This is a genomic window from Bradyrhizobium erythrophlei (genome assembly GCF_042430365.1).
In the GTDB taxonomy this organism is placed as follows: domain Bacteria; phylum Pseudomonadota; class Alphaproteobacteria; order Rhizobiales; family Xanthobacteraceae; genus Bradyrhizobium; species Bradyrhizobium erythrophlei.
This window is the reverse complement of the sequence record NZ_JBHMET010000144.1, coordinates 191,480-249,150: the sequence shown is the minus strand read 5'-3', so window position 1 is coordinate 249,150 and position 57,671 is coordinate 191,480. Positions and strand designations below refer to the sequence as shown.

Below are 57,671 nucleotides of genomic sequence, written 5' to 3'. Positions count from 1 at the left end.
GATCGCACCCACAGGCGCGAGAGCTCGTTCTTCGGCAAGGGCTGTGTCGCCCATGTCCCGATGGCGCATCCGGTCTCGCCGCGCCTGCTTGCGCATCTTGCGTCCGCTGCGGAAGGCGAGGGCATCGCGTTCACGCGCGGCGGAACTTATCTCTGTATGGAGGGTCCGCAATTCTCCACGCTGGCCGAGAGCCTGACCTACAAGGCCCAGGGCTATTCGGTGATCGGCATGACCAACATGCCCGAAGCCAAGCTCGCCCGCGAAGCCGAAATCTGCTACGCCAGCGCGGCGATGGTCACCGATTTCGACTGCTGGCATCCCGGTCATGATGCGGTGACGGTGCAGGATATCATTCGCGTGCTGAATTCGAATGCGGAGAAGGCAAAGGCGCTTGTGGCGCGTCTGGCGCGCGATTTTCCGCGCGCGCACGAGCCGTGCCCGATCGGCACCGACCGCGCGCTCGACACCGCGCTGATCACGGCGCCCGAAGCGCGCGATCCCGCACTGCTGAAGAAGCTCGATGCGGTCGCCGGACGGGTGTTGCGCACATGAAGGTCGACGGCCGTCATTTTCGCAGCATCTGGCTCGAGCCCGACGGCTGGTCGATCGGCGCGATCGACCAGCGGCGGTTGCCGCATGAGTTCATCGTCACGAGGATCACGACCGCGGAGGAGGCGGGCGAGGCGATCAGCTCGATGCTGGTGCGCGGCGCGCCGCTGATCGGCGCGACCGCAGCCTTCGGCATGGCGCTTGCGATGCGCGCGGACGCTTCCGATGCGGCGCTCGATCGTGCCTGCAAGATGCTGATCGCGACCCGGCCGACCGCGATCAACCTGAAATGGGCGCTCGACGAGATGCGCCGCGCGCTGGCTCCGCTTGCGGCCTCGGCGCGCACTGATGCGGCCTATGCCCGGGCCTGCGAGATCGCTGACGAGGACGTCGCGATCAACCGCGACATCGGCCGCCATGGCCTCGGCCTGATCGAGGCCATCGCCGCGACGAAGAAGCCGGGCGAGCCGGTCAATGTCCTGACGCACTGCAATGCGGGGTGGCTTGCAACCGTCGATTGGGGGACGGCGACATCGCCGATCTATCAGGCCCATGATCGCGGCATCGCGGTTCATGTCTGGGTCGACGAGACGCGCCCGCGCAATCAGGGGGCTTCGCTCACCGCTTGGGAGCTCGGCCATCACGGCGTGCCGCATACCGTGATCCCTGACAACACCGGCGGCCATCTGATGCAGCATCGCATGGTCGATCTCGCGATCGTCGGAACCGATCGTGTCGCCGCCAATGGCGACGTCTGCAACAAGATCGGGACCTATCTGAAAGCGCTCGCCGCGCATGACAACGACGTGCCGTTCTATGTTGCGCTGCCGTCGCCGACCATCGACTTCGGTATCGATGACGGCATCAGGCAGATTCCGATCGAGCAGCGCGCCGCCAGCGAGGTGACGCACCTGACCGGGCGAACCGCTGATGGACGCATCGAAACCGTGCGCGTGGTTCCCGAGGGCTCGCCGGCGGCGAATTTCGGGTTCGACGTGACCCCGGCGCGGCTGGTGAGCGGATTGATCACCGAGCGCGGGGTGCTGAGGGCAGATCGTGCTGCACTTGCGAGCGCGTTTCCCGAACGGGCCGGCGCTAGCTGAAGGCTGCATTGACGTCGATTGAATCTGCACGCTATCCAGAATCGTCATCCTCGCGAGCCCAATCCCGTCCATGTCCAATACCGATATCGAAATCGTCGTCGACGATCCGACCGCGCCCGAAGCTAGCTCGCCTTCGGTCGTCAGCACCGGCGTCGTCGATGTCGTGGTGTCGCTCGTCCTGCTGGCGCTCGCCGTGACGCTTGGATGGGACAATTGGCGCACCGGCGCGTCATGGGACTCGACCGGGCCGCAGCCCGGCTATTTTCCGTTCTACCTCTCGGTGGTGCTCGGCGCCGCCAGCCTCTATGGCCTCGTCGCCGCGTTCCTGTCGCGACGGGAAGCCCCCGAGACCTTCGTGACGCGCGCCCAGTTCCGCCGGGTGATGGCGGTGTTCGTGCCGACCTTCCTGTTCTGCCTCGCCACGCAATTCCTCGGGCTCTATGTCGCAAGCTTCCTCCTGATCGCGGGCTTCATGCGCCTCGTCGGCAAGATCGCGCTGTGGAAGTCGCTGCTGACCGCGTTCGTCTTCACCGCAGCGATGTTCGTCACCTTCGACATCGCATTCGACGTCATCATGCCGAAGGGGCCGCTCGAAGCGGCCCTGGGCCGCTAACGGATCGACAGGACGTCGCGCCATGGAAGCCTTAGGTCTCCTGCTGCACGGCTTTGCTGTTTTGCTGACGTGGAAAACGCTCGTCCTGATGATGGTCGGGCTCGTGCTCGGCATCTTCGTCGGCGTGCTGCCGGGGCTCGGCGGGCCGAACGGCGTGGCGATCCTGTTGCCCCTGACCTTCACCATGGATCCGACCTCGGCCATCGTGATGCTGTCCTGCATCTACTGGGGCGCGCTGTTCGGCGGTGCGATCACCTCGATCCTGTTCAACATCCCCGGTGAGGCCTGGTCGGTCGCGACCACCTTCGACGGCTATCCGATGGCGCAGCAGGGCGGGGCGGCGGAAGCGCTCACCGCGGCGTTCACCTCGTCGTTCATCGGCTCCTTGGTCGCGGTGCTCCTGATCACCTTCCTGGCGCCGATGATCTCCTCGTTCGCGTTGAAGTTCGGCCCGCCCGAATTCTTCGCCGTTTATCTCCTGACGTTCTGTTCCTTCGTCGGCCTCGGCCGCGAGGCCAAGCACAAGACGGTCATCTCGATGTCGCTCGGGCTGCTGCTCGCCGGCGTTGGCATGGACACGGTGTCCGGACAGCTGCGCATGACCTTCGGTTCGGCGGAGCTGTTGCGCGGCATCAACTTCCTCGTCGCCGTGATCGGCCTGTTCGGGATCAGCGAGATTTTGCTCACGATGGAGGAACGGCTGGCGCTGCGCGGGCATGCCGCCGGCATCAGCCTGCGCGTCGTGCTGTCGGTCTGGAAGGACCTGCCGAAATACTGGGTGACGCTGCTGCGCTCGTCCTTCATCGGCTGCTGGCTCGGCATCACGCCGGGTGGCGCGATCGCAGCCTCCTTCATGGGCTACAACCTCGCCAAGCGTTTCTCCAAGGATCGGGACAGCTTTGGCAAGGGCCGTATCGAAGGCGTGTTCGCGCCGGAGACCGCCGCACATGCATCCGGCACCTCCGCGTTGCTGCCGATGCTCGCGCTCGGCATTCCCGGCTCCGGCACGGCGGCGATCCTGCTCGGCGGCCTGATGGTGTGGGGCCTCAATCCGGGTCCGCTGCTGTTCGTCGAGCACAAGGATTTCGTCTGGGGCCTGATCGCCTCGATGTACCTCGGCAACGTCGTTGGCCTCGTTCTTGTGCTGACGACGGTGCCGATCTTCGCCTCGATCCTGCGCGTGCCGTTCGCCGCCGTTGCGCCGATGATCGTGGTCTCCTGCGCGATCGGCGCCTATGCGATCCAGAACGCGATGTTCGACATCTGGCTGATGCTGGGCTTTGGCGTCGTCGGCTATGTCTTCAAGAAGATCGGCATCCCGCTCGCGCCGTTCACGCTGGCGCTCGTGCTCGGCAACCGCGCCGAGGACGCCTTCCGCCTGTCGATGATCGGCTCCGGCGGCGACATGAAGGTGTTCTGGTCGAACGGTCTCGTCGGCTCGATCACGACGCTCGCGATCGTGCTGTTGTTCTGGCCGGTGGTCGACCGGGCCTTCGCCGGCGTCTCGCGCCTGTTGCGGCCGGCGAAGGCGTGATGTGGCTCACACGACCTTGCGCTGCCTGAGCTCGGCGATCTCGTCCTTGCCGAAGCCGAATTCGGCGAGCACTTCCTCGGTCTGTTCGCCGAACTCCGGTGGGCGCGCCGCCATTGTGCTCGGCGTCCGCGACAGCGTCACGGGTTGGCCGACGAGCTGGATGTCCCAGTTCTCGTCATTGGGCACGCGCTGTGCAATGCCGAGATGCTTGACCTGGGCGTCGTCGAACATCTGGTCGATCGAGTAGATCGGCCCGCATGGCACGCCGGCGGCGTTGAGCTCGCGGACCCAGGTCTCGGTGGATTTTTTCTCGGTCAGCGTGTTGATCTTCGCGTTCAGCGCATCGCGATTCTTGGAACGTGCCGGCGCCGTCGCGTAGTCGGGGTCGTTGATCAGCTCGGGTGCGCCGATCGCCTGGGCGCAGCGCTCCCAGATCCGGCCCCCCGTGGTGGCGATGTTGATGTAGCCGTCGGAGGTCTTGAACACCCCGGTCGGGATCGAGGTCGGATGGTTGTTGCCGGCCTGTTTCGCCACCTCCTTCTCCATCAGCCAGCGCGCGGCCTGGAAATCCAGCATGAAAATCTGCGCCTGCAGGAGCGAAGTCTGCACCCATTGGCCCTCGCCGGAGACGTCGCGCTCGAGCAGCGCCGTCAGGATGCCGATCGCGCAGAACAGCCCTGCGGTCAGGTCCGCGACAGGAATGCCGACCCGCATCGGGCCGCCGCCAGGCGCGCCGGTCACCGACATCAGCCCGCCCATGCCCTGGGCGATCTGATCGAAGCCTGGCCGCTTGTGGTAGGGACCGTCTTGGCCGAAGCCCGAAATGCTGCCGTAGACGATCCGCGGATTGATCTTCCGGATGCTCTCATAGTCGATGCCGAGCTTGGTCTTGACGTCCGGGCGGAAGTTCTCGACCACGACGTCGGCCTGTTCGGCCAGCCGCTTGAACACATCAAGGCCTTTGGGGTCCTTCAGATTGAGCGTCATAGCCCGCTTGTTGCGGTGCAAATTCTGGAAATCGGAGCCGCGGCGCGGGCCGCCCGGCTGCTCGCCACCGCCGTCCTCCAGGAGCGCATCGATCTTGATGACATTGGCACCCCAGTCCGCGAGCTGCCGCACGCAGGTCGGGCCGGATCGGACCCGGGTCAGGTCGAGCACGATGAACCGGGAGAGGGCTTGGGAAGCGCGGGGAAAGGGCATTGAGAACACCTCTTGTTAGGCGGGTCGCTCCGGGAACCACCCCTCGGTTTGGACAGATTGCCCCGATGCCCGCAAAACTACGGGATCGGAGCCGGTGGGCGTGCTCCAGAGCCTGATTTTTCGCACAGTTGCAGTCGTCGATTCAACCTTGCGCCTTAATGCTTTGCCAATGAGGTGCCAGCAGAATAGCAGCAACGCCATGCCGCGAGGCCGCGCTACCCTGGGCCGGTTGCCCGGCGATTCATGAAAGTCAGATAACTTTTGGGTGTGGTCGGTTCGATGCGGAAGACCAGTTCGCTATTCGATGATTCCGGAATGTTTGCCCCGTTCGGTGACCTCGGCCTTGCGACCGGCACGGGCCTTTCCGGATCGGGAACCGGCGCGATTGGTCCGTCCCTGCTCGGCGACGACGGGGACCCCTTTCCGCTCGCCGGGACGACGTCCGTCACGGCCAGCACCAGCACGAGCACCACAAAGCCGGTCGCGACGATCGCCCAGCTTGCCGACTACCTGGTCAACGGCTTTTGGGCCTACAACAACACCATCGCCCACCATTGGGCCTCCGTCACCATCACCTACAATATCAGCGGGTTGAACGCGTCCGAGCAGTTCCTGGCGCTGTCGGCGCTGCAGGCTTGGCACGATGTTGCCAACGTCACCTTCGTCCAGACCACGGGCAGTGGGAACATCACCTTCGTGGACACCGGCACCATGACGGCCGTCACCAACGCGTCCTGGACGGGCACGGGTCTGATGACGTCTGCGACCGTCGACATCAGCTCGGACTGGATCACGAGCGACGGCGGCGCCTACGACGGCAAGACCGGGATCGACAGCTACGGCTACCAGTCCTACATCCACGAGATCGGCCACGCGCTCGGCCTAGGCCATCAGGGTCCCTATAACGGCAGCGCGACCTATTCCGCCAACGCGATCTATGCCAACGACACTTGGCAATACTCGATCATGTCCTATTTCGCGCAGGACAATTATTCCGGCAGTTCGTATCGCTACGTCGTCACCCCGCAGATGGCCGACATATATGCTGTGGACTCGATCTACGGCGCGGCGACCACGACGCGGACCGGCGACACCGTCTATGGCTTCAACAGCAATGCGGGCGCGATCTACAATTTCGCGAATTACACCCAGGCCCCCGCACTGACGATCTACGACAGCGGCGGCAACAACACGCTCGACTGCTCCGGATATTCCGCCGCGCAGACCATCGATTTGCACCCGGGGGCTTTCTCGTCGGTGGGCGGGCTTGTCAACAACATCGGGATATCGACCAACACCATCATCCAGACGGCGATCGCCGGCAGCGGCAACGACACGCTGATCGCGAATGATTACGGCTGCAAGTTGGTGGCCGGCGCGGGCAACGATACCCTGATTGGCGGCGCGGTTGCGGACCGGCTGGTCGCCGGCTCAGGCGTCGACATCATGACCGGCGGAGGCGGCGCCGACACCTTCGTGTTCTCGGCCGGACACGTAACGGCGGCGAGCGGAAAGCACGACCTTATCACGGACTTCGTGTCAGGCCTCGATCACATCGATCTCAGCGGTATCGGTTCGTTCCACTTCATCGGCACGGCGCCCTTTGACCACAAGGCCTACGAAGTCGACTACAGCTACAACAGCACGCTCGGCGTGACGGTGCTCCAGGGCGACATCACCGGCAACGGGATCCCCGATTTTGCCATCGACCTAAAGGGTAATATCGCGCTGACGGCGTCGGATTTGATCGGGCTCGTCACGATTCCGGTCACATCCCAACCGCTCAATGTCTCGACTGGCGCTGATTGTGTCATCACCTCCAGCTTCCTGAGTGCGAGCGACAGTGCCACCGCTGCGCAACTTCTGTACACGGTTGTAAATGCGCCTGCACGCGGCGTGCTGCTGTTGAGCGGAACGGTCGCGACGTCATTCACGCAAGCGGATATCAATAATGGTCTCGTCACCTACCATGAGACCGCGCCCGGAGTGGCATCGGACGGCTTCCAATTTTCGGTTTCGGATCCGTCTGGAAGCTCGTCGGGTGTACTCTCATTCCAGATTAACATCGACACCAGCAATCCTAGTGCCAGCCATGCCACGGGTAAGTTTAGCGCTGCGAGCACTAGCGACATCCTATGGTATAACGACAACGGCACGGCTTCGATCTGGAGCAATGGCCAACTCAGCGGTGCGCATTGGATCGCCAATCCGGGCTCTGTTCCGGCCAGTTCTCACGTAGCGGGAATCGGTGATTTCGACGGGAATGGCTTGAGCGACATACTTTGGCGCGATGACAGTGGAGCGGTGTTCATTTGGGATAACGGATCGCCTGCCGCCAGCCACACAATCGCCGCGGCTGGCGCGGTCCCGAGCAGCTCGCAGATCGCCGGAGTTGGGGATTTCGACGGAAACGGTCGCTCCGATATTCTATGGCACGACAACAACGGGTCGGTCTTTATCTGGGACAATGGCCAGGCGACCGGAGCCCACACGGTTGCTGCTGCTGGCGTGGTCCCGAGCAGCTGGCACATCGTCGGCGTAGGCGATTTCGACGGCAACGGGCGCTCGGACATACTTTGGCAGAATGACAACGGCGCGCTCTCGATCTGGGACAACGGGCAAATTTCGGGCGCTCACTGGATTGTCAATCCCGGTGTAGTGCCGAGCAGCTGGCATGTCGTCGGCATTGGTGATTTTGACGGCAACCATCGTTCCGACATCCTCTGGCAGAACGACAACGGCGCGGTGTCAATCTGGGATGACGGCCAGATCGCGAATGCACATATCATAGCGAATCCGGGCATCGTTCCCTCTAGTTGGCATATTGCCGGCGTTGGCGATTTTAACGGGAATGGGCATTCTGGCATTCTCTGGCAGAACGACAACGGAGCGGTGTCGATCTGGGACAATGGTCAGATATCGAACGCGCACATTATCTCCGCTGCTGGGAACGTTCCCGGCACTTGGCACATTGCGTAAGCTTGAGGATGATCACTCCAAAAATGCAGTTTGGTGGGTGGAGCACCTGGCGACGCGATCTATCGCTACGGGAGCCCGTTTGTTGCAGTTAGTCTCCGAACGGATATAACTGGTGGATCGGAGGCACACGATTGCAGAAGCAGAAGATCATCGTTTTCGGGACCGGCGAGATTGCAGAGCTGGCCGATTTCTATTTCACTCATGATTCCCGCTACGAAGTTGCAGGCTTCACCGTTGACGGCGCTTTTCTGAAGCAAACGGAGTTTCGCGGCCGACCGGTCGTCGCGTTCGAAGACGTTGCGGGGAGGTTTGCGCCCGAACAATACGAAATGTTCGTCGCCGTCAGCTATGCCAAGGTCAATGCGGTCCGGACGGAAAAGGTGGCGGCGGCTCGCGCCAAGGGATACAGGCTTGCAACATATCTGAGCAGCCGTGCCACGACATTTCCCGGCTTCGAACCGCAGGAAAACTGCTTCATCCTCGAAGACAACACGATTCAGCCTTTCGCGCGCATTGGGTCGAACGTGACCTTGTGGAGCGGCAACCACATCGGTCACCACTCGACGATCGAGGACGACGTCTTTCTGGCGTCGCACATCGTCGTGTCCGGTGGCGTTAGGATCGGGCAGGGAACCTTCGTCGGCGTGAATGTGACGATCCGCGATCATGTCACGATCGGCAAGAAGTGCGTGCTTGGCGCGGGCGCACTGATCCTGGAGGATCAGCCGGATTTTTCGGTGGTGGCGCCGCGCGGATCCGAGCGCTCGTCGGTGCCAAGCACGCGCCTCAGAAATCTGTGAGGGTGGGGGATGGCTTGGCGCCGCCTCGGCTTGGTATTTGTTCCGGATGGCAGCCTGCCGTGGGCGCGCAGCCACGCCGCGCTGCCCGCGCCGATCCACTTGGCAGGGGACGCTTTCCGCTTCTTCTACTGTTCACGCGACACTCAAAGGCGCTCGCACGTGGGATGGGTTGACGTGGAGGTCTCTGAGGCTCCGCGGGTTCTCGACGTCGCGCGGGAACCGGCGCTGGCACCCGGTGAGGACGGCACGTTCGATGATAGCGGCATCGGGATCGGCTGCATCGTTGAATTGGAGGACGGTCTTTCGATCTACTACATGGGCTGGAATCTCGGCGTTCGCTCGCCTTGGCGGAACGCGATTGGACTGGCAAGGTCGCGAACACCCTCAGAGGCTTTCGAGCGGCTTTCGCCGGGCCCGATCTTGGATCGCTCACCCGAGGATCCCTACACACTCTCGTATCCCTGCGTGTTGCGGTTCGGCCCCGCGGACTGGCGGATGTGGTATGGCTCCAATCTCACGCCAGCAGTTGGAAATGCCGACATGCAGCACGCGATCAAACTCGCGCGGTCGGTTGACGGCGTTCATTGGACGAGAGACGGAAGGACCGTCGTGGGCTTCGCTGCAGAGACGGAGCACGCGCTCGCGCGCCCCAGTGTAACGAAGGTCGGTGACAGGCTTCTGATGTGCTTCGCATGCCGCGGACAGCGCTATCGTCTCGGCGCCGCGTCGAGTGATGACGGCGTGACCTGGGCCCGACTTGATGCGGTGATGGGACTTGGGCCCTCGGGCACGGGCTGGGAAAGCGAAATGACTTGCTACCCGGCGCTGTTTTGGCATCGCGGTAGTCTGTGGCTGGCTTACAACGGCAATGGCTATGGTGCCACCGGTTTTGGCCTCGCTCGGTGGGAAGGCGAGTTGCCTCTCTGACGGCGGTCAGGTTTTTCGGGCCCTGCCAGCCAGGTATTCTGCAATCGATGCCGGCTGGCGCGCGTCATAACCGAGCAATCTGCGATGCGCAGGATCGGTGACGAAGTCTTCTCCGAGAGCAGTGGGCAAATCGATTTGTTGGCGAAGCAAAGGAATTGAGTAGACGTGGTTGATCGCGCGCCGCGGCCTTGCGGTCACGTTGATGCCGCCGCTGTGGAATACCATGCAGTCGAGAACGATGAACGAACCGGCCGGCGCAGTGACGGCCGACGCTTGGGTCGTCACAAAATGGTCCGACGGAAACGCCTCTTGCCGATGGGATGCCGGCAACACCATGGTGGCGCCGTTTTCGATCGTGAATTCGTCGAGGCAAAAGAGCGCGTTGATCGCAAGCGGTCGCGACGAAACGAAATGCTGGTATGGCAAATCGCGGTGCCACGCTCCTTGATTGTACTGCTTTGCGTTCGGCGGGTTGATGATGCCGTTCTGCTGGTTGAGTACCACGTAGCCGGAGATCAGTTGGCGGCAGATGTCCAGAACCTTTCCGTTCGCCGCGAGCTCGAGAAAGATTGGGTCATATGCCAGCGGCAGCCGGATCGTGTTGTGCTCGTCGATTGCTTTGAGCGCATCGATGCCACCATGTTCGAGGGAGTGGCGCCCCTGCGCGCGATCGAACGCTTCGGACAGCAACGTCAGCCATGCGGGACTGTAACCACCGTTGACGACTCCATAACCGAGCTGTCGTATCGATTCACATGTCCGCTCGACATCCGAACTGGATTGCGTCTGTTCGGTGACGCCGTAACGCTTTGGAATATCTGCCTGCATCATGCCAACAAAATCTAACGGGGGATCAGATCGTTCCATGTGACTGATCGAAGACCATCTCGGCTGAGCCGTTCGGCGATTGCACTTTGCACGTGAGGCGACGCCGCAACTAGGATCAGGTCGTCGGGATTTTGTACTGCTTCCTGGTAGGATGCAATGGGTCGGCCCAGCGGCCAAGCCTCACTGACGTCGTCAAGTACGATCAACTCGATCCGCGCCCACGTTCTCGGAGCATAAGCGCGGAGCAGGGCGGCGGTTTGCCCGCCGCCAAAGGCTAGAAGGCGCGAACAGGTTCGTGAGCGATCAAGCAGCGTTTGGTCGAGGCTCCCCCAGCGCTCAAGATAAGCGGATCGTTCGGAGCGAAGACTGGAGAACGACGCCAGCCGTCGCGGCGGCAGGCTGGGGCCGGTTGCCGCAAGCACGACCATCTGGAAGTCGCCGATCTCTTGCGGAGCCGGGATTTGCTTTTTCATCGCGAGAGACGCTGCCTGGCTTGCGAGCAGCAGAGCATCAGGCGTCAAGCTATAGAGGTGGTCGAAGAATAGCAGTTCGATATTTGGCGGCTGCGTCGCCGGACAGACCGCAAGAATTTGTCCATTCGGCGTTAAGTGTGGCCGCAGGGTGTTGAGAAATGCTCGCGGGTCGGCGGTATGTTCGATGACGTTGACCGCGACGATCAGGTCGAAGGGACCTGCATCATTCGGGATATCCTCAACAAAGCCGCTCGCCAGGTGAATTCTGCCTTCCGATCGAGCAGTGTCTGGCAACGCAGGGTCGATCCCGTACCCGATTGCGTCGGGCCACATTCTGAGCAATTCGGAAAGCAGAGCCCCGGAGCCGCAGCCCATTTCCAATATAGTCTGGGGTGCCGAGGCTTCAGCCATAATCCAGCTGCCGTAAGCGCGGGCCCGGGCGGTGTCCGATTTAGGGGCGGCAGCCGCAAGCTTGTATTCGTCACCATAAATGGTGCGGACCTCGTCGCTGGTGGTCTCTGAGGTGTGGAAGGCGGTCCCGCAGGCCAGGCAGGACATCTTCGCCAACGGGCGTGATATCACCCGTCCGTCGCTGAGCATGGACCGGTGGGGGTGCGGAAGGGAAAGCTCGCCGACGTTTCCTCCGCAGAGCGGGCACCGCGACGGTTTTGTGGCTACAGCAATCGTCAAATTTTCACCTGCGTATGCCGCACGAGTACCGTGAATTCGTATAACCCGTAGTCTTGCAGCAGCGCGATCGATCGACCGTATCGGGAAATGCAGTGGCTGAGCATCTGCGCCGGATCCGCATAGAACAGATTAGACCGGCGGCGATCTGGATCACTCGATAGGCTCAGGATATTGAACCCGAATCCACGCCGGCCGGCGCGCGCGAGAACGTCGAGCGTCTGCTGCACGTAGCTGATCCAGGTTTCGTTTGGGACGTCCCCCTTGACGTTGAAGATTCCGCTGGCGATCGCAAAGTCGGCGGTTTCGTTCGGCTCGGCTCCCACGCGCCAGCAACGATCCTCTCCCTCACCGTGAAGCTTGCGGGCTTTCTCGATCATGCTCGGTGCGACGTCGTAGCCGATGAAATGTCCGGGATGGCCGTTATCCCTCAAAAAGCGCAGGAAATCGCCGAACCCGCAGCCAAGGTCGATCACCGAACTGTGCCGGCTATCCGCCAACAGGCGCAGGAATTGTCTATGCCGCAGGTGATGCGACTCGGAACCGTTCCAATCCACGCCTTGCGGCGTAGCGCCATGCGCTTCGAGCTTCGCGGAATAGTATTGCGCGACCTCGGTCAGGATACGGGACTGGATCGGGTCGGTCACGACGGACCGTCCGTGCGGACGAGAGAAGACGATTGGAGAGGACTTGATACGGACGTTCCGTCCGTCGCAGCGCGATGCACGCGGCGCACGACCGTATAAGGCCGCCTCTTCGCCTCCGCGAGGATGCTGGCCATGTAAATTCCCAATATTCCGAGAATCAGCGTGATGAGGCCTCCCAGGAACCAAATCGAGATGATCTGCGAGGTAAAGCCGCTGACTCCGACCCCGGCCGTAAGATAACGCAGCAGATAGAAGGCGATAATGCCGATGGAGACGGTAAAGATCAGTAGGCCAGTATAGAACACCAGATATAGCAATCGCGTCGAGGATGTCGTCAAATGCTTCACCGCCAAATCTATTCGCTTCCAGAGCGAGTAAGTCGATGGCGAAGTGGACAGCTTTTCGACGACGATCTGGTTCTGCCGGAATCCAGTCACCTGCCAAAGGTCCGAAATCACGAATTCGCGGTCGCGGTGTCGGACCAAGGCCTTGACATAATCGGCCGACATCAACCGTGCGGTCACCAGATTGCGTGGAAGCGGCCGGTCACCTAGCGCATCCACCAAGGCAAAGAAAATCGTGCCTCCAATTCGTTCGATCAGCCCGCCGCGGCGCGCCTGCTGGACGCCGTAGACCACATCGCTGTCGCCCTGCTCGAAGCGCCGGTAGAACAGCGTCAGGTCCTCGGGACGTTCCTCGAGATCACTGTCGATCAGGAAAATCAGATCGCCTCTGGCATAGGAGAGGCCAGTCATCATCGCCTTGTAGTGCCCGAAGTTGCGGGCGAGATCGACGACGACGATCCGAGGGTCGCGCCGATGCAGAGCGAGCGCGAGCTCAAGGCTATTGTCGGGCGATCCGTCATTGACGATCACCAGCTCAACCTCAGGAAAGAGCGCGTCAGCGGCCTTCATGGCCCGATGATAGAACTCTTCGATCGTGGCAGCCGATCGATAGAGGGTAGTGACGATTGAGAGTTTCACAGATCGCTCGTTATTCGGAATTCAGATTTTCGCCGATGGTAGCGGGACGGCACGCAGGGCCAATTGGCACGGAGCGGAGCTCACCCCGGCGCGACTCGCCAAGCGTCTCCGTTTGACAAAAAAACGCGCACGATTGAACCGATTCCTGTCCTGGACCATCCAACCTCCGAGAAGGGGGAGAGGTTTGGCCGCGCGCCGCAGAAATCTGTGTGTCCGGACTTGATTTGCGGCATTTTCTTTGCTGTCTAGCGGCGACTTTGGGGCAAAGATCATAAAGATTATAGCGCGGACGAGTACAACCCCAGGAAAGCGGACGGCTGGGCGCTTTTCGTGTGCAGATGTACCGGGGTTTGATTGCCGATTCTACCCTCGTTTTTTAGAGCCGGCCAAGGAAATCACTGCAGAGACAAGGAGATAGACATGCATCGTTTTGGTTTGCTGGCGCTTTTGATCGGTTTTTTGATTCCGGTGCTCGCCTCGGCTCCCGCCCACGCCCAGGCCACGCGGACCTGGGTTTCCGGCGTCGGTGACGATGCGAACCCTTGCAGCCGTACGGCGCCCTGCAAGACCTTTGCCGGAGCGATTTCCAAGACCGCCGCGGGCGGCGAAATCGATTGCCTCGACCCGGGAGGATTTGGCGCCCTCACGATCACCAAGTCGATTTCGATCAATTGCCATGAGGGTTTCGGCTCGGTGCTGGTTGCCGGAACGAACGGCATTGTCATTGCGGCTCAGCCGACCGATCAAGTTGTCCTGCGAAACATCCAGTTCCAGGGACTTGGCATATCAGCTGGCGCCAACGCCGGGCTCGTGGGCATCAAGATCCTGACAGCGGCCTCCGTGTCGATTGAGGATTGCATCGTCACCGAATTCAGCCAGCAGGGGATCCTCGATAATCGTTCCAACGCGGGCGGGAAGCTCTTCGTCAAGAACACAGTGGTTACGCACAACGGCGGCTCGGGTATTTCGGTGGCCGGCGCGGCGACCAATAATGCGACCCTCGACGGTGTGCAGTCGTACAACAACGCCTTCGGTGTTGCCGCCGGCAACGGCAACAACGTCACCATCAAGCGATCGAGCTTCGCCAGCAATTCCAACACCGGTGTGCTCGGGGATAGCGGTGCGCAGATCACCGTAGATGATAGTGCGATCAGCGGCAATGCGACCGGCATCAACGGTACTATTCGGTTGTCGAACTCCGATATCAACTTCAATGGGACTGCGTTCGCGGGTGGACCCACGAGCTACGGCAACAACAGACTCTTCGGCAACGGCGCGGTCGGCTCGTTCAGCACTGCGGGCCAGCAATAGCGACCAGTCATGGCAAAACAGAACCCGGGGTGGTTGCGCGCCGGGTTCTGTGGAGCCTGTCATCCTTATCGGGCGTCCGGTGCGATTCGGAGCGTGTCCGGGCCGATATAGTGCGTTGCCGCGGGACCGGTGTTCAACAAGAGGTCAACGACGCTAACGGCGTGCTCGAAGCTTCCGTGGAGCTGGGGGTATTGAGAATAGCCGTCGTAGTTCATCCACTCGGTCGCAATCCCGGCGGAGGCAAGCTGTGCCTCGTCAAGGTAAACCCGCGCCGAGGGGCCGCTTAGATACCGATTTGCTCCTGCGGCCTTGGCGATGCTCAAGAGCCTTGCGGTTTTGACGCCCTCCGCGGGATAGGCGGTGTCCCTGACGATGCGGGTTTCCAACCCGAGCAGTTCGGCGATCCCCCGCAAAAACAGTTCATTGACGTCTGTGAGCCGGCGCTCCTTGTCTGCGCGCTCGTACCAGGCTTTTAACGTGGGCGCGAACTGGTCGAAAAAGGGCGCACGTCGATAGGCCAGTTCCACCGCACGCCAGTGCTTCTCGGCCCACGGCTTTTCGATCTCGACCTCGTCAATCGGCTGCTCAAACCGTCCCTTGGAGACCACGGGTATCGTTAGCCACTCGACTCCGTTGGCAGTCTTGATGCGGTTGCGGTTGTGCCAGTGTCGCTTCACATATTGAGCGCTGTCGAAGATCACGTATTCGTCGCATCGTCCGATCAGGTCGAAGAAACCTTTCCAGGGGATGTAGCAGGATTGGACAATGCAAATCTGCACGTGTGACTGACCCGACAATCGAAGAGGCGTGGCCGCTGGCCAGCGGTCCTGCCGGTGTTTATAGTGATCGAATGATGAAATCACCAATTATCGCGCTTTCTGTCCGTCGCGTTCGCCCGGCATGACCGTCCCGATCCTGCCTCGGCGACGATGTCTTGCCTGCGGAGCTGAGGAGCCTGTGGTGGAAAACGGGCCCATCTGGCCGTCGGGCTGGCAATGTGGGACCTGCGGCCATGTCGTTGCCGAGCATGATGGGATTCCAATGTTCGCACCAGAGCTTGCCGACACCATCAGCGGCATGGATCCGAAGAATTTCGAGATGCTTTCGAAAGTTGAGGCCGAACATTTCTGGTTCGTCGCCCGCAATGAGCTCATCGTCGGCCTCATCAACAAGTTCTTTCCCGACGTCCGTCGCTTTCTCGAGATTGGCTGTGGCAACGGAGCCGTGCTGTGTGCTGTCGCGCAGGCGCGCAATTGGGAGCGACTGGTCGGATCCGAACTCCATCCGTCCGGGCTTGCTTTTGCGAGAAAGCGACTGCCGGCGCAGGTCGAACTTGTCCAGATGGATGCGCGCCATATTCCCGCCGAGGACGTTTTTGATCTCACTGGCGCTTTCGATGTGATTGAGCACATTGCAGATGACGAAGGGGTGCTGCGCGGACTGCGACGTGCGACGCAACTTGGGGGAGGGACGATCATAGCGGTGCCGCAGCATCCCTGGCTCTGGAGCCGCGCCGATGACATCGCCTATCACCAGCGACGCTACCGGAGAGGAGAACTCGAGGAAAAACTTCGCCGCAACGGCTTTGAAGTACTGTTCTCCACGTCCTATACTGCGGTGCTGCTGCCATTTATGGCCTTAAGCCGTCTAAGCGCGAAGCACAAGAAAGGCAACCAAGAGGTGGAGCGCGAATTTGACCTGAATCCGCTGACCAACAGGATCTTTACCGCAACTCTGCGTGCTGAGGTCCGCGCTACGCTGTCCGGATTGAGTTGGCCTGCTGGCGGCAGCCGGGTTGTCGTAGCCCGCGCGGTCTAGTCGCTTCGTTGCTTCGACCCGTGTCGAGCGATCATGACGATGTGATCGTAGGGAATTCGAAGCAGGTCGTGAAACACTCGGGTCTGCACATCGAAGCCCTGGCCGTTCAGTAGTTCCAAGTAGCCCCCGGGCGTTCTGATATTGAGGCCGGAGTCAAGCTTGTTGATGAGTTTGACTGCCGTTCGCTGTCGCGGAAGCCAGACGTTGTCTATCGTCACAATCCTTCCGTCTTGCTTGAGCAGGCGCTTCAAGGAAGTGAACAGCGAAATGGCTTCATCGTCAGCGAGGTGATGCAGCAAAGCCGAGATGTTTATCAGGTCGAAGCTGTTCTCATCCTGCCGGAGGTCGTTTGCGGCATTGCCGACCACGAAGCGGCCCCGGCTGCCGTAAAGCTCTCGGGCAAAGGCGATGTGCTTCTCATTGAGATCGATGCCGGTATAGTTCAGCGAAGGGAGATAAGCCAGAATGTTCGCCGGCCCGCAGCCAACGTCGAGCATCTTGATGCCAGGCGTCGGCTTCAGCACCTCGTTCACGTATCGTCTGATTGCGTTGTCGGCGCCGAGCGCGAACATCAATCCTTTGTAGATCGATGGAATACGTATCGATTGATACAGGCCGGTAATTCGCTGCGCCACGTCCTGCTCCAGATAATCCTGTCATATTCCACCCAACGACGTCCTCTATAAGCGCCTCGGGCTGACGAAGCCAGTATCGTGCCTTGTGGATTTTCGCGATCTGGACGTCTAGTGTAGTCAACCATGAGCAGCAGGGATTTCGACGGGTCGGGACGTGCAGGCAAAGGTAATTCCTTGACGGGGCGACTCTTCGTCCCGCTTACCGCCATCGTGCTTTTGGTTGCGCTAGCTGATCCACTGTGTGCGGCATCCCTCCGCCAAGGCATCGCCGCCTTCAACCGGCAGGACTATCAGCGCGCCTCCAGCATCTTCATCCCCCTCGCCGAGCATGGCGACCCGTCGGCGCAGGCCTATCTCGGTTTCCTGTTCGAGACCGGGCGCGGCGTGCCGCAGAATTATTCGGAAGCTGCGATGTGGTATCGCCGGGCGGCGGAGCAGGGCGACAGTCTCGCGCAATATTCGCTCGGCCTGCTCTATGACCGTGGGCAGGGCGTCCCGCGCGATATCGTCGAGGCCGGTAAGTGGCTCAACCTCTCGACCGCGGCCGCACCGCCCAAGGCGCGCGAGGCGCGGCAGCGGATCCGCGACGCCGTCACCCGGAAGATGTCACGTGGCGAGGTCGCGCAGGCACGGCTGCGTGCGTTGGAATGGGCGCCAACCCGCGAGCACTGAGCGGCGTCCGGGCCAAGCGGCTAAGGCGCAGGCCTAACCCAGAAGTGCCTCGGCCAGCCAGCCGAACCAGATGGCCGGCGCCAAAAACAGGCCGAAGGGAAGGAACGCGGTCGACCGCAGCGGGCGTCGCCGCAGCGCGCCGTTGACGATATAGGCGGCCAGCGCTGAAAGCGTCGCGATTTCGACCACGGCGAATAGCGTCGTCAGTCCGAGCCAGGCGCCGGCGACCGCCGCGAGCTTGATATCGCCGAGCCCAAGCCCGTCGCGGCCGCGCCAGGCCCGGTAGCCGGCCATTAGGGCGAGGAAGGGCAGGGCGATGGCGAGCGCCCGGCCGGCGGCCCAGATCAGGCCGTACCAGCCGGCGTCCGGACCGACCGCCAGGGCCCGGAGCAGCGCCAGCACAGCTGCAGCGCCCGTCAGTTCGTTCGGGATGATGTAGCGGTGTGCGTCGGTGATAGCGATCGTCAGCATCAGCGCGCCCAGGAACGCGCCCAGGAGGCCATCGGCGCCGGGGGCGGTCAACAGGCTCGCCGCCACGATCGCCAGCAGCGCGATGGTCAGGCCGATTTGTCGGAGAGGCTCCTCGATCGTCACGGGGGCGGTCCGCCACTGGCGCGCGACGTTTCGGCCGGACGGGTGCAACGGGGGCCCGGCATCAGCGCTAGCGCGGCGGGACCCCTGGCGGGGTCGTCACGACCACGGAATTGCTGGTCCCGACCAGCCGGCTGTTCATCTTGCTGCGCATCTCCTCGGCGATGACATGGGCGTCGACGCTGTCCTTCACGAGGGTCGGGCGGATGAAGAGGATCAACTCGGTCCGCTTGCGATTGTTGGTCTGGTGCGAGAAGGCATCCCCCACGCCGGGGATCTGGTCGAGCACCGGAATGCCCTGCCGTCCCTTGGTCTCGTTTTCGCTGATCAGGCCGGCGAGCAGCACGGTCTGGCCTGACGTCACGGCGATCGAGCTCTTCACGCGGCGCTGCGAGATGGTCGGCGTGAGGCCGTTCAGGCCGGCATTGGCGACGCTGGAGATCTCCTGCTCGATATCGAGCACGATATTGCCGTTGGCGTTGGCGCGGGGCAGCACCCGCAGGATAATGCCGGTGTTCTTGTAGTCGATGGTGTTGACCACGGTGTTGTTGGCGGTCAGCACGGTGGCAGTGCCGGTCGAATAGGGCACCTGGTCGCCGACCTGCAGGGTCGCCAGCTGATTGTCGAGCACGACTAGCGAGGGGTTGGACAAGACCTTGACGTCAGTGACGCCGTGCAGCGCGTCGATGATGACGCGCGGCGCATTCTCGGCGCCCACCAGAAGATTGAAGCCGGGCAGCACGCGTCCCATCAGGGCGTTAGCCGCTGCATTGACCGCGTTGCTGGGCGGCTCGACGGTGTTCGTCGTGCTGGAGCCGCTCGAGATGGTGTTGACGAGCGAGCCCTTCCTGCTTGCGAGGAAAAATTGCACGCCGTAGTTCAGGTTGTTGTTCAGCGTGACTTCGGCGATCGTCGCCTCGATCGCGATCTGGCGCTGCGGGCGGTCGATCTGGCGGATGGTCTGCTCGACCACGCGCTGCGAATCCGCGTTGGCGTAGACCAGCACGGCATTGTTGGTGACGTCGGCGGTGATGCGGACATTGGGCAGGAAGCTGTTGCTGCCAGCGGCCTTGGTGCCGGATGGGGAACCGGCCAATTGCTGATCCGTGCCCGGTGCCGGAGCGGGGCGTGCGCCCAGCGGCGCGCCGCCGACGCCGGTCACTGGCGTTGCCGCACCCGAGGCGGCCGTCGGCAGCGCGCTGAGCGAGGCGACGGGATTGGTGTTCGACAACGACGACGACGTCACCGCAACGCCCGAGCCCGGCGCGATCTGGCTCGCGCCATTGTCGAGGCTCGATCCGGGGCCGTTGCTGGAAGGCGCAATCAGCATGTCGTTGAGCATGGCCACCACGACGCGCGCGTTGCCGTAGCGCAGGGGGTAGGACTTCAGGTTGACCGCTTCGGTGTCGGAGCGGTCGAGCCGCGCAATCCAGGTGCCGGCCCGCTTGAGGTAGTCGGGCTTCTGGCTGACCACGAGGATCGCGTTGAGGCGGCTGATCGCCTGAAACTTGACGACGTTCTGGCTCAGGCCGCCGTCGCCGGAGTCCATGATCTTCTCGAGCTCGGCGAGCAGCGGTTCAGGTGCCGAGTTGTGCACCGGGAAGATGCCGACCGACTGTCCGCGCATCCAGTCGGCATCAAAGCTCAGGATGGTGTCGATCGCGGCAGCGCGATCCGAGCCGCTGCCCGTGACGATCAGCGTGTTGCGCCCATTATCGGGCCGTAACGTCGTGGCCTTGACGCCGAAGCCGTCGAGCAGCTTGAAGATCGTCTGCGCCGAGACGTAGCGCAGCGGCACTACGCTGATGCCCTGGCCTGCTTCGGCGGTGTCGCTGCGGTCGATGCCGCCGGGGCCGGCTTCCGCTGATGGCACAAGACGATAGCTGCCGCCACGATCGCGCACCAGCGCGACGCCGGACATGCGTAACGCGTTTTCCAGAACGTAGATTGCATCTGCCTTGGGCACCGGACGGACCGAAGCCAATGTGACAGTTCCTTGAACGCGCGGGTCGATGGTGTAGCCGACGTTGAGCACGTCACCGAGAATGACCTTCGCAACGGTGGCGACGGGCGCATTCTCGAAATTGAGATCGTAGCCGTTGCCACCGGCGCCATCCCGCTCCGCGAGCGCTCCACCGGCAGGGGTCGTGCCGTCGCTGAGATAAATCGCCGGCCGCGATGCGGTCTGCTGCCGCAAGCTGCCCGCGCCGGTATCCGTAGTTTGCCGGGGCAACAGGTCGATCGAATTGACCTTCTCGGTGATGTCCTGCGCGCGTGGATCCTTGGGGTTCGTCTCGATCGATTGATCGGCAGTGACGATGCACGCGGTCAGCGAGAAGGCGGACAAAAACAGAACCAGCGTTCCAGTCAACCCTGAACGCAGGCGCAAAAGCGGATCGACCACTTTGAACAAAAGACGCCTACCAACGCTACAGTTGAAACTGGAAAGCGCGCCCGATCCCCCGCGGCCCGGACGCTTGCGAATTTGCGCCACGATTATGTTTTTGCTACTAAAAGAGTCAAGCGCTAAGGCCCTGTTGCTGCACGCGAGAGCTGTTGTAATCCTGTAACAAGGTTAGCGGTAGGAATTCGATGCGCGACCTTTCCGCAGAGACCTTCCGACAACACCTCCTCGACAAATATTCTTTACCGGCACGCGCGCGGGCGCGGGTCGAGCAGCCGGTCAGTTCAACTTTGACGCGTCCCTTGCGTGAATTGTGGGAAGCGACCGATCTCTCCGCGGCCGATTTCGCCGACGAGGTTTCGGACTATTTCGGCGTGGCTCGGCTCAGCCTGCCGCAATTGCTTGCCTCCACACCGTGCCTCGATGGCTTCTCTCGCCGCTTCCTGCGCGAGTCCACGATCTTTCCGTTCCGCGCGCCGAACGGCGGCTATCGCATCGCGGTCGCCGATCCCTCGGACACCGCCGCGATTCGCGCCGCCGAGATCGTGTTTGACGAGCCGGTCGAGGTCACGGTCGCCTCATTCGAGGACATCACCACGGTGCTCGACCAGCGCATCGAGGCGGAGGGTACCGCCGCCGACGAGGCCGCCAGGGGAGCGAGCCGGCAATCCGACGACGACATCGAGAGCCTGCGCGACCTCGCCAGCGGCGCGCCGGTGGTGCGCGCGTTCAACGATCTCCTGGAACGCGCGGTCGAGTTGCGTGCCAGCGACATCCATATCGAGCCGTTCCGCACCGGGCTCGTCGTCCGCATGCGCGTCGACGGGCTGTTGCGCGCGATTCCGGCGCCGTCGGGGATTCCGCCGCAGGCGCTGATCTCGCGCGTGAAGATCCTTGCCGGCCTCAACATCGCCGAACGGCGCCTGCCGCAGGACGGCGCGGCACGTATCCGCGTCAGCCGCGCCGAGCTCGACGTTCGTGTCGCGACCATGCCGACCCAGGCCGGCGAAAGCGCGGTGATCCGGCTGTTGCCGCGCGACCGTGGCCTCCTGGAGATGAGCAAGCTCGGCCTCGCGGCGCGTGACGAGAACATCCTGTCGCGACTGCTCGCACTGCCGCATGGCATGATCGTGGTGACGGGGCCGACCGGTAGCGGCAAGACCACGACGCTTGCCACGATGCTCTCGATCCTCAACGAGCCGACGCGCAAGATCCTCACCATCGAGGACCCGGTCGAGTATGAAATTCCCGGCATCAACCAATCGCAGGTGAAGCCTTCGATCGGGCTGACCTTTGCGGCGGCGATGCGCTCCTTCGTCCGCCAGGACCCTGACGTGATCATGGTCGGCGAAGTCCGCGACGCCGAGACCGCGCATATCGCGATCCATGCGGCGCTGACCGGCCATCTGGTGTTGACCACGCTGCACACCGAGACCGCAGCAGCCGCGGTGCCGCGGCTGATCGATCTCGGCGTCGAGGGCTTCCTGCTGAGGTCGACATTGCGGGCGGTGGTCGCGCAACGTCTGGTGCGCGTGCTCTGCGACCGCTGCAAGGTGCCGCACACGCTGTCCGCCGCCGACATCGACCATGATCCGCGCTTTGCGGTGATCGGCTTCAAGGCGGGCGAGGTGGTGCACGAAACAGGCGGCTGCGAGCGCTGCGGCGGCACCGGCTATCGCGGCCGCAACGGTGTGTTCGAAGTCCTCGAAATGACCGACGATGTGCGCAAGCTGGTCGGGCCGCAGACGGATTCCCACACCATCGACACCGCGGCGATGGACGGCGGCATGACCACGATGCTCGCTGACGCGGTGGCCAAATGCCGGGCCGGGGTGACCACCGTGCCCGAGGTGTTCCGCGTGACGACGATCCGGTGAGGTGATGCCGAATTACCGTTACCGCGCGATGAACTCCGACGGCGAGCTGGTCTCCGGCGCGATCGCGGCGCCGGCGGCCGGCGATGTCGCGGCTCGGATCGAGCGCCTCGGCCTCGTGCTCGTCGACAATGTCACGCTGGAGGAGCGCGGCTCAGCGCGCGGCGCCCTCAACCTGTTCGGCAAGCCGAGGCCCGAGGACGTCACGATCTTCACCCGTGACATTGCGCTGCTGCTGCGAGCGGGGGCGCGGATCAATGACGGGCTGGAGCTCCTGGCGGCCGACCGCGATTTTGGCCGCTTGCGGCCGGTGGTTGCCGACATCCGCTCGCACGTGGTGGCAGGGGAAAGCCTCGCCGAGGCCCTGGCGCGGCACCATGGCCTGTTTCCGCCGATGTATGTCGCGCTGATCCGGGTTGGCGAAGCCTCCGGTTCGCTCGACCAGGTGCTGGAGGTATTGGCCGACGAGCGCACCCGTACCGAGGCGTTGAAGCGTCGGGTCGGCGATGCCGTTCGTTATCCCCTGTTCGTGCTCGGGGCCGCGTCCTGTGTGCTGCTGTTCTTCCTGACATTTGTGCTGCCGCAGTTCGCGAGCGTGTTGCAGGATTTCGGCGCGAAGGTCGACCCGTTCGTTCTCGGTTTCCTCAATCTGTCGACCTTCCTGCGCGCCAATTCGGACGCAGTGCTGGCGATCCTTGCCGCCGTGATCGCCATTGCCTGGTTGTCGCTGCGCCAGGAAGGCGTGCGCCGCGGCCTGATGACCGCGCTGACGCGGCTGCCGGCGATCCGCGAGGTGATGAAGTACTACCGAACGTCGCTGTTCTGCCGGAATCTGGGGCTGCTGCTTGGCAGCGGCGTCAATCTGACCACCACGCTGCGCATTCTCATCGACATGATGTCGTCAATTGGGTCGTCTACGGTGTGGACCGATGCCGCCGACCGCGTCCGTCATGGCGCGAAGCTGTCGGATGCGCTGGCCGACACCGAGGCGCTGCCCCCGATGGCGGTGCGCATGTTGCGGCTGGGCGATGAGACTGGTCAGCTGCCAATGCTGGCAGGACGAGTGGCGGAGTTTTATGAGGCCAAGCTGCAGCGCACGCTGGACCGTGTGGTCGGCATCGCGGGCCCGGCAGCGATCATCGTGATCAGCATCGTGGTCGGCGGGTTGATTGTGTCTGTGATGACGGCGCTGATGTCGGTCAGTCAGATCATCGGGTGAGGGTGTTTGACATGAAGATATTCCGAAAAGTTCCGATGCGGCCGGCGCGACGCCGGCGCGACCCCGAAGCCGGCTTTACGCTGGTCGAGATGCTCGTCGTCATCACCATCATCGGCATGATCATGGCGCTGGTCGGGCCGCGCGTACTCAACTATCTCAGCGAGTCCAAGGCCAAGGCGGCGAAGATCCAGATCGAGAGCTTCACCAGCGCGCTCGATCTGTACTATCTCGACCTCGGACGTTATCCGAACAGCAGCGAGGGGCTCGCCGCGCTGACCCGCAGCAACAATGCACCGGGGTGGAACGGGCCGTATCTCCGCGGCGGTGTCGTGCCCAACGATCCCTGGGGCCATAGCTATGTCTACCGGTCGCCGGGCGAGCGCTCGCCCTACGACATCATCTCGCTCGGATCAGACGGTCAGGAAGGCGGCAGTGGCACGGCAGCCGATATTACCAGCGGCACGCGTTGAGCAACGGCGGGGCGAAGCGGGTTTCGCGCTGATCGAAATCCTCTGCGTGCTCGCGATCATCGGCCTGCTCGCGGCCATAGTCCTGCCGTCGATCCCGCGCGCCACCACGCGCGCGCGGCTGGAAAGCTATGCGGTCGAGACCGCGGCGCTGCTCAAGGCCGACCGCAGCACCGCGCTGCGCCGGCAGGTCCAGGTGACTACGCTTGTGGACGCCGAGGCGCGTGCGATCCGTTCCGGTGCCACCGGCCGCATCGTCCGTTTGCCCCCGGACGTCACCGTCGATGCGACGCTGGCGTCGCGCTGCGCGAATCGTGTCGTGGGCCGCTCGATCGATTTCTTCCCGTCGGGCATGTCGTGCGGCGGCACCATCGCGTTGGCGCGGCCGGGCATGGGGTATGAGGTCCGCGTCAACTGGCTGACCGGAGGCGTCGAAATTGTCGCGCAAAAGCTGCTCTGACGGCGAGCGGGGCTTCACGCTGATCGAGGCGCTGGTTGCGCTGGCGATCATCGCGGCCGTGCTGTCGTCGATCGGCGCCGTGATCGGCACCACCGTGCGCGGCACCCGTGCGATCGACTCGAGGCTGTCGTTGAGCGGCGCCGCCGAAACCGTGCTGGCCTCGCTTCCGGCACGGAACGCGCTGCAGGTGGGCCGGCAGACCGGGGAGCTCGCCGGTCACCGCTGGCGCATCGACGTCGCGCCGATCAACGCCGCAGCCGCGGATGCGCCGCCGAGCCGTTTCGTGCCGATGGCGATCAACATGAGGATGCAGGGGCCGGGCGGTGCGCAGATCCAGGTCACGACGGTGCGCCTCGTGCCGAAGGGGGGCGAATGATCGGGCGGCGGTCATGGCGCGATGAGGCCGGCTTCACGCTGCTCGAAGTGCTGCTGGCGACGCTGTTGATGACAGTGATCCTGGCCGCGCTCGCCACCGTGACGGCGCAATGGCTGCCGAACTGGAATCGCGGCATCGCGCGCGTGCAGCGCGCCGAGCGGCTGGCAATCGGACTGGAACGGGCGCTGGCCGACCTGTCGGTCGCCGAAATGATGCCGAGGAGCGCGGACAGCAAGTTACTGTTGTTCGAGGGCAACGAGCTGTCCGTCACCTTCGTGCGCACGGCGGTCGGGCCGAGCACGCGTCCCGGTCTCGAGATCATCCGCCTGATCGAGAAAGCAGATGCCCAAGGGCTCGCGCTGGTGCGCGAGCGGACCCCGTTCAGTCCGATGCCGACGAATGCGCAGATTCGCTTCGTCGATCAGGTTGTGCTGATCCGGGCGCCGTTTCGCGTCACCTTTTCCTATGCCGGCCCCGACCAGGTCTGGCAGTCGAGCTGGCGCGACCGGACGCAATTGCCGAGCACGGTCCGCGTCTCGGTGCGCGATGCCGGCACTGGGCAGGTCCTCGCGGTCTCCAGCGCCGCGATCGTGCATGTCGACGCGCCGGCGGAATGCGCGCGGGCAAAAAGCGCCACCGCCTGTCTCGCCGCGCGGCTCAAGTCGAGCGTCGAAAGGAAGGAGGAGCAGCTGTGAAGGCTGGGCCTCATGACATCGACAGGGGATCGCAGCGCGGCTTTATCGTGATCGCGGTGCTGTGGATCCTCGGTGCACTTTCCGCACTTGTCCTGATCTACCTGACCTATGTCACGAACACCGCCGTCATCGTTGCCGGCAGCACCGACCGGATCCAGGCCGAGGCGATGGTTACCGCGGGCCTCGAGCTCACGGCGTTGCAGCTCTCCGGCTTCAGCGAAACCGCGCGCCCGAGCAGCGGGACCTTCAACGCCCGCGTCGGCCCTGGCCGGGTGTTCGTCACCTTCCGCTCCGAGGCCGCGCGGATCGACCTCAACGCCGCGCCGAAGGCGCTGCTGGCGGGGCTGATGGCAGGGCTCGGCGCGAGCCCGTCCAGCGCCGCCGCCTATGCCGACCGTGTGCTTGCCTGGCGGGCGCCGACCGAACTCGGCGACGACGATCCGGAGACCTCGTTCTACAAGACGTCGGGCGTCGCCTATGCGCCGCGCCATGCGCCGTTTCCGGCGCCTGAGGAGCTGTGGTCGGTCTACGGGATTCCTCCCGCGGTAATCGAGCGCATGCTGCCGTTCGTGACGGTGTTCAGCAATCTGGCGCAGGTCAATGTGCGCGACGCCGCGCCGCAGGTGCTGGCGGCATTGCCCGGCATGAGCCCGGAGGCGCTTCAGGCCGTATTGTCCCAGCGCGGCGACCCCGCGCTCGACCCGCGCGCGCTGATCGGCTTGTCGGGCGGGGAAGGGGTGACGCTGGAATCGTCGAGAGCCTATCGCGTCGCGATTGAGGCCGAACTCGCCGACGGGCGGCGTCGCGGCAGCGAGGTGGTGATCCTGCTTCTCGAAAGCGGTGACGAGCCTTATCGTGTATTGTCGTGGCGCAACAATTCCGACGGCAGCACGGCGCCGCAAAGGGCCTCCTCGAGATGACAGTGTTTTCCACCATCGGCGCCGTATTGGCCGCCTGGACCGGAAGCGTCGCGGCCGCGATCATCGCCGGGATCAATCGCATCGTCTCGCCGCGCGTGGTCCGCCTGGTCGAGGCCGATGACGGCAGCTTTGCCGTCGAGGCGGCCGATAAGGTCGACAACGCGCCGTCCCGCATCCTGTTCGCCAACGGAGCGCTGTCGGCGCCCAATCTTGTACCGCTGTTCCGCGGCAAGCGGGTCGAGATTGTGTTGCACCCGAAGCGGTTCCTGTTCCGGCCGCTCGAACTGCCGGCGCGCGCAGGGGATTTCCTCGAAGGCATTGTCCGCGCGCAGATCGATCGCCTCACGCCATGGGGCGCGAGCGAGGCGGTGTTCGGCTATACCGCGCCGGTCGCCGGCGGCAACGACAGCATCACCACGATGATCGCCGCGACCACGCGCAAGCTGGCCGCGGGCTATGCCCGGGCGGTGGCCGCGTTCCATCCGTCGTCGGTCGCGATCTGCACCGATGTCGAGGGGCATGCGGGCCACGTCCAGGTGTTTGAGCAGAGCGCGCGCGGGCATCTCGATGCTGCGCGGCTGGGCCGTGCGCTGCAGGTCGCGCTCGGCGCGGCCGCCGTGATCGCGCTGTTGTCGGTTGGCATCTCGGCCTATGTCGCGAGCAGCCTCGGCGCGCAGGAGGACGAACTGGCGCGGCAGATCTCGGCGCGGCGCGCAGCGATCCGCGCCGGTGCCGACGGCGGCGACCGCTCGCCGATTGCGGCCCTCGAACGCCGCAAATACGAGACGCCCGCAAGCGTGATCGTGCTGGAGACGCTGAGCCAGGTGCTGCCCGACCATACCTATGTCACGGAACTGCATTTTGCAGGTGCCAAGCTGCAGATCTCGGGGATCACCCGCGATGCGCCGTCGCTGATCCCGCTGATCGAGCAGTCGCAGCACTTCACCCGCGCGACTTTCTACGCGCCGACTACTCGCGCGCCGTCCGATCCCGGCGAGCGCTTCCACATCGAGGCCCGGGTCGAGCCGAAAAACACGGTGGCGCGATGAGTGCGGGCAATGTCGGTATGGGAAACGCCGTCACGCGCCTGTTGACGCAGTCGCCGCTGACCGCGGTCGTGCTCTATCTCGCCGCGCTCGGCGGGCTCGTGATCATGAGCGCGGTTGCGATCGCCGGCATCTTCGATCATCAGCGCACGCTGGCGCAGACCTCCGACTTGCTCGAGCAAATGCGGGGCCGCAAGCCGCGCGGCGCTGCGGCGCTGTCGGCAGAGCATCCCGGCACGCCGTTCCTGGAGGGGCCGACGGTGACCGTTGCGGGCGCGGCGCTGTTGCAGCGGGTCGCGGCCGCGATCAGCAATGTCGGCGGCACCGTGCAGTCCTCGCAGGTCGATGTGCTCGGCACCCAGGCCAAGGACGGCTTCGTCGGGCTCGTCGTCAGTTGCGAGATGGAGCAGCCTGCGCTGCAGAAGCTGTTGTACGACCTCGAGGTCGGCATGCCGTTCTTGTTCGTCGATCAGCTCGACGTTCAGGTGCCGCAGACCACCGCGGCCAGCGAGACCCGCACGGGGCACATCCGCGTCGTGCTCGGGGTCTCCGGGCAGTGGCAGGGCGGCAAATAGCGGAAGCACGCCTGAGGCGAGAGCGTTTTCGAGCGAAGTGGACGCCGGTTCGCGTGAAGACGGCGCCTCAAACAAGAATCTAGAGCTTTCAGTTCTGATCCAATCAGAACTGAAATTGCTCTTAGGCCGGCGTCACCAGCTGTACCGGGCGACGCCCTTGCCGGCGTAGCTCGTGACGTTGCTGGAGAACTCGCCCTCGAAGGTCGCCGCAAGCGAGAAGCCGTTCAGCCAATTGACTTCGGCGCCGCCACTGACCAGCGCTGAATCCGGCTTGCCGCGCGCGCCGTTGACGACGAAGCTTGCGCCGGGCAGCGACTGGAAGATCGCGCTCACCGCGCGGTCATTGTTGTAGTCATGTGCCCAGGCTGCGCGGCCGCGCAGCGTTAGCATCGCATCCTGCAGCGCATAGGACTTGTCGGTGCGCAGGCCGAGCTCGGTGCGGGTCGCGGTCGTGGTCTGGCTTGCATAGTTCAATGCGAACATCGGGGTGCCGATGATGGCCGCTTCCGCATAGGACGGCAGGTTGAAGCTGATTACCTGGGCCGCCGCGTAGGGCGTGATGCCGACGACGGGCGTTGCAAAACGATAGCCGCCCTCGAAGCGGGCCGAGAAGGTTTCGGCGCGGAAGCGGGCCTGCAACTGGTCGAAACCGGCCAGCGTCACGGTGCGGGTGGTGGTGACGTCGTGCCAGCCATAGGCCAGCGCCGCCGACAGATAGGCCGGGCCGATATTGTGGCGGCCGAACACGCCGGCCTGGAACAGGTCCGCCGAGCCGCTGCCGAGCCCATTCGCCAGCGAGTAATTCGTGCCGCCGCCGCCGAGCGCGAAGCCGATCAGCGTGTCCGGGGTGACCTTGTAGTCCGCACCCGCCGCGACGCCCCAGACGCTCGCCTTGGTGTCCTGCGTGCCGACCACGGCATTGCCGTCGGTCCTGGCCGAGCCGCCATAGCCGGCCGCCCAGACGCTCCAGCGGTTGACCGGCGCGGGTGCGAGCATCGGCGCCTTGGTCGCCATGGCATAGGCCGCACGCTCGCTGGCGGTCGCCGGGCGCCTCTCAGCATAGGCCGTGGCGTCATCTTCCGCCGCGAAACGAGATGCGCCGTTCGGCGCCGCAAATCCGGCGCCACGGCCGGCGATCGTCGGATCGAGCAGCAGGCCGAGGAACTGGCTGTCGGCATTGATCGAGGACTGGATCACGCCGGTGCCGAGCTCGCCGGAGGCGGCCGTCAGCCCGGCGGCGTTGAGCGTCGCGAAGGCGGCCGGGATCGACCCGCTGGCATTGAAGAAATTCGTGGTCGCGTTGGCGACGTTCTGCTGGTTGATGTTCAGTCCGCCCGGGGACACGAACTGCAGCTTGATGTTGAGGTAGGCGTTGTTGGCATCGTAGCTCAGCGTCGATTGCAGGTTCTGGTTGTTGCCGACGACCGCCGGATTGAAGGTCGATCCCGCCAGCCCACCGTTGGCATGGAGGATGGTGTACTTCTTGTCGACATAGCTGCCGGGCAGGAATACCGCGTTCACCGTGGCGCCGCCGAGGTTGGCCGCGCCGGTGACGTTGGTGAGGCCGGCGTTCGCCGGCGACACCTGGATCAGGTAGGTCGAGGCCGCGGTGAAGGCGAGGCTGCCCTGCACCGTGAGCGGCCCGAACACGCTGCCACTGGTCGAACCGGGCGCGAGCGTGCCGCCCGCGATCGAGGTGTTGCCGACAGTGCCGGAGCCAGCGAGCGTGCCGCCGGCATTGACCGTGGTCAGGGCCGAGGTGGCGGTCGAGCCATCGACCACTAGCGTGCCTCCATTGACGGTGGTGGTGCCGGTGTATGTGTTGATGCCGGAAAGCACCTCCGTGCCGCCCGCCATCACTATACCGCCGCCAGCGCCGCCATCGCGGATCACGCCGGCAAAGCTTCCGCTGGCGTTCGTGAAGGTCAGCGTGTTGGCACCGAGCTGGACAAGGCCGCTGCCGGAGAGTGCCTTGATCGAGGTGCCGCCGTTGAGCAGTCCGTCGATCCCGAACGTTCCATTGTCGATCACCGAGCTCGACGTTGCGATGCTGCCATGGCTGCCACCCAATGTGATCAGATCCAGTTCGCCGGTAGCTGCGATCGTTGTTGCACCGGTATAAGTGTTCGTGCCCGCGAGGGCCTGCCCGGCGCCGGCCGCGATGGTTACGCTGCCGCCGCTTCCGCCGCCGATACCGCCGTCGCGGATTACCCCTCCGAAGGTATTGCCGCTCGTGATCGTCAGATTCTTCGAACCCAAGGCGACCGCGCCGCTGCCGGGAAGCGAAAACAGGCCCCGCACCGATGTGCCCGAGGTCGTCTGGGAAATATCGAGGGTGCCGCCTGCGCCAGGAAACAGGTTCACGACGGCCGAGTTCGCGATCGAGCCGTTGCCCTTGAGCGCCAGCGTCGCGCCGGCATCGATCTGGGTCTGGTTGGTGTAGGTGTTGATCCCGGAGAGGGTTTGCGTTCCGCCCGAGACTTCAAATCCCCCGGTTGCTACTCCGCCGGTGCCCTGGATCGCACCCACGAACTCGGTCGAACCGTTGGTGATCGCCAAGGTGTTGTTGCCAAGCTGCACGACGCCGCCTGCGCCTCCGGCGAGCGTTGTGATGTGGGCGGATGTGCCCGGCAAGGCGCTAATGTCAAACGTCCCGTTCACCGTGACGATGCTGGAGCTTGCGATGCTGCCGCCGCCCGACAGGGCAAGCGTGCCCGCCGAGATCGTGGTTGCACCCGTATAGGTGTTGTTGCCGGTCAGCGTCAGCGTCCCGGCGCCGACCTTGGTCAGCCCGCCGCCGATACCGGAGATCACGCCGCTCACCTGGGTTGACAGGTTGTTGCTGCCGGTGGTCAGCGTTTTCGAGCCGAGGACGTAGCTGCCCGCGCCTTCGATCGAGCCGGCGGTCATGCCGGCCGAGGTGAGGCCGGATATGTTGAACGTGCCGCCAGCGTTCGTGATGAAGCGCGCGTTCCCGCCGGTGCTCGATCCGGTGAAGCGGGTTGTTGCGAGGTTGTTGGTCGTGATCGTCGAATTGGCCGCGCTGGACGAGTCGTTAAAGGCCAGAAGGCCAGCGTTCGTGATGTTCGAGCTGCCGGCCGAAGCAGTATTGTTGAAGTTCATCACCAGATTGTTGATGATCGTCGAGGTGCCGGCGTTGCTGGAGCCGTTGAATTCGATATCGCCGCCGTTGGTGATGATCGCCGTGCCCGCGGTGCTTGTGCCGTTGAAACTGATCGCGCCGCCGCCGCTGACGTTGTACGTTACGGGCGAACTGCCCGCGCTCGCACTGCTCGCGTTCGTGAACACGATCACCGAGCCGACATTGAAAGTCTGCGGGTTGGTCGAATTGTTGGAGATTCCGCTGCCGTTCACCGTGAAGATGTCGTTGATGTTGACAGTATAGGCTTGGGCGTTCGGCGCGGCCGTAAACACCACGCTGCCGATATTGACGAGGCCGTTACTGTCGACGGTAGTCTGACCGGTGCTGGTGAGCGTGGCCTGACCATCGGGCACCGTGCCGCCGGTCCAGTTCAGAGGTTCCGTCCACACGGTCGGATCGCCGGGATTGCCGCCCGTCCAAGTCGCGTCGACCGCATGCGCCGACACAACGCCGAGTGCCGTGCTGGCAAGCAGGACAGCAACCGAATGGCGTGTCGCCGACCGCCCTCCGCGTGTCGCGTTCCGCGCGAACAATTTCAGATCGGCCATGGAGCTTGTCTCAAATTCTTACGTGATACGCGGACCAGTCTCGAAACCGGCTCCGTAAACTGCGCCGATTTTCGCCATTTTCTCACGGTGTTGCGACGGCAGGCAACGCGCCTAGGGCGCTTTGGCCGGGGTTTGGGTCTGCTTTGCTTCGTATTTTGGGCAACGTGACTGTTTGGCAACACGTGCCATCTGGCGCGGGCAGGCGGCCGAAAAAGCACTGTGTGCAAACTTGGCGGTTGCGTCCGCCAGGCGTCGACCTGCCAGACCAATTCGCGGTCCGGTTGATGGAAACAGCGGCTGCGGATAGGTTGGACGCTATCTGGTTAATGGCTGCCACGTTGTTCAGCGGCCGGTGTCGGGATCGGGATGGTCAGGTGGCCAAAAATCGCAGTCCTCGCGTTGCTTGCGGGTGGAGGGCTGTCCATGGGCTTGTCACCCGAGATTCTGGCTGCGACCTCGTCCGCGCTGGACGTTCTCCCGGCTGATCGTACCGCCGATAGCGCCGATAGCGTCGATTTCGGCAGCATAACGCCGCTGGCGCGGCCGAATCGGGAGGCGGCGAGGACACTGCCAGGCGGAAATCCGTTGTGGTCGGTGCCGCTGTCGACGCTGACGTCGACCCAGGCCCGCCCGATCTTCTCGGCCTCCAGGCGGCCGCCCCAACAGGCGGTCGTCGCTCCAAGCGCCGAGACCGCAGCTACCCCCCCGCCGGCCCCGGCGGAGCCGGAGCGCCCGACGCTGGCGCTGATCGGGGCGGTGGTTGGCGACGGCGATGCGATCGCCGTGCTGCTCGACCGGACCACCCAGAAGATTCTGCGCTTGCGGCAGGGCGACACCCACGCCGGCTGGCAACTCAGCACCGTCCAGGGCCGCGAGGTCGCGTTCAGGAAAGCCAGCCGCAGCGAGGTTCTGGTGCTGCAGCGCCAGGACGGGCCAGCGTCCTCGATGCCAGCGGGAGGGCCCGCAATGCCGCCCCCGCAGCCCGTCGCCGGCGCGCTCGACGGCTCCTACGCGCCGTTCACGCCACGCTCGACGCCGAAGAATGGCGAGTCGGACGGGCTGTAGGCCGGCACACTTCGGCCGCTATCCTCCTATGATCGTGCCCAAGAGGTCGCAGACGTGCTGCTGCTGGCTTTCGGTCAGGCCGATCCACATCGGCAGCCTGATCAGCCGCTCGGACAGCGACGTCGTCAGCAACAGATCGCCATGCGCGCGTCCGAAACGCCGTCCCGCTGGTGCGGAGTGCAGCGGCACGTAGTGGAAGACGGAATGGACGCCGCCATCCTTCAATTTGCGCAAAACCATCTGGCGATCGGTACCGGGCGCAAGAAGCACGTAATAGAGGTGGCCGTTGTGCCGGCAATCCGCCGGGACGATCGGACGACGCAGCAGACCCCTGCGTTCGAGTGCTTCTAGCCCGGTATGGTAGCGTTGCCAGAGCACGAGCCGCTCGCGCGTGATGCGTTCGGCCTCTTCGAGCTGCGCCCACAGGAATGCGGCAATGATCTCACTCGGCAAATAGGACGAGCCGACGTCTTGCCAGGTGTATTTGTCAACTTCGCCGCGGTAGAAGCGGGCGCGATCGGTACCCTTCTCGCGAATGATCTCGGCGCGTTGCACCAGCGCCGGATCGTTGACCAGCAGCGCGCCGCCTTCGCCCGAGATGATGTTCTTGGTCTCGTGAAAGCTGAAGCAGCCGAGATCGCCGATCGCGCCGAGCGCGCGGCCCTTGTAGAAGGCGGTAACGCCCTGGGCCGCATCCTCGACGACGGCGAGCCTGTGCCGTCTTGCGATCGCCATGATCGCGTCCATCTCGCAGCCGACGCCCGCATAGTGCACAGGAACAATCGCGCGCGTGCGCGGCGTGATGGCGGCCTCGATCAGCCGTTCATCGAGGTTGAGCGTGTCCTCACGGATGTCAACGAATACAGGCACGCCGCCGCGCAGCACGAACGCATTTGCGGTCGAAACGAAGGTGTAAGACGGCATGATGATCTCGTCGCCGGCCTCGATGTCGAGCAGCAGCGCGGTCATGTCCAGCGCGGACGAGCATGAATGGGTCAGGAGCGCCCTGGCGCAGCCGGTCTGCTGCTCGATCCATCGATGGCAGCGTTTGGTGAAGCCGCCGTCACCGGACAGGTGCAACCCACGCTGCGCCTCGGCCACAAGGTCGAGTTCCTTGCCGATCAGATAGGGACGGTTGAATGGAATGGTCTGGATGGCCACGGTGCTGCTTTAGGCCCTTCGGGTGAATGGCGGAATCGCGTGCGGATCCCGCCAGATAGGCGGTTTCGGCACCTAGAATCAACGGCAATTCGCTCCTTCCGCCAACCCTCGACATTCTCAGCGTTGACTGCTAGCCCGGTCTCGACGCCGTGGGGGTTTTGCCTTGATCAATGAAGCACTTGATGCGCGCGGCGAAGCGATGGCCCGAAGGCTGGCATGGCATTGAGAAAAGATCCACCCGATCTGCTCAGTAATTCGGCATGGAATGCGATCGCTTTCGCGGTCGCGGTGCTTCTGTATTTGGCGATCCTGCCCTTTGTAATCTTTCGTCTCGGTCTCGCCGCGTTCGGCGTCGCGGGGCTGGTCACCGCCTGCATCGCGCCGGCGCTCGTGTTCAGCAATGCGCTAGCGTTGTCGACGGCGCGCGAACTCGCACATCGATTGGAGCCGTCCGATCGCGACGATGCGCGGCGCTTCTTCGCGACCGCGCTGATGTTAGCGATCGCCGTCGGCAGCCTGATCGCGATCCTGCTTTGCTTCGTCGGAGCGCCGCTCGCGCGATTCGGATTTCATCTGAGCGGTTCGGCCGCTGACGACCTCGGGCTTGCCTTCGCACTGGCCGGCGCCGGCTGGCTGTTCCAGTGCGTGTCGACGGTCTTTCTTTCGCTCTTTACGGCGCGCCAGGATTATCGGCGGGTCGCCTCGATCAGCATTGCTGGCACGGTGGTTGCGACGGTATCCATGCTGCTCTTGATCCCACACGCTCCGCGCGCCTCTACATATCTCGGCTGCCAGACGCTGGGCTTTGCGACCAATTTCTTGGTGGCCTTTGGCTTGTCGCGACGTGCGGTCGGCGAATGGCTGGCGCGACCGGTCCTCGACCGTGAAGCCTTCCGCGCGCTGGCCAAGCTGGGCGGCTGGCAATTCGTCGCGCAGGGCGGTGCCCTCTTCGCGGGACAGGCGGACCGGTATTTTCTCGGGGCGCTCCTGCAGCCGCAGTTCGTTGGAGCCTACAGTGTCGCGCAACGTCTTGAGGAGGCAGTCTATATCGGTGTCCTGAAGGTCGGCGAGATCCTGTTTCCATTCTTCAGCTCGCTGCAAAACGAGGCGGAGGATCGGAAGGTCGACCTCCTGCTCCGGGCGTCATGGATCCTCAATCTGCTTGCCGCGAGCGCGCTGGGCGGGCTCATCCCTGTCGCGGGTCCGCTCCTTTATCTGTGGACCGGTGCCGAGGTGGCCGCCGAAGCCCAGTCTGTGCTGGTGGTGCTCTCGATCAGCGGAATCCTTGGATCGAGCGCCAATGTGTTTGCTTATTACCTGCTGGCGCAGGGGCGATCCCACGCCAACGCGCTGATCTCACTGCTCACGGGCATCTTCACGCTCGCGACCAGCGCGATCGCGCTGCCGCATTTCGGCTGGCAGGCCGCGGGCTGGAGCGCCTGCGTTGGCATGATGGCGCAAATGGTCACCACGGTGGTGCTGTTGCGGCGGACCTTCAACCTGCCCGGCCTCCGGTCGCGGGTCGTCCATTTCGTCCTGATGCCGCTCGGCGTCGGGATCGTGACCGCGTTGCTGTTGCGCGCGCAGCTCGGCCACGCGTCATTCGATCACGCGCCGTCATGGTGGTATGTGGTGGCGCTCTACGCGCTAGCGGCGGCGATCATCTTCGTCGTTGCCGTCGCAGTGTCGCAGTTTGGCCCCTATCGCGCCGTGTGCTGGCGGGATCTCCGCGCCATCGTGAGCCGCTTCTTGCCCCTCAAGGCCGCCTAGACATGTGTGGAATCGCTGGCATCGTGAACCTTCGCGGCGACCCCGTCGAACCCGCCGATATTTCGCGGCTGACCGGTCTGATCGCGCATCGCGGTCCGTTCGGCGAGGGGACCTGGTTCAGTGCCAGGCGGAACCTGGCATTCGGTCACCGCCGCCTGGCCATCATCGACCCCGGCGAGGGCGGCCATCAACCGATGCTCTCCGCCGACGGCCGGCACGTGATCGTGTACAATGGCGAGATCTACAATTTCCTCGAACTTCGACGCGAGCTCGAGGCAAAGGGCGTGGTGTTCCGCAGCCAATCTGACACCGAGGTTATCCTTGCCGCCTGGCAGGTCTGGGGCGAAGACATGCTGCCGCGCTTCAACGGCATGTGGGCGCTGGCGATCTACGACACGCGCACGGACGAATTGTTCCTTGCGCGCGACCGGTTCGGCATCAAGCCATTGCTGTTCGCCCTGACCCCCGAGCGCTTCGTGTTCGCGTCCGAACAGCGCGCGCTCGCGCGGAGCGGACTGGTCGAGGCTTCCATCGACACCGACGTGACGCGGCGGCTGCTGCTTGATCCGTTCGGGATAGAGGGCAGCGAGCGGACCCTGTTCCAGCAGCTGCGCCGCTTGCAGGCCGGCCACTGCATGTGGTTGCGCCATGGCCGCGTGGAGGCTCGCCGCTGGTGGCGGACGGTGGATCACTTGCCGGTGATACCGAGCACTGAAGCCGCGCGCGTGGCGCGCTTCCGCGAGCTGTTTCAGGATGCCGTGGCCTTGCGCATGCGCAGCGACGTTCCGATTGGAACCTGCCTGTCCGGCGGCTTCGATTCGTCTGCGGTGATCTGCGCGATGGCGGCGCACGAGAAGGCCGGGATGGGACCGCGCGACAGCGCCGCGTGGCGCCACGCCTTTGTCGCCACGTTTCCGGGCGCGATCAACGATGAGCGGCCGATGGCCGAGGAAGCCGCCGCCTGGGCGAAGGTCATGCCGACATTCCTCGAGATCGGCCGGTCCGATGCACTCGCCGATCTCGATCAGATCCTCGACGACAATGACGATGTCTATATCGGGCTTCCGAGCGCAGCCTGGCTGATCTATCGCGAGCTGAGACGTCAGAATGTCACGGTGTCGCTCGATGGCCACGGCGCGGACGAATTGATGGGGGCCTATCTTCAAGAGGGCAAATCAGGCGCCTTTCGCATCCGCAACGCTGCCGCCGCGCTCACCTCGTATTCGGCGCTGGCGCGGCGCGGCGTCGATCTGCTGCGAGCGCTGATGATCAAGCGTCAGGGACACTATTTCCTGCGCGGCGGCCTTACGGCCGTCCCCGCGCAGCTGCCGCTGGTCGGCGAGGACGACGTGCTGCCGCGCGACTGGGGTGCGTTGAACCGGCGCCTCTACCGCATGTTCCACTCGACTGTGCTGCCTACCATCCTGCGTAACTTCGACCGGCTCTCGATGGCGCATGGCATCGAGGTCAGGATGCCGTTCATGGACTGGCGCCTGGTGACCTACACGATGGCGCTGCCGGAAACCAGCAAATCGTCCGACGGCTACACCAAGGTGGTGGCGCGACGGGCGATGGCGAACCTGATGCCGGAGAGTATTCGCATCGCGCGCCGCAAGGTCGGCTTCAACTCGCCGATGCCGGAATGGCTAAACGGACCGCTGGCCGGTTGGACCGCAGGCCTGCTCGACCGCAAGGTGCCGGCGTTCGCTGAGCTCGTCGACGAAACGCGGCTGCGCCAAGCGGTCGGCCGCTTGACGGCGGAGCAGAGCTGGAATTGGGAGACGGTCGGCCGGATCTGGCCGTATCTGAACATGAAGTGGATGCTGGCAAGGTACGCGTGAGCGATGCGCCTGTTCCAGAATAGCGGCCTGTATCCGTCCTATCTGCCGCGCCTCAACCAGCTCGCGGCGAATGCATCGCGTTTCGAGACGCGGCGCGATGTGTTCCTGTACGACCGCTTTGGCGCCCCGCATATCCTCAAACCCGTGCTGGACGGCTCTCCTGACGCCTTCTTCACCAATGGCGACGATGAGGTGTTGCAACGCCAATGGGCGCGTCAGCAGGGCATGCCCGGACAGCCGACCCTTGAGGTGATCCTGCTCGCCCAGATCGAGCATCACGGAACCGAAGTGTTCTACAACCTCGACCCTGTGCGCTACGCAAGCGCGTTCGTCGCCAAACTTCCCAGTAGCGTGAAGAAGACGCTGTGCTGGCGCGCGGCGCCCTCGGGGAACGCAGATCTGACCGCCTACGGCGCGGTGCTAGGAAACTTTCCCTCGATCCTCGAGTCTTGGCGCAGCAAGGGCTGCCGGGCTGAGCTGTTCTTTCCCGCGGTTGACCCGGTGATGGAGGAGTACGGCAACGGCGAGCGGCCAATCGACGTGCTGTTCGTTGGTGGCTACTCGCGGCACCACCGTGCGCGCGGCAGGACGCTCGAGCAGGTGGCGAGCCTGGCGGGCCTGCATCGGATCGTGTTTTGTCTCGACGCGTCGCGATTGACGCGGCTTGCGGAAAGCGCGATCGGCCGATTGCTGCCACTGCAGAAACATCGTCGCCCCGATGCCATCGCGCGTATCGCAAGGCCGCCGGTGTTCGGCAGGGACCTCTACGAGCTCATCGGTTCGTCGAAGATCGTGCTGAACGGCGCGATTGACATGGCGGGCAGCGATCGCGGCAACATGCGCTGCTTCGAGGCCATGGGCTGCGGCGCGCTACTCCTGTCGGATGCGGGAGGGTATCCGGAGGGGATGCGGCCCCGAGAGACCATGGAGACCTACGATACCCCGGAGCAGGCCGCTGAAGTGATTTCCTGGTGTCTGCGGGATTGGCCGCAATTCGCTGGGATCGCCGCGCTCGGAAGGAGCCGTCTTGACGAGATCTACAGCAAGGCCCGGCAATGGGCGCATTTTGTCGATCTCGTCGCGCGGATTTAGCCGTGCTAGACCGTCGGCATGAGGGGCAAGCGGCCAGCGATCGAGTGTTGATGATGTATTCGGGTGAGTTGATCTACCAGCTGAAGTGGTTGGCCGACGGTCTTGCGGTGCCACTGTTCAAGCTGCGGCCGCGCCCGTTCAGCCCCGGCTATCAGACGGTCAAGCGCGGCATCATCACTTCGGCCATTGATGCAGGCCTGCTTCAAGCCGGGAAAGAATTGCCGGAGGGCTACGGGATCGCCATGGACGAACGTGTCGTGGAGTACCCCTGGGTGTGCTCACGACTGAAAAATGTCGGCAAGATGCTGGATGCGGGGTCGACGTTCAATCACGATTTCCTTTTGCAGCGCGCTCCGTTGCACGGCGCAGATCTCACAATCATGACGCTGGCGCCAGAGAAGAGATGCTATTGGCGCGACGGCTATTCCTATGTGTACGGAGATCTCAGGAGAACCATTTTTGGTGATCATGTCTTCGACACGATCGCCAGCATTTCGACGATTGAGCATATCGGTCTTGATAATCAGATGCTCTACACTGGTGATGCGCGGGATGCGGAATCCGATCAGGACGGCTTCGTTCCGGCGGTAAAGGAGTTCAAGCGCATCCTCAAGCCCGGCGGCGTTTGCTTCATCTCGGTGCCGTTTGGCAAGCGTGACAATCTCGGCTGGTATCAGGTGTTTGATTCGGCGATGGTCCAAAGGATCATCGAGGCGTTCGGCCCGATGACGTGTGATGTCGACTATTTCGGTTACACGCGGAATGGTTGGTCGCGGCAGAGCGCCGAGACGCTTGCGGATGCCACCATTTATGACGTTCATACCGGCAAGGGATGGAGCGACGACCTGGCCGCATCGTCGCGCGCCGTGGCCTGCCTCCAGTTGACGGCATGAATGTCGATTACCTGATTCAGCGACTGATCGGCCGCCCGACCTGTCGACTGCAGGCGGACGCCGTGCTCGGCCGCAGTGCCAGGATCAGAAATATCCGGGGCATTTCTGAAAAGATCGTCGTCGGCCGGAACAGCCGCATCCTTGGCGAGCTGCTGACGTTCGCGCATGGCGGAGAGATCAAGATCGGCGAATGGTGCTACGTCGGGGAGGGCACCAGGATCTGGTCGGCCGCCTTGATCGAGATCGGAAACCGCGTCCTGATCTCGCATTCGGCGAATCTTTTCGACAACCTCACGCATCCGCTGCGCGCGGCGGAGCGGCATCGGCAGATCCAGCAGATCTTCACGCAGGGGCATCCACGCGAAATCTCGCTTGATGAGAGCCCGGTCCGAATCTGCGATGATGCCTGGATTGGTGCCGGCGCAATGGTTTTGCGCGGCGTGACGGTGGGGCAGGGAGCCGTCGTGGCGGCCGGCGCTGTCGTGACCAAGGATGTTCCGGCATTTTCCATCGTGGCGGGTAATCCGGCCGCGCTGGTGAGGGAGCTCGAGCCCGATGAGCGGTGAGCGCAAATTCACCACCTGGGAGGAGGCCGTAGTCTGGCTGCGCACTCAGCCGGACCAGCGCCAGCTCGTGCTCGATGCCTTCTACGACGATCCCATAACGGGAGCTGCCGAGCGCTATTTTCAAAGCACGGAATGGCAGGCGATCGCCGCGCTCCTCAAAGGCCGAACGGGCGCCGCGCTTGACGTCGGGGCCGGGCGCGGCATCGCGAGTTATGCGCTCGCCCGCACCGGATTTACGGTCACGGCACTCGAACCAGATGCAAGCCCGATCGTAGGTGCGGCGGCAATCCGCGACCTGGCGGCACAGGTGCAGCTGCCGATCGGGGTGGTCGAGGAGTTCTCCGAGCGGCTGCCCTTCGCCGACGCGACATTCGACCTCGTTTTCGCTCGTGCCGTGCTGCATCACACGCGCGATCTCGACGGCGCGTGCCGGGAGATGTTCCGCGTGCTGCGGCCCGGCGGCATGTTGGTCGCGGTACGCGAACACGTGATCAGCAAGGAGGCCGACCTCCCGCAATTCCTCGCCCTGCATCCGCTGCATCACCTTTACGGAGGTGAGCACGCCTTTCTTCTCGATCGCTACACCGGCGCCCTGACGGGCGCCGGATTCTCCGCGGTCGACACGCTTGCGCCACTGCAAAGTCCCATCAACCTGTTTCCCCATACACTCGAGACGCTGAGAGCTGCGGTCGTGGCGAAGTTGACGCAAAAAGTTCCGGTTGGGCCGGTGTGGCGGGCTGCGCTGGCGTCACGCCGCGTCTTCGTCTCGCTCCTCTCGATAGCCGAGCGTTTCGACCATCGACCGGGCCGGCTTTACTCGTTTGTCTGTCACAAGGCTTGAGCCATGTCGATTTGGATCACCGGAGCGAACGGGTTCATCGGCCGCCATCTCGTCCGCGAACTGGCTGGGGCGGGGCAGACAGTCCATGGTGTCGGTCACGGCGCGCTCGACCATATCGACGCGCGTCGCCTCGGCTTGCAGACCTGGATCAACGGCGAGATTGACGCGGCCAACCTGAACGCCCTAGCGGCAGCGCACGGGCCGCCGTCGCGGGTCTTTCATCTTGCCGGCGGATCGTCCGTCGGCCTGTCGATCGAGCGGCCGTTCGAAGATTTTTCCCGTACTGTCGCGAGTACCGCGCGATTGCTTGAGTGGCTGCGCGGCTTCGCGCCAAACTGTCTCCTGGTTGTGGCGTCAAGCGCAGCCGTCTATGGCGCCGATCACGTCGGCCCGATTCCGGAGACCGCCGTGCCGACTCCGATGTCGCCCTATGGCCAGCACAAGCTGATGATGGAGCAGGTGTGCCGGAGCTACGCCCACTCCTTCGGCATTCGTTGTACGGTCGTGCGGCTATTCTCGGTTTATGGACCCGATCTGCGCAAACAACTGCTCTGGGACATCTGCTCGAGGCTCGCGACCGATCAGCGATCGCTCAATCTCGGTGGAACGGGTGCTGAAATCCGCGATTGGACTGATGTTCGCGACGTCGCGAGATTGTTGGCCAGTGTCGCCGAGTCCTCTCCGCAGCAAGGTTTTCGCGCCATCAATGGCGGATCCGGCCAAGGAGCCAGCGTGGCAGAGATTGCGGACGGCCTGATCAAGCATTGGGGGAGCAGTACGGTTGTGCGCTACTCCGGTGTCGCCCGGCCCGGCGATCCCGTGAGCTTGCTGGCCGACGATGCGAGCCTGCGTCGAATGAGTTTCGATTGGCGGATTCCGCTTGACCGCGGTCTTGCCGACTACGTGGCATGGTATAAGGGACAGGCGCGTGGCTGATCGCGCTCCATTGCGGGTTGCGTTCATCAATATTCCGCGCCGGCTCTGGGCTGGTGGGCACAATTACCTGCACAATCTCTTTTTGGCGCTGAACCGGCATCATCCGGGCGTCATCGTGCCGGTGCTGTTTGCTGGAATCAACGATGCGCCCGACGAGATCGCTGCCTTCGCAAGCATTCCGGATGTGGAGGTTGTCCGCTCGCCCGCGTTTGACTACGCGGACAAAGGACTTCTAAGAGCGTTGGCATTGGGAATCGACGGGCCGGTTGCGGCGGAGTTCCGCGGGCACCGTATCGACCTGGTGTTTGAGTCGGCGCGCTTCTTTGGTTGGCGTTTGCCGGTGCCGGCGATCGCATGGTTCCCCGATTTTCAGCACCGCCGGCTGCCGTATCTTTTTTCCAGAACCGCGCGCTTGCGGCGCGATCTCGGCTTTCGGGTTCAGATCGCCTCCGGCCGCCACGTGATGCTGAGCAGCGCGAGCGCGCTGCAGGACCTGCGGCGGTTTTATCGAGAGCCCACAAGCAGGGTGTCGGTGGTCCGGTTCGCAACTGAGCCTCCCGCCGCACTTCTGGCGACAGATCCGCGCGGGGTCGTGGCGCAATACAATCTGCCGGCAAGGTATTTCTACCTCCCCAACCAATTTTGGCGCCACAAGAACCATCGCACCGTCATCGATGCGCTTGCGATCCTAAAGAGCCGTGGATCCGACGCCGTCGTTGCGGCGTCCGGCAGCACTCTCGATCCGCGTGAGCCTAACTATTTCGAAGACACAATGAGACAGGTGAGGGCGCGGGGTTTGGATACCAGCTTCCGCCATCTCGGCATGATTCCGCTGGATCATGTCTATGCCCTGTTGCGCACGTCCGTGGCGCTCATCAATCCCTCGGAGTTCGAAGGATGGAGCACGACGGTGGAAGAGGCCAAATCGTTCGGTGCTCCGATGATCCTGTCCGACATCGACGTCCACCGCGAGCAGACCGAGGGCACCGCACGATATTTCGCTACGAACGATCCAAAAGCACTGGCCGATCACATGTCGGAGGCCATGGAGTGTGCCGGCCCCATGGTCGTCCGCGATCTCCAGGACAACGTCGAGGAGCGCGTCAAGGCGTTTGTGGCGGATTTCGTCTGCCTCGCGCAGGAAGTAATGCGGTCGTCGCGGCCACGATAGCGGCAGAGCGCGCCGCAGATTCCCGGAGCTGCTCCGCCAGCGAGACCCGGAATACCTTGATCTGTAGCGGTTTTCTTCTGTATAGGTCGATCCCCACGGTAGGTTGCCGGTCCCAGCTGTCACCCTATCGAACGCCCGTCATTTGATCAGGGACCGCATGATAAGATTTGGCCTTCTCGGTTGCGGGCGTATCGCCAAGCGCCACTCCGATCTGCTGGGCGGCAATCACATCGAGGGCGCGAGCCTTGTGGCGGTATGCGATCAAATTCGCGCGCGCGCCGATGCGATCGCCGGCAAGTTCGGAGTTCCGGCGCATTACGACATGGATGAGTTCCTTGCGCGCAAGGACATCGACGTCGTCGCAGTGCTTACGCCGAGCGGCATGCACCCTGCGCACGTGATCGCCTGCGCCAGGGCAGGCAAGCACGTCGTCGTCGAAAAGCCGATGGCGCTGCGGCTGCAAGACGCCGACGACATGATCCGGGCCTGTGACGAGGCTGGCGTCAAGATGTTTATCGTCAAGCAGAACCGCTTCAATGTGCCGGTGGTCAAGGCGCGTGAAGCGCTCGATGCGGGCCGGTTCGGCAAGCTCATCCTCGGCACGGTGCGCGTGCGCTGGTGTCGCGATCAGGCCTACTACGACCAGGACGACTGGCGCGGTACCTGGGCCTATGACGGCGGCGTGCTGACCAACCAGGCGAGCCACCACGTCGACATGTTGGAGTGGTTCTTCGGCGACGTCGTGAGCGTTCACGCGCGTGCAACCACTGCGCTGGCAAAAATCGAGACCGAGGACACGGCCGTCGCAACGCTGAAGTTCCGTAACGGCGCGCTCGGGATTATCGAGGCCACCACCGCCGCGCGCCCAACCGACCTGGAGGGCTCGCTGTCGATCCTGGGCGAGAAAGGTACTGTCGAAATCTCCGGCTTCGCCGTGAATCAGATCCGGCATTGGCGTTTTGTCGACGAACTGCCGTCGGACAAGGACGTCGTCGAGAAGTTCTCGGTCAATCCGCCCAACGTCTACGGCTTTGGCCATCAGGCCTACTATCGCCACGTGGTCGATTGCCTGGTGAATCAGCGCGCGGCGCTGGTCGACGGGCTCGAGGGGCGCAAGAGCCTGGAACTGATCTCCGCGCTCTATGAATCGATTGAGACAGGCGCTGAAGTGCCACTGCGGTTCATGCCACGGCTGAGCCGGTTGGGTGCCGTATCGTGAACCGGCCTGAGGTGCACCAAGCGCGCGTTCGCGACGTCGATTTCGGCGCAGGGGTCAAGATCGTCGAGCCTTGCAATCTCTACGGCTGCAAGATCGGCGATGATTGCTTCGTCGGCCCGTTCACCGAAATCCAGAAGGGGGTCGTGATCGGCGCGCGCAGCCGGGTGCAATCGCACGCCTTTATCTGCGAGCTGGTGACGATCGGCGAGGACTGCTTCGTCGGCCATGGCGTGATGTTCGTCAACGACACATTTTCCACCGGGGGCCCAGCGCGCGGGCGCAAGGAGCTGTGGCGCGAGACCGTGATCGGCAATCGGGTCTCGATCGGCTCCAACGCCACGATCATGCCGGTCAGAATTGCCGACGACGTCGTCATCGGTGCAGGGTCGGTGGTGACCAAAGACATCACCACGCCGGGCACCTATGCCGGCAATCCGGCGCGCCGCCTGTTGACAAGCCAATAGGGGACGATCGATGCCGGTGCCGTTTGCTGATCTGCAGCTACAGTATCAGACCATCAAGGGCGAAATCGACCGCGCGATTGCCGGAGTGATCCGCGACAATGCCTTCATCCGCGGCAGCTATGTCGACGCCTTCGAGCGGGAGTTCGCCGAGGCCGCGGAAGTCGCGCATTGCGTCTCCTGCGCCAACGGCACCGATGCGATCTATCTTGCGTTGAGGGCGCTGAAGGTGAGGCCGGGTGACGAGGTAATCACCACGGCGCATTCGTGGATCTCGACCTCGGCGATGATTACCCATTCCGGGGCCACCGTGGTGTTCTGCGACACTGATGGTGTGACGTTCACGATCGATCCGGCAGCGATCGAGGCGGCGATCACGCCGGGCACCGTTGGCATCATACCGGTCCACCTCTATGGCCAACCCGCCGATATGGACGCGATCATGGCGATCGCGAACAAGCACAAGCTTTGGGTGATCGAGGACTGCGCCCAGGCGCATCTCGCGCGCTACAAGGGCCGCATGGTCGGAACGTTCGGCGAGGCTGCGACCTACTCATTCTATCCCGGCAAGAATCTCGGCGCGATGGGTGATGGCGGTGCGGTTGTCACCAATGATGCTGATCTCGCGAAGCACATGATCATGCTGGCGCGCCACGGTGGCCTCGTGAAGCACCAGCACCACATCGAGGGCATCAACAGCCGTCTCGACGGCATGCAGGCGGCGATCTTGTCGGCCAAGTTGCCCCATCTCGCTGCCTGGACGGAAGCGCGTCAGCACGCGGCGACGGTCTATGACGCTGGCCTCAACCAGATCGAGGATGTCACGGCACCCGAGGTCGCCCCGACGCGCAGCCACGTCTACCATCTCTATACGATCCGGCATCCGCGTCGCGATGCGCTGGCGGCGCATCTGAACGCCAGTGGCGTGCAGACCGCGATCAACTATCCGACCGCGCTGCCGTTCCTCGCAGCCTATGCGCGGTTCGGTCACCGCCCGGAACAGTTCCCGAATGTGTATCGCGATCAGGGCCAGATTCTCTCATTGCCGATGTTCGCGGAAATTACACGTCAGCAGCAGGACGAGGTGATGGACCTCGTCCGCAAGTTCTAGACGAAAAGCCTAACGCTCGTCCGAAATGACCTTGCCGTCGTTCGGGAGTACGCCTGCGCCGACCAGTTCGACGTTGCCGCCGAGCTTGGTCACCGCGCGTAGGCTCGCAGCGATGCTGTCACGTAGCGCCTCGCTGGCGGCCGCGGCCTCCGCCTTCAGCGTCATCACGTCGGTCTCGCGTGCGCGTGTGACGACCAGGCGCAGCCGTCCGAGTTCAGGATGACGCTTGCCGATCTCGGCGATCTGCTCGGGGCGGACGAACATGCCCTTGACCTTGGTGGTCTGGTCGGCGCGGCCCATCCAGCCCTTGATCCGCATGTTGGTGCGGCCGCACGGGCTTGCGCCCGGCATCGCCGCGGTCAGATCGCCGAGGGCCAGGCGGATCCAGGGATGGTGCGGATCGAGCGAGGTGACGACGATCTCGCCGACATCTCCAGGCGTGACCGGTTCGCCTGTGCCGGGCTTGACGATTTCGAGGATCAGATCCTCATTGACCGTCATCCCGTCGCGCGCCGGCGTTTCGAACGCGATCATGCCTAGGTCGGCGGTGCCGAAGGCCTGATAGGCGTCGACGCCGCGCGACTTCACCTCCTCCTGCAGCGATTTCGGGAATGCCGCGCCCGATACCAGAGCGCGCTTGAAGGATGAGATATCCCGGCCGGCGCTGGCTGCGGCATCGAGCAGGATCTTCAGGAAATCCGGCGTGCCGCTGTAGCCGACCGGGCGGTAGGCCTCGATCAGCTCGAATTGCTGCTCGGTATTGCCGGGGCCGGCCGGGATCACCGCGCAGCCCAGCGCGCGCGCCGAGGCGTCGAAGATGAAGCCGCCGGGGGTAAGATGGTAGCTAAACGTATTCAGCACGACGTCGCCGGGCCGGAAACCGGCCGCAAACAGGGCCCGCGCGCCCCGCCAGGGGTCCGCCTGCCTGCCCTCGGGCTCGAAGATCGGCCCGGGCGAGGTGAACAGGCGGGCGAACGACCCAGGCTGGTCGGCCACGAAGCCACCAAAGGGAGGGGCGGCCTTGTGCAGGGTAGGCAGTTCCGATTTTCGGAGCACCGGCAGGCGCGCCAGAGCGGCCCGGCTGGTGATGGAAGCCGGATCGATGCCCCGGAGGCGCTCGGCATAGGCCGGCGCCTCCATGGCCTTCCGCAGGGCGTCTGGGAGGCGGGCGAACAGCGCCGCCTCCCGCTCGGCCGGATCACGCGTTTCAAGGGCGTCGTAATGTTCGGTCATGGTGGGTCCTTCGGGAGGGGCGCGCGGGTTGCACGGCGCCTTGCGCGTGCTATCAGACGGCGACCGCGGGTAGCGGGATTGTTCCAGGAAGTACGATGGCTGAAGCGCAGGGCGCCACGGCGGACGAAGCGGCCGACGTCGTCGCAAGATTGAAGCGCCGCCTGATCGACCAGGCGCTGCCGCTGTGGGCGACCGTGGGCTGGGACGGCGTGGCCGGCGGCTTCATCGACCGCCTGAATCAGGATGGGAGCGCCGATCCCGCCGCGCCGCGCCGCGTGTTCGTGCAGGCGCGCCAGATCTATTGCTACGCCAAGGCGGCGCAGATGGGTTGGTATCCGGAAGGGCGCGCGATTGCGCTGAAAGGGCTCGAATACCTGCTTGCCAAGGCGAAGGCGCCGGATGGTCGGCCGGGCTTTGTCCATGCGCTGACGCCCGAGGGCACCGTGCTCGATCCGCTGCGCGACACCTACGACCTCGCCTTCGTGCTGCTCGCGCTCGCGACCGTCTACGGCCTCGATCGTGACGCGCAGGTCCGCGCCGAAATCGACGCGCTGTTGTCGTTCCTCGACACACAGTTGCGCTCGTCGCATGGCGGCTTCCTCGAAGGGCTGCCGCCCGCGATGCCGCGGCGGCAGAACCCGCAAATGCATCTGTTCGAGGCGATGATCGCCTGCTTCGACGCCACCCACGATCTGTCGTTCCAGAACCGTGCCGGTGAGTTCTTCGCGCTGTTTCTCGCCAATCTCTACGACAAGCAGACGCGCCTGCTCGGCGAATATTTCGAGGAGGACTGGTCGAAGATCATGCCGGTCAGCGTCGAGCCCGGCCACCAGGCGGAGTGGGCGTGGCTGCTGAAGGGATTCGAGCGCATCACCGGATGCCCGACCGGGCGGCCGCGCGGCGAGCTCTTGGCATCGGCGCTGCGCTATCGCGACGAAGCAACCGGCCTGCTGGTCGACGAGGGCGATACCGAGGGCAACATCCGCCGTCATTCGCGGCGGCTGTGGCCGCAGACCGAGCTCGCAAAGGCGTGGATCGCGCAGGCCGAGTCGGGCGAGACGGGTGCCGCGGACGAAGCGCGCGCGGCGCTGGCGCGCCTCGAACGGCACTATCTCAGCCATCCCGTGGCAGGCGGCTGGTACGACCAGTTCGAAAGCGACGGTACGTCGCTGGTTGCCACCATCCCTGCGTCGTCGTTCTATCATGTTCTCTGTGCGGTCGCGGAAGCAGAGCAGGTGCTCGGCTAGGGCCACCCCTTTGATTTGGCACGTTCGTTCGCGCGACCTGGTCGCCATGTCGCCTGAGAACGTCATGTGGCCTCACAGCCAGCGCTTGCGCCGCTTGAAGCTTTTCAGGTTCTTGAAGCTCTTGCGCTGGTCGCCGGCGCCGCCGAGATAGAATTCCTTGACGTCCTCATTGTCGCGCAACGCGTCGGCGGAACCGTCGAGCACGACCTTGCCCTGCTCCATGATGTAGCCGTGGCTCGCGACCGAGAGCGCCGCGCGTGCATTCTGCTCGACCAGCAGAATGGTGACGCCGAGGTCGCGGTTGATCTCCTTGATGATCGCGAACACCTCCTTCACGAGCAGCGGCGACAGCCCCATCGAGGGTTCGTCCATCAGGATCATCTTCGGGCGCGCCATCAGCGCGCGGCCGATCGCCAGCATCTGCTGCTCGCCGCCGGAGAGATAGCCGGCAAGCCCGGTGCGCTCCTTCAGGCGCGGGAAATATTTGAACACCATGTCGATGTCGGCGGAGACCTCGTTGTCCCGGCGCGTGAAAGCACCGAGCCGCAAATTCTCCAGCGACGTCATGTCGGCCACGATGCGGCGGCCCTCCATCACCTGGAAGATGCCGTGGCGGACGATCTTGTCGGGGTCGATGCCGTTGATGCGCTGGCCCTCGAACAGGATCGCGCCGCGCGTGACTTCCCCGTCCTCGGTCTTGAGCAGGCCCGAGATCGCCTTCAGCGTCGTCGACTTGCCGGCGCCGTTGGCGCCGAGCAGCGCGACGATAGCCCCTTTTGGCACTTCGAGGCTCAGGCCGCGCAGCACCAGGATGACGTCATCATAGACGACCTCGATGTTGTTGACGGCAAGGAGAGGTGGCGGCGGCACAGCCGTCGGCACGGCGCGGGTTGCTTCGAGGGTTTGGGTCATGGTCCGGATCACTCTCCACTGTCGTCACCCGCGAAGGCGGGTGACCCAGTATTCCAGAGGCGCCAGCGTTCACGCGATGAGCCGCGGCGTGCTGGATTCCCCGCTTTCGCGGGGGATGACGACTTCTCGATTACGAGTTCACCACCCAAGCCATTCCGGCTTGCGCGGCAGGTCTACCGTCTTCACCTTTTCGAGCTTGATCGTACCCTTGCTCATGAGATCGTTGAGGTCGCCATCGGTCGAACCGGCAACCTTCATGCGGTAGAGATCAACCTTGAGGGTGCCGCGGTGGTCCTTGTCGGTCCAGGTCGACGCGTTGCAGACACCTTCCATGCCGGCCGGCACCCAGTCCTTCTTTTGGTAAAAGCCCTTGGCGACGTTCTCGCCGGTGGCGCCGCCGTTCTTGGCAGCCCAGTCGAGCGCTTCCCTGGCGTAGAGCGCACTGCAAACGCCGGCGATGTAGTGCACCGGGCGATAAGCGCTGCCGCTCGCGTCCGACATCTTCGAGATTTCCATCACCGCCTTCATGCCGGGCGCGTTGCCGCCCCAGGTTACCGCGGTGCGCAGGGGGAACACGACGCCGTCAGCGGCGTCGGCAGCGGTCTTGGCAGCGTTCTCGTCCATGCCCCAGACATTGCCAAGGAACTGCACGTCGACGCCGGCGGTCTTACAGGCCTTCAGCACCGAGATGTTGGAGGCTGCGGTGTTGCCGAGATAGGCATAGTTGGCGCCGGAGCTCTTCAGGCTCAGGCACTGTGCCGAGTAGTCGCCGGGCGTCAGCGCGAACACGATCGGCGGCAGCACTTCGAAGCCGAGCTCGGTCGCCAGCGCTTCACCGGCCGCCTTCGGCGCGTTTGGATACGGATGGTTGCCGCCCATGTGGACGAATTTCGGTTTGCCGCTTTTGCCCTTGGCCTTCCAGTCCTCCGCCGCCCAGGTCACCAGCGCCCGCATCGCGTCGGAGTAGCTCGGGCCGTAGAAGAAGTTGTACGGCGCGGGTTTGGCCTTGCCGCTGGTGCCTTCGGGGTCGGTCAGCGCCGCCGCATAGGAAGCGGAAACATACGGGATCTTGTCCTGGGCGACGAAGCCGGTCAGCGCTTCGGTGTCCGCGGTGCCCCAGCCCATGATCGCCGCGACCTTCTCGCCGCCGGACCATTTCTTGTACAGCGCGACCGCGCGCGGCACCTGATAGCCGTAATCGTTGGTGTCGATGTTGACTTGCTTGCCGCCGATGCCGCCGTTCTTGTTGATCCAGGCAAAAGTGTCGGCCACGGCCTGGCCATAGGGTGTTCCGACGTCCGAGGTCGCGCCGGAATAATCGGCGAGATGGCCGACCGCGATTTGGGCCTGCGCCGCGGCGGACATGCCGCCGATCAGAAGCGCCAGCGAGGCGGTGCCCAAAAGGGATCTAATCGTCATGTTTTTCCTCCTGTTATTCGTTGATGCTGATTTGGTCGATCCCGGCCTCAATGCGAGAACGGGTAGAGTTTCCAGTAAGCCTTGATCTGCCGCCAGCGATGCGCGAGCCCGTCCGGCTCGAACATCAGGAAGCCGATGATGATCAGGCCGATTGCGATCTCGCGCAGGAAGGTAATATTGTTGTTGAGCTGCAGCACCTTGTCGACGGCGCCGCCCTTCAGCCAGGCGCTCAGCCATTCCATCGATTCCGGCAGCAGCACCACGAACGCCGTTCCCATCAGGGTGCCCATGACCGAGCCGGTGCCGCCGATGATGACCATGGCGAGGAACAGCACGGAGCGCTCGATGCCAAAGCCCTCCTGCGACACGACCAGCTGGTAGTGCGCATACAGCGCGCCGGCGATACCGGCGAAGAACGCCGCCAGGCCGAACGAGAGCGTGCGATATTTGGTGAGGTTGATGCCCATGATCTCGGCGGAGAGATAATGGTCGCGGATCGCGACCAGCGCGCGGCCGTCGCGTGTGCGCATCAGGTTGGTGACGAGAAGATAGCTGACCACCACATAGGCGAGCACGACGTAGAAATATTGCCGGTCGCCGCGGAGCGTGTAGCCGAAGATCGAGAACGGCTCGGCGCTCGCCGGCACCGAGCCGCCGGAGAACCATTCGGCGCGCGAGAAGAAGTCGAGCAGGATGTACTGCGCGGCAAGCGTTGCGATGACGAGGTAGAGCCCTTTCAGCCGTGCCGCCGGCACGCCGAAGATCAGCCCGACCAGCGCGGTGATTAGGCCTGCGAGGGGGATCGCGAAGAACACCGGGATCGGCGCGTTGTTGGAGATGTAGGCCGAGGTGAAGGCGCCGAACAGGAAGAATGCGGCGTGGCCGATCGAGATTTGACCAGTGAAGCCGACGAGCACGTTGAGGCCGAGCGCCGCGATCGCAAAGATGCCGATCTGGATCGATACGCTGAGCCAGTAATTGCTCAGCAGCATCGGCGCGAGGCAGGCCAGGGCAACGCCGGCAATCGCGAAATTGCGGCTGGTGGCGGTCGGGAAGATGGTCGTGTCCGCCGCGTAGGTGGTGCGGAAGTCGCCGGACGGGATGAGGGTGCGCGTTGCCATGGGGGCTCTAGTGTACTCCCTGCCGGAGTGAAGTCATTGTCACGCCCATTTTTGTCTGGGCATGATCGTTACCGAAAACCGGTTTCCACTTTTCGGCGATCATGCCTAAACTCGTTCAATATCCTTGGTGCCGAACAGACCGTAGGGCTTGATCATCAGGATGATGATCAAGACGTAGAACGGCGCGATCTCGTAAAGATTGCCCCAGTGCAGGTATTGGCTGTCGACATATTGGGCGACGTTCTCCAAGAGCCCGATGATGATGCCGCCGAGCACGGCGCCGCCGACCGAGTCGAGGCCGCCGAGGATCGCGGCCGGAAACACCTTGATGCCGTACGCGGACAGACCCGACGACACGCCGTTGACGACGGCGACGACGACGCCGGCGACCGCCGAGACCGTGGCCGAGATCGCCCAGGCCATCGCGAACACGCTTTTCACGGAAATGCCGAGCGACTGCGCGACCTGCTGGTTGAAGGCGGTGGCACGCATGGCCAGGCCGTATTTCGAGGCTCGGAAGAACCAGGCCATGCCGAACATCATGGCGAGCGACACCACGAGACTCATCACATAGACGGTCTGGATCTGCAGGCCGAACAGGTTGACCGACTGGCTCTCGAACACGCGCGGGAAGGGCTGCGGGTTGACGCCGAAGATCCACTTCAGTGCGGCCTGGAACACCGTCGACAGGCCGATCGTCACCATGATGACCGAGATGATGGGCTCACCGATCATCGGACGCAGGATCACGACCTGGATCGCGATGCCGAAGATGAACATGAACACCAGGGTGATCGGCATGCCGATCCAGAACGGCAATTGATACTTGGTAAGCAGCGCCCAGCACACCCAGGCGCCGATCAGCAGCAGCTCGCCTTGGGCGAAGTTCACGACCTGCGTCGCCTTGTAGATCAATACGAACGACATCGCGACCACGCCATAGAGCGTGCCGACCACGAGGCCGTTGACGATGAGCTGGAGCAGGAATTGGGCGTTCATGGGGTGTTGCCAAGTTTGCGGTTCGTCTTCGCCGGGCTTGACCCGGCGATCCATCGCGCAAGAAGACCTTCTTTGCGAAGGGGATGGCTGCGCGGGTCAAGCCCGCGCTTGACGACCGAATATGCGGGCATCGAACACGTCATTCCGCAGCCTCCGCGGTCACCGCGCGGCCGAGCTCGACGACCTGCAGATTGGTGCGCACCCGCTGCGTCGTGCCGTCCTGGAAGCGGATCACGGTGTCGACGGGGATGTTGGCGTCGCCGCGATAGATCGCGTCGATGATGCCGGCGTATTTCTCGTTGATGACGCCGCGGCGGACCTTTCGGGTGCGGGTCAGCTCGCCGTCATCGGCATCGAGCTCCTTGTAGAGCAGCAGGAAGCGCGAAATGCGCTGTGCCGGCGGCAGCGTGGCGTTGACCGTCTCGACTTCCTTCCTGAGCAGTGCATAGACCTCGGGACGCGAGGAGAGATCGCTGTAGGTCGTGAACGAGATGCGGTTCTTCTCCGCCCATTTCGAGATGATCGAGTAGCGGATGCAGATCATGGAGGCCAGCGCATCGCGGCCGGCCCCAAGCACGACAGCCTCGGCGACATAGGGCGAGAACTTCAGCTTGTTCTCGATAAATTGCGGCGAGAAGCGGTCGCCGCGCGAGGTCTCGGCGAGATCCTTGATGCGGTCGATCACGACGAGCTGCCGGTTGTCATTGTAGTAGCCAGCGTCGCCCGAATACATCCAGCCGTCCTTGATGTCGGCCGTGGAAGCCTCGGGGTTCTTGTAGTAGCCGAGGAACATGTTGGGGTGGCGCACCACGATCTCGCCGACGCCGTTGATGTCGGGGTTGTCGATCCTGATCTCGATGCTGTCGGCCATCGGAATGCCGGTCGTATCGGGGTCGACCTTGCCTTCGGGGTGCAGCGTGTAGGCGCCGAGCAGCTCGGTCTGGCCGTACAGCGTGCGCAGCGGCACGCCCATCGCCTGGAAGAATTTGAACGTGTCGGGCCCGAGCGCCGCACCGCCGGTTGCGGCCGAGCGCAACCGCGTGAAGCCGAGGCGGTCGCGCAGCGCGCGGAACAGGACCTTGTCGGCGAACATCGAGTGCTTGCGTTCGGCAAGCGCCGCAAGCCCGGTCCTCATGCCGAGTTCGTAGAGCTTCTGCTTGAGCGGCGACGCATCCATCACGCCCGCGCGGACGTCGGCGGCGATCGATTCCCAGACCCGCGGTGCGAACAGCACAAAGGTGGGCGCGATCTCGCGGAAGTCGTTCATCATGGTGTCGGGCTCTTCGACGAAGTTGACCTTCATCCGGCTGAGCAGCCCTTTGCCGAGCGCGTAGACTTGCTCCATGATCCAGGGCAGCGGCAGCACCGACACATACTCGTCGTACGGGCCCTTGGGATCGAAGGCGAGATAGGTCGCGCAGTGGCGCAGCACGCGGCCTGCGGCGAGCATCGCGAGCTTCGGATTGGCCGTGGTGCCCGAGGTCGTGCAGAGGATCGCGACATCCTCGCCCCTGGTTGCGTCGACGAGCCTGTCATAGAGACCCGGCTCGCGTGCGGCTCGGTCGCGGCCCATGGCGGCGAGCATGCTCGCTTCCATCAGCCGCGGATCGTCGTATTTCCGCATGCCGCGCGGGTCCGAGTAGACGATGTGCTTGAGGTTGGGCACGCGGTCGGCGAGGCCGAGCAGCTTGTCGACCTGTTCCTCGTCCTCGGCGAAGACAAGCCTGGCTTCGCCGTAGGTCAGGAGATAGGCGGCTTCCTCGTCCAGCACGTCGCGATAGAGGCCGAGGCTCATTGCACCGATCGCATGGGCAGCGATTTCAGCGGCGACCCAGTCCGGCCGGTTGTCGCCGATGATGCCGATGACGTCGGCGCGGCCGAGCCCGAGTTCGACCATGCCGAGGGCGAAATCACGGGTCCGCATCTGATAGTCGTTCCAGGTGAATTCGCGCCACAGCCCGAGGTCCTTTTCGCGCAGTGCGATCTCGTTGCCGTGTTCCCTGGCGTTGAGCCGCAGGATCTTGGGGAAAGTGTCGGCCTGCGCGGCGCGTCCGGCATAGTCCATCATGCGGCACTCTCCGTCACCGCGGGCTTGTCGTCAGGATCGACCAGCAGCTCGTCCTCTTCACCGAGGTAAGCGCGCTTGACATGGGGATCGGCGAGCACCGCGGCCGGATCGCCCTCGGCGATCTTGCGGCCGAAATCCAGCACCATGACGCGGTGGGAGATGTCCATCACGACACCCATGTCGTGCTCGATCATCATCACTGTCATGCCGAACTCTTCGTTTAGGTCGACGATGTAGCGCGCCATGTCCTCCTTTTCTTCGAAGTTCATGCCGGCCATCGGCTCGTCGAGCAGGATCAACTGCGGCTCCAGCGCCATGGCACGGGCGAGCTCGACCCGCTTACGCAGGCCGTAGGGCAGCGTGCCGGCGGTCGCCTTGCGTACCGACTGCAGATCGAGGAAGTCGATGATCTCCTCGACCTTGCGGCGGTGCTCGAGCTCCTCACGGCGCGCGCCGGTCAGCCAGTACAGCGATCCCGTGATGAAGTTGTTCTTCAGCAGGTGGTGGCGGCCGACCATGATGTTGTCGAGCACGCTCATGTGGTGGAAGAGCGCGAGATTCTGGAAGGTCCGGCCGATGCCGAGCGCGGGCCGGGCATTCGGATTGAGGCCCGTGATGTCCTTGCCGCCATAAAAGAGGTGGCCTTCGGTCGGCTTATAGCGGCCGGAAATGCAGTTAACGATCGAGGTCTTGCCGGCGCCGTTCGGGCCGATGATCGAGAACAGCTCGCCCTGATTCACGCCAAAGCTCACTTCGGTCAGCGCGCGGACGCCACCAAAGCGCAGCGAGACCCCGCGCACCTCCAGACTGTAAGCCACCCTGTTCCCTCCAGATACGGCGCTTGGCGCGCTCTTTATCTTTCGTTCAAAACAACCGCCCCGATCTTCCACCAATCCTACATGGGCCCTTGCGGGTAGGCCATCCGACTAATGATGCCTGGTCCCAAGCGCTCACTCCGACTGGCGGCCACATGCGCGGTAACGCCGCACCCTGCAAAGCCCGGCCTCTTTCGCCCGCCATTGCCGGTCCCTTGGGATCGTCCGCGGCGCTGCGCGAGGTGGCTCTCAATAAGGGAAAGCGATAGATTGAAATGTCATGTGCCCGACAATTGGTCAGGAAATTTCGTTGGCATTCGGCGCCGCCGGTTCCTGCGCAATACGGTGTTGCTGCGGTGCAATATGATTGGTTTGGGGTGCCGTCGAAAGCGTCATGATTGCTGTTGATTACCTGAAGCGCATCGCGGCCTGGTCGCGTGAACTGACCGAGAAGGAAATCGAGATCGCACGCGCCGGCATCTCGGAGAAGTCCTATCGTGCCAACGAATTCATCTTCATGCGCGGCGACAATTTCCAGTACTGGACCGGCATCGTCACTGGCCTGGCGCGCATGGGTATCGTGTCGCGCGGCGGCAAGGCCGCGAGTTTCGCCGGTCTCACGGCCGGCGCATGGTTCGGCGAGGGCACCGTGCTGAAGAACGAGCCGCGGCGCTACGACGTGGTAGCGCTGCGCGACACGCGACTGGCGATGATGGATCGCCGGACGTTCGTATGGCTGTTCGAGAACAGCGTCGGCTTCAACCGTTTTCTGGTCGGCCAGCTCAACGAGCGGCTTGGCCAGTTCATCGCGTTGCTCGAATATGGCCGCACGCTGGATGCAACCGCACGGCTGGCGCGTTCGATCGCCTCGTTGTTCAATCCGATTCTCTACCCCGACCTCACGCTGCACCTGGAGATTACCCAGGAGGAGATTGGTGCGCTGTCGGGCATCTCCCGCCAGAACGCCAACCAGTGCCTAAAGCGATTGGAGAAGGAGGGGTTGCTCCGGCTCGAATATGGCGGGGTCACCATCATCGACCTCGAGCGGTTGCGCCACTACGGGGAATGATCCCCGTCCCGGGTGGCGCAGCCGCATCTTCCTGTTCCTAAATCGCTGATTTCAAACGACTATGGCATTAGACTTGCCCCGGGGCGGATGCTACAGACCGACCCGGTTCGGGATCGCGCAGTTTTCGCGCTCTCTGGAGACGACATGGCAACTCAGGATTCGAAAAGGCGCGTTGCGCTAATCACCGGCGTTACCGGGCAGGACGGCGCATATCTCGCCGAATATCTGCTCGGCCTCGGTTACACCGTGCACGGGATCAAGCGGCGCTCGTCTTCATTCAACACCGCGCGCGTCGATCACCTTTACCAGGACCCCCACGAGGGCAACGTGCCGTTCCTGATGCACTACGGCGACATGACCGATTCCACCAATCTGATCCGCCTGGTGCAGCAGATCCGGCCGACCGAGATCTACAATCTTGCCGCGCAAAGCCACGTCGCGGTCAGTTTCGAGAGCGCCGAATACACCGCCAATGCCGATGCCGTCGGCGTGCTGCGTCTGCTGGAGGCGATTCGCATTCTCGGAATGGAAAAGGAGACACGGTTCTACCAGGCCTCGACGTCA

Annotated in this window: 52 protein-coding genes (1 of these 52 cut by a window edge); 34 read left to right on the top strand and 18 right to left on the bottom strand. The window is 63.7% G+C overall.

The window, feature by feature from the left end; all coding sequences use genetic code 11:
• From ACFFWD_RS22715 to ACFFWD_RS22700, 4 genes are all read left to right on the top strand, one after another.
• Positions 1-552, top strand: the 3' portion of a protein-coding gene (locus ACFFWD_RS22715) for an S-methyl-5'-thioadenosine phosphorylase (protein ID WP_376968717.1). It extends 324 nt beyond the left edge of the window; only the last 552 of its 876 coding nucleotides appear in the window; the start codon falls outside the window, past its left edge; it ends in the stop codon at positions 550-552.
• Positions 549-1,652 (top strand): S-methyl-5-thioribose-1-phosphate isomerase, encoded by a 1,104-nt coding sequence (mtnA, locus tag ACFFWD_RS22710; RefSeq protein WP_376968716.1) that lies wholly within the window; start codon positions 549-551, stop codon positions 1,650-1,652. Before ACFFWD_RS22715 ends, mtnA begins: the two co-directional genes overlap by 4 nt.
• 70 nt (positions 1,653-1,722) lie before the next feature.
• Positions 1,723-2,265, top strand: a complete 543-nt coding sequence (locus ACFFWD_RS22705) for a tripartite tricarboxylate transporter TctB family protein (RefSeq protein WP_376968715.1) — start codon at positions 1,723-1,725, stop codon at positions 2,263-2,265.
• Between the two features lie 22 nt (positions 2,266-2,287).
• Complete coding sequence (locus ACFFWD_RS22700) at positions 2,288-3,799, top strand: tripartite tricarboxylate transporter permease (RefSeq protein WP_376968714.1); 1,512 nt, start codon at positions 2,288-2,290, stop codon at positions 3,797-3,799.
• A 6-nt stretch (positions 3,800-3,805) separates the two neighbouring features.
• Here ACFFWD_RS22700 and ACFFWD_RS22695 read toward each other — a convergent pair whose 3' ends face one another.
• Complete coding sequence (locus ACFFWD_RS22695; RefSeq protein WP_376968713.1) at positions 3,806-4,999, bottom strand: CaiB/BaiF CoA transferase family protein; 1,194 nt, start codon at positions 4,997-4,999, stop codon at positions 3,806-3,808.
• 315 nt (positions 5,000-5,314) lie between these two features.
• Here ACFFWD_RS22695 and ACFFWD_RS22690 point away from each other — a divergent pair, with 315 nt between their 5' ends.
• The 3 genes from ACFFWD_RS22690 to ACFFWD_RS22680 all read left to right on the top strand — a co-directional run bounded on the left by ACFFWD_RS22690 (position 5,315) and on the right by ACFFWD_RS22680 (position 9,705).
• Complete coding sequence (locus tag ACFFWD_RS22690; protein ID WP_376968712.1) at positions 5,315-7,978, top strand: M10 family metallopeptidase C-terminal domain-containing protein; 2,664 nt, start codon at positions 5,315-5,317, stop codon at positions 7,976-7,978.
• 131 nt (positions 7,979-8,109) lie between these two features.
• The gene (locus tag ACFFWD_RS22685) at positions 8,110-8,778 is read left to right on the top strand and encodes an acetyltransferase (RefSeq protein ID WP_376968711.1); all 669 of its coding nucleotides are present in this window, start codon (positions 8,110-8,112) and stop codon (positions 8,776-8,778) included.
• Positions 8,779-8,787: 9 nt separating this feature from the next.
• The gene (locus ACFFWD_RS22680; protein WP_376968710.1) at positions 8,788-9,705 is read left to right on the top strand and encodes a hypothetical protein; all 918 of its coding nucleotides are present in this window, start codon (positions 8,788-8,790) and stop codon (positions 9,703-9,705) included.
• A gap of 6 nt (positions 9,706-9,711) precedes the next feature.
• On the opposite strand, the gene ACFFWD_RS22675 is transcribed toward ACFFWD_RS22680, so the two are convergent.
• The 4 genes from ACFFWD_RS22675 to ACFFWD_RS22660 form a co-directional block, all read right to left on the bottom strand.
• A complete protein-coding gene (locus ACFFWD_RS22675; protein ID WP_376968709.1) occupies positions 9,712-10,572 on the bottom strand; it encodes a phytanoyl-CoA dioxygenase family protein in 861 nt (286 codons plus the stop codon).
• Positions 10,548-11,564, bottom strand: a complete 1,017-nt coding sequence (locus tag ACFFWD_RS22670; RefSeq protein ID WP_376968742.1) for a class I SAM-dependent methyltransferase — start codon at positions 11,562-11,564, stop codon at positions 10,548-10,550. Before ACFFWD_RS22670 ends, ACFFWD_RS22675 begins: the two co-directional genes overlap by 25 nt.
• A 128-nt stretch (positions 11,565-11,692) precedes the next feature.
• A complete protein-coding gene (locus ACFFWD_RS22665; RefSeq protein WP_376968708.1) occupies positions 11,693-12,340 on the bottom strand; it encodes a class I SAM-dependent methyltransferase in 648 nt (215 codons plus the stop codon).
• Positions 12,337-13,323, bottom strand: a complete 987-nt coding sequence (locus ACFFWD_RS22660; RefSeq protein WP_376968707.1) for a glycosyltransferase family 2 protein — start codon at positions 13,321-13,323, stop codon at positions 12,337-12,339. The genes ACFFWD_RS22665 and ACFFWD_RS22660 overlap by 4 nt, the downstream gene beginning before the upstream one ends.
• A 420-nt stretch (positions 13,324-13,743) precedes the next feature.
• Here ACFFWD_RS22660 and ACFFWD_RS22655 point away from each other — a divergent pair, with 420 nt between their 5' ends.
• Positions 13,744-14,634 carry a right-handed parallel beta-helix repeat-containing protein gene (locus ACFFWD_RS22655; RefSeq protein ID WP_376968706.1) on the top strand — a complete coding sequence of 297 codons (891 nt, stop codon included), beginning with the start codon at positions 13,744-13,746 and terminating at the stop codon, positions 14,632-14,634.
• A 65-nt stretch (positions 14,635-14,699) separates the two neighbouring features.
• Here ACFFWD_RS22655 and ACFFWD_RS22650 read toward each other — a convergent pair whose 3' ends face one another.
• A complete protein-coding gene (locus tag ACFFWD_RS22650) occupies positions 14,700-15,497 on the bottom strand; it encodes a WbqC family protein (RefSeq protein WP_376968705.1) in 798 nt (265 codons plus the stop codon).
• Positions 15,498-15,594: 97 nt separating this feature from the next.
• On the opposite strand from ACFFWD_RS22650, the gene ACFFWD_RS22645 reads away from it, so the two are divergent.
• Positions 15,595-16,452 carry a class I SAM-dependent methyltransferase gene (locus ACFFWD_RS22645; RefSeq protein ID WP_376968704.1) on the top strand — a complete coding sequence of 286 codons (858 nt, stop codon included), beginning with the start codon at positions 15,595-15,597 and terminating at the stop codon, positions 16,450-16,452.
• Here the strand turns inward: ACFFWD_RS22645 and ACFFWD_RS22640 are convergent.
• Entirely contained in the window at positions 16,449-17,087 is a 639-nt protein-coding gene (locus ACFFWD_RS22640; RefSeq protein ID WP_376968703.1) for a class I SAM-dependent methyltransferase, read from the bottom strand. The genes ACFFWD_RS22645 and ACFFWD_RS22640 overlap by 4 nt on opposite strands.
• Positions 17,088-17,261: 174 nt before the next feature.
• Here ACFFWD_RS22640 and ACFFWD_RS22635 point away from each other — a divergent pair, with 174 nt between their 5' ends.
• Positions 17,262-17,759, top strand: a complete 498-nt coding sequence (locus ACFFWD_RS22635; RefSeq protein ID WP_376968702.1) for a tetratricopeptide repeat protein — start codon at positions 17,262-17,264, stop codon at positions 17,757-17,759.
• A gap of 33 nt (positions 17,760-17,792) precedes the next feature.
• On the opposite strand, the gene ACFFWD_RS22630 is transcribed toward ACFFWD_RS22635, so the two are convergent.
• Both ACFFWD_RS22630 and gspD read right to left on the bottom strand, forming a co-directional pair.
• Positions 17,793-18,353: a prepilin peptidase gene (locus ACFFWD_RS22630; RefSeq protein ID WP_376968701.1), complete on the bottom strand. Its 561-nt coding sequence runs from the start codon at positions 18,351-18,353 to the stop codon at positions 17,793-17,795.
• 67 nt (positions 18,354-18,420) lie between these two features.
• Positions 18,421-20,739, bottom strand: a complete 2,319-nt coding sequence (gene gspD, locus ACFFWD_RS22625) for a type II secretion system secretin GspD (protein WP_376968700.1) — start codon at positions 20,737-20,739, stop codon at positions 18,421-18,423.
• 203 nt (positions 20,740-20,942) lie between these two features.
• On the opposite strand from gspD, the gene ACFFWD_RS22620 reads away from it, so the two are divergent.
• The 9 genes from ACFFWD_RS22620 to gspM are packed head-to-tail and all read left to right on the top strand — an operon-like array spanning position 20,943 to position 28,386.
• Entirely contained in the window at positions 20,943-22,631 is a 1,689-nt protein-coding gene (locus ACFFWD_RS22620; RefSeq protein ID WP_376968699.1) for a GspE/PulE family protein, read from the top strand.
• A gap of 4 nt (positions 22,632-22,635) precedes the next feature.
• Positions 22,636-23,847, top strand: a complete 1,212-nt coding sequence (locus ACFFWD_RS22615) for a type II secretion system F family protein (RefSeq protein ID WP_376968698.1) — start codon at positions 22,636-22,638, stop codon at positions 23,845-23,847.
• Between the two features lie 11 nt (positions 23,848-23,858).
• On the top strand, positions 23,859-24,317 hold the full coding sequence (gene gspG / locus ACFFWD_RS22610; protein WP_376968697.1) for a type II secretion system major pseudopilin GspG: 459 nt from the start codon (positions 23,859-23,861) through the stop codon (positions 24,315-24,317).
• Positions 24,280-24,774, top strand: coding sequence for a prepilin-type N-terminal cleavage/methylation domain-containing protein (locus ACFFWD_RS22605; protein WP_376968696.1), 495 nt, complete (start codon positions 24,280-24,282; stop codon positions 24,772-24,774). Before gspG ends, ACFFWD_RS22605 begins: the two co-directional genes overlap by 38 nt.
• Positions 24,752-25,150: a prepilin-type N-terminal cleavage/methylation domain-containing protein gene (locus tag ACFFWD_RS22600; protein ID WP_376968695.1), complete on the top strand. Its 399-nt coding sequence runs from the start codon at positions 24,752-24,754 to the stop codon at positions 25,148-25,150. The genes ACFFWD_RS22605 and ACFFWD_RS22600 overlap by 23 nt, the downstream gene beginning before the upstream one ends.
• Positions 25,147-25,845 carry a prepilin-type N-terminal cleavage/methylation domain-containing protein gene (locus ACFFWD_RS22595; protein WP_376968694.1) on the top strand — a complete coding sequence of 233 codons (699 nt, stop codon included), beginning with the start codon at positions 25,147-25,149 and terminating at the stop codon, positions 25,843-25,845. The genes ACFFWD_RS22600 and ACFFWD_RS22595 overlap by 4 nt, the downstream gene beginning before the upstream one ends.
• Positions 25,842-26,765, top strand: a complete 924-nt coding sequence (locus ACFFWD_RS22590) for a type II secretion system minor pseudopilin (protein WP_376968693.1) — start codon at positions 25,842-25,844, stop codon at positions 26,763-26,765. Before ACFFWD_RS22595 ends, ACFFWD_RS22590 begins: the two co-directional genes overlap by 4 nt.
• Positions 26,762-27,814, top strand: a complete 1,053-nt coding sequence (locus ACFFWD_RS22585; RefSeq protein WP_376968692.1) for a PilN domain-containing protein — start codon at positions 26,762-26,764, stop codon at positions 27,812-27,814. The genes ACFFWD_RS22590 and ACFFWD_RS22585 overlap by 4 nt, the downstream gene beginning before the upstream one ends.
• Positions 27,811-28,386: a type II secretion system protein GspM gene (gene gspM / locus ACFFWD_RS22580; RefSeq protein WP_376968691.1), complete on the top strand. Its 576-nt coding sequence runs from the start codon at positions 27,811-27,813 to the stop codon at positions 28,384-28,386. Before ACFFWD_RS22585 ends, gspM begins: the two co-directional genes overlap by 4 nt.
• A gap of 132 nt (positions 28,387-28,518) precedes the next feature.
• Here the strand turns inward: gspM and ACFFWD_RS22575 are convergent, their stop codons facing one another.
• Positions 28,519-32,097: an autotransporter domain-containing protein gene (locus ACFFWD_RS22575; protein WP_376968690.1), complete on the bottom strand. Its 3,579-nt coding sequence runs from the start codon at positions 32,095-32,097 to the stop codon at positions 28,519-28,521.
• A gap of 423 nt (positions 32,098-32,520) precedes the next feature.
• Between ACFFWD_RS22575 and ACFFWD_RS22570 the strand changes: the two genes are divergently transcribed.
• The gene (locus ACFFWD_RS22570) at positions 32,521-33,162 is read left to right on the top strand and encodes a hypothetical protein (protein ID WP_376968689.1); all 642 of its coding nucleotides are present in this window, start codon (positions 32,521-32,523) and stop codon (positions 33,160-33,162) included.
• An 18-nt stretch (positions 33,163-33,180) separates the two neighbouring features.
• Here ACFFWD_RS22570 and rffA read toward each other — a convergent pair whose 3' ends face one another.
• A complete protein-coding gene (gene rffA, locus ACFFWD_RS22565) occupies positions 33,181-34,323 on the bottom strand; it encodes a dTDP-4-amino-4,6-dideoxygalactose transaminase (protein ID WP_376968688.1) in 1,143 nt (380 codons plus the stop codon).
• A 216-nt stretch (positions 34,324-34,539) separates the two neighbouring features.
• Between rffA and ACFFWD_RS22560 the strand changes: the two genes are divergently transcribed.
• From ACFFWD_RS22560 to ACFFWD_RS22510, 11 genes are all read left to right on the top strand, one after another.
• Entirely contained in the window at positions 34,540-36,093 is a 1,554-nt protein-coding gene (locus ACFFWD_RS22560) for a lipopolysaccharide biosynthesis protein (protein ID WP_376968687.1), read from the top strand.
• Between the two features lie 2 nt (positions 36,094-36,095).
• Positions 36,096-37,934: an asparagine synthase (glutamine-hydrolyzing) gene (gene asnB, locus ACFFWD_RS22555; protein ID WP_376968686.1), complete on the top strand. Its 1,839-nt coding sequence runs from the start codon at positions 36,096-36,098 to the stop codon at positions 37,932-37,934.
• Between the two features lie 3 nt (positions 37,935-37,937).
• Positions 37,938-39,026, top strand: coding sequence for a glycosyltransferase family protein (locus ACFFWD_RS22550; protein WP_376968685.1), 1,089 nt, complete (start codon positions 37,938-37,940; stop codon positions 39,024-39,026).
• Between the two features lie 50 nt (positions 39,027-39,076).
• Positions 39,077-39,919, top strand: coding sequence for a methyltransferase domain-containing protein (locus ACFFWD_RS22545; protein WP_376968684.1), 843 nt, complete (start codon positions 39,077-39,079; stop codon positions 39,917-39,919).
• The gene (locus ACFFWD_RS22540) at positions 39,916-40,485 is read left to right on the top strand and encodes an acyltransferase (protein WP_376968683.1); all 570 of its coding nucleotides are present in this window, start codon (positions 39,916-39,918) and stop codon (positions 40,483-40,485) included. Before ACFFWD_RS22545 ends, ACFFWD_RS22540 begins: the two co-directional genes overlap by 4 nt.
• Before the next feature lie 67 nt (positions 40,486-40,552).
• Complete coding sequence (locus tag ACFFWD_RS22535) at positions 40,553-41,326, top strand: class I SAM-dependent methyltransferase (RefSeq protein WP_376968682.1); 774 nt, start codon at positions 40,553-40,555, stop codon at positions 41,324-41,326.
• Between the two features lie 3 nt (positions 41,327-41,329).
• Positions 41,330-42,262 carry an NAD-dependent epimerase/dehydratase family protein gene (locus ACFFWD_RS22530; protein WP_376968681.1) on the top strand — a complete coding sequence of 311 codons (933 nt, stop codon included), beginning with the start codon at positions 41,330-41,332 and terminating at the stop codon, positions 42,260-42,262.
• Positions 42,255-43,433 (top strand): glycosyltransferase family 4 protein, encoded by a 1,179-nt coding sequence (locus ACFFWD_RS22525; RefSeq protein WP_376968680.1) that lies wholly within the window; start codon positions 42,255-42,257, stop codon positions 43,431-43,433. Before ACFFWD_RS22530 ends, ACFFWD_RS22525 begins: the two co-directional genes overlap by 8 nt.
• A 157-nt stretch (positions 43,434-43,590) precedes the next feature.
• Positions 43,591-44,652: a Gfo/Idh/MocA family protein gene (locus ACFFWD_RS22520; protein WP_376968679.1), complete on the top strand. Its 1,062-nt coding sequence runs from the start codon at positions 43,591-43,593 to the stop codon at positions 44,650-44,652.
• On the top strand, positions 44,649-45,116 hold the full coding sequence (locus ACFFWD_RS22515) for an acyltransferase (RefSeq protein ID WP_376968678.1): 468 nt from the start codon (positions 44,649-44,651) through the stop codon (positions 45,114-45,116). The genes ACFFWD_RS22520 and ACFFWD_RS22515 overlap by 4 nt, the downstream gene beginning before the upstream one ends.
• 10 nt (positions 45,117-45,126) lie before the next feature.
• The gene (locus tag ACFFWD_RS22510) at positions 45,127-46,224 is read left to right on the top strand and encodes a DegT/DnrJ/EryC1/StrS family aminotransferase (RefSeq protein WP_376968677.1); all 1,098 of its coding nucleotides are present in this window, start codon (positions 45,127-45,129) and stop codon (positions 46,222-46,224) included.
• Positions 46,225-46,233: 9 nt separating this feature from the next.
• Here ACFFWD_RS22510 and ACFFWD_RS22505 read toward each other — a convergent pair whose 3' ends face one another.
• Positions 46,234-47,457: a phenylacetate--CoA ligase family protein gene (locus tag ACFFWD_RS22505; protein WP_376968676.1), complete on the bottom strand. Its 1,224-nt coding sequence runs from the start codon at positions 47,455-47,457 to the stop codon at positions 46,234-46,236.
• 95 nt (positions 47,458-47,552) lie between these two features.
• On the opposite strand from ACFFWD_RS22505, the gene ACFFWD_RS22500 reads away from it, so the two are divergent.
• Positions 47,553-48,704 carry an AGE family epimerase/isomerase gene (locus tag ACFFWD_RS22500; RefSeq protein WP_376968675.1) on the top strand — a complete coding sequence of 384 codons (1,152 nt, stop codon included), beginning with the start codon at positions 47,553-47,555 and terminating at the stop codon, positions 48,702-48,704.
• A gap of 72 nt (positions 48,705-48,776) precedes the next feature.
• Here ACFFWD_RS22500 and ACFFWD_RS22495 read toward each other — a convergent pair whose 3' ends face one another.
• From ACFFWD_RS22495 to ACFFWD_RS22470, 6 genes are all read right to left on the bottom strand, one after another.
• The gene (locus tag ACFFWD_RS22495; protein ID WP_376968674.1) at positions 48,777-49,616 is read right to left on the bottom strand and encodes an ABC transporter ATP-binding protein; all 840 of its coding nucleotides are present in this window, start codon (positions 49,614-49,616) and stop codon (positions 48,777-48,779) included.
• A 138-nt stretch (positions 49,617-49,754) separates the two neighbouring features.
• Positions 49,755-51,035, bottom strand: coding sequence for an ABC transporter substrate-binding protein (locus ACFFWD_RS22490; RefSeq protein ID WP_376968673.1), 1,281 nt, complete (start codon positions 51,033-51,035; stop codon positions 49,755-49,757).
• A gap of 47 nt (positions 51,036-51,082) precedes the next feature.
• Complete coding sequence (locus ACFFWD_RS22485) at positions 51,083-52,156, bottom strand: branched-chain amino acid ABC transporter permease (protein WP_376968672.1); 1,074 nt, start codon at positions 52,154-52,156, stop codon at positions 51,083-51,085.
• Positions 52,157-52,261: 105 nt separating this feature from the next.
• Positions 52,262-53,155 (bottom strand): branched-chain amino acid ABC transporter permease, encoded by an 894-nt coding sequence (locus ACFFWD_RS22480; protein WP_376968671.1) that lies wholly within the window; start codon positions 53,153-53,155, stop codon positions 52,262-52,264.
• Between the two features lie 139 nt (positions 53,156-53,294).
• Positions 53,295-55,223 (bottom strand): long-chain fatty acid--CoA ligase, encoded by a 1,929-nt coding sequence (locus ACFFWD_RS22475; RefSeq protein ID WP_376968670.1) that lies wholly within the window; start codon positions 55,221-55,223, stop codon positions 53,295-53,297.
• Positions 55,220-56,041 (bottom strand): ABC transporter ATP-binding protein, encoded by an 822-nt coding sequence (locus ACFFWD_RS22470; RefSeq protein WP_376968669.1) that lies wholly within the window; start codon positions 56,039-56,041, stop codon positions 55,220-55,222. Before ACFFWD_RS22470 ends, ACFFWD_RS22475 begins: the two co-directional genes overlap by 4 nt.
• A 391-nt stretch (positions 56,042-56,432) precedes the next feature.
• Here ACFFWD_RS22470 and ACFFWD_RS22465 point away from each other — a divergent pair, with 391 nt between their 5' ends.
• Both ACFFWD_RS22465 and ACFFWD_RS22460 read left to right on the top strand, forming a co-directional pair.
• On the top strand, positions 56,433-57,107 hold the full coding sequence (locus tag ACFFWD_RS22465; RefSeq protein WP_376968668.1) for a Crp/Fnr family transcriptional regulator: 675 nt from the start codon (positions 56,433-56,435) through the stop codon (positions 57,105-57,107).
• Between the two features lie 144 nt (positions 57,108-57,251).
• The coding region (locus ACFFWD_RS22460) for a GDP-mannose 4,6-dehydratase (RefSeq protein ID WP_376968667.1) at positions 57,252-57,671 on the top strand (420 nt) is incomplete at its 3' end.

Bases quoted from the DNA above. Each gene is read 5' to 3' on its own strand.
- ACFFWD_RS22550 (WP_376968685.1), top strand. From the start codon at position 37,938: ATGCGCCTGTTCCAGAATAGCGGCCTGTATCCGTCCTATCTGCCGCGC.
- ACFFWD_RS22540 (WP_376968683.1), top strand. From the start codon at position 39,916: ATGAATGTCGATTACCTGATTCAGCGACTGATCGGCCGCCCGACCTGT.
- ACFFWD_RS22620 (WP_376968699.1), top strand. From the start codon at position 20,943: ATGCGCGACCTTTCCGCAGAGACCTTCCGACAACACCTCCTCGACAAA.
- ACFFWD_RS22570 (WP_376968689.1), top strand. From the start codon at position 32,521: ATGGGCTTGTCACCCGAGATTCTGGCTGCGACCTCGTCCGCGCTGGAC.
- ACFFWD_RS22595 (WP_376968694.1), top strand. From the start codon at position 25,147: ATGATCGGGCGGCGGTCATGGCGCGATGAGGCCGGCTTCACGCTGCTC.
- ACFFWD_RS22505 (WP_376968676.1), bottom strand. From the start codon at position 47,457: ATGACCGAACATTACGACGCCCTTGAAACGCGTGATCCGGCCGAGCGG.
- ACFFWD_RS22615 (WP_376968698.1), top strand. From the start codon at position 22,636: ATGCCGAATTACCGTTACCGCGCGATGAACTCCGACGGCGAGCTGGTC.
- ACFFWD_RS22690 (WP_376968712.1), top strand. From the start codon at position 5,315: ATGTTTGCCCCGTTCGGTGACCTCGGCCTTGCGACCGGCACGGGCCTT.
- ACFFWD_RS22675 (WP_376968709.1), bottom strand. From the start codon at position 10,572: ATGGAACGATCTGATCCCCCGTTAGATTTTGTTGGCATGATGCAGGCA.
- ACFFWD_RS22670 (WP_376968742.1), bottom strand. From the start codon at position 11,564: ATGTCCTGCCTGGCCTGCGGGACCGCCTTCCACACCTCAGAGACCACC.
- ACFFWD_RS22680 (WP_376968710.1), top strand. From the start codon at position 8,788: ATGGCTTGGCGCCGCCTCGGCTTGGTATTTGTTCCGGATGGCAGCCTG.
- ACFFWD_RS22530 (WP_376968681.1), top strand. From the start codon at position 41,330: ATGTCGATTTGGATCACCGGAGCGAACGGGTTCATCGGCCGCCATCTC.
- ACFFWD_RS22475 (WP_376968670.1), bottom strand. From the start codon at position 55,223: ATGATGGACTATGCCGGACGCGCCGCGCAGGCCGACACTTTCCCCAAG.
- ACFFWD_RS22700 (WP_376968714.1), top strand. From the start codon at position 2,288: ATGGAAGCCTTAGGTCTCCTGCTGCACGGCTTTGCTGTTTTGCTGACG.
- mtnA (WP_376968716.1), top strand. From the start codon at position 549: ATGAAGGTCGACGGCCGTCATTTTCGCAGCATCTGGCTCGAGCCCGAC.
- ACFFWD_RS22655 (WP_376968706.1), top strand. From the start codon at position 13,744: ATGCATCGTTTTGGTTTGCTGGCGCTTTTGATCGGTTTTTTGATTCCG.
- ACFFWD_RS22510 (WP_376968677.1), top strand. From the start codon at position 45,127: ATGCCGGTGCCGTTTGCTGATCTGCAGCTACAGTATCAGACCATCAAG.
- ACFFWD_RS22465 (WP_376968668.1), top strand. From the start codon at position 56,433: ATGATTGCTGTTGATTACCTGAAGCGCATCGCGGCCTGGTCGCGTGAA.
- ACFFWD_RS22495 (WP_376968674.1), bottom strand. From the start codon at position 49,616: ATGACCCAAACCCTCGAAGCAACCCGCGCCGTGCCGACGGCTGTGCCG.
- asnB (WP_376968686.1), top strand. From the start codon at position 36,096: ATGTGTGGAATCGCTGGCATCGTGAACCTTCGCGGCGACCCCGTCGAA.
- ACFFWD_RS22490 (WP_376968673.1), bottom strand. From the start codon at position 51,035: ATGACGATTAGATCCCTTTTGGGCACCGCCTCGCTGGCGCTTCTGATC.
- ACFFWD_RS22695 (WP_376968713.1), bottom strand. From the start codon at position 4,999: ATGCCCTTTCCCCGCGCTTCCCAAGCCCTCTCCCGGTTCATCGTGCTC.
- ACFFWD_RS22520 (WP_376968679.1), top strand. From the start codon at position 43,591: ATGATAAGATTTGGCCTTCTCGGTTGCGGGCGTATCGCCAAGCGCCAC.
- ACFFWD_RS22705 (WP_376968715.1), top strand. From the start codon at position 1,723: ATGTCCAATACCGATATCGAAATCGTCGTCGACGATCCGACCGCGCCC.
- ACFFWD_RS22585 (WP_376968692.1), top strand. From the start codon at position 26,762: ATGACAGTGTTTTCCACCATCGGCGCCGTATTGGCCGCCTGGACCGGA.
- gspM (WP_376968691.1), top strand. From the start codon at position 27,811: ATGAGTGCGGGCAATGTCGGTATGGGAAACGCCGTCACGCGCCTGTTG.
- ACFFWD_RS22560 (WP_376968687.1), top strand. From the start codon at position 34,540: ATGGCATTGAGAAAAGATCCACCCGATCTGCTCAGTAATTCGGCATGG.
- ACFFWD_RS22575 (WP_376968690.1), bottom strand. From the start codon at position 32,097: ATGGCCGATCTGAAATTGTTCGCGCGGAACGCGACACGCGGAGGGCGG.
- ACFFWD_RS22500 (WP_376968675.1), top strand. From the start codon at position 47,553: ATGGCTGAAGCGCAGGGCGCCACGGCGGACGAAGCGGCCGACGTCGTC.
- ACFFWD_RS22485 (WP_376968672.1), bottom strand. From the start codon at position 52,156: ATGGCAACGCGCACCCTCATCCCGTCCGGCGACTTCCGCACCACCTAC.
- ACFFWD_RS22545 (WP_376968684.1), top strand. From the start codon at position 39,077: ATGATGTATTCGGGTGAGTTGATCTACCAGCTGAAGTGGTTGGCCGAC.
- ACFFWD_RS22480 (WP_376968671.1), bottom strand. From the start codon at position 53,155: ATGAACGCCCAATTCCTGCTCCAGCTCATCGTCAACGGCCTCGTGGTC.
- gspG (WP_376968697.1), top strand. From the start codon at position 23,859: ATGAAGATATTCCGAAAAGTTCCGATGCGGCCGGCGCGACGCCGGCGC.